This window comes from Streptomyces shinuiensis (genome assembly GCF_043660855.1).
In the GTDB taxonomy this organism is placed as follows: Bacteria; Actinomycetota; Actinomycetes; order Streptomycetales; family Streptomycetaceae; genus Streptomyces.
The window spans coordinates 114,858-170,956 of record NZ_JBIHML010000004.1 but is presented as its reverse complement, the minus strand read 5'-3'; the positions used below and the strand labels follow the sequence as shown (position 1 = coordinate 170,956).

The window sequence follows — 56,099 nt, the reverse complement described above, 5'->3', positions numbered from 1 at the left end:
ACACCATCTGGCAGTACTGGCGCTTCCCGGCTTTGTCAGGGCTGCTTCCCGCCCTCCCCGGCACCTCCCGGTTCAGGCTGCCCCCAGCTTCAACCGCCCTGCTGCGACAGGACGATGGTGGTGGTCTTTCACCTCCACTCGAACAACGAACGCCTCACGGCGCACACTCCGGGAAGCACAAGAGACACGGGATGAACGTGCAGATCCTGGCCGATCCCACCGGCCGACTGCTGTGGACCTCACCGGCCCTGCTCGGAGCCCGTGCACGACGTCCGGGCCGCCCGCGAGCACGGCATCATCCGCACACTCACGGCCACCGGCATCACCTGCTGGGCCGACAAGGGTTACCGGGGTGCCGGCGGCACGGTCCGCAGCCCGTGCTGGGGGCGGTGGGAGACTCTCTCCGCAGGCCAGAAGGCGGTGAACCGGTCCCACGCGAAGATCCGGGCCCTCGTTGAGCAGGCCGTCGCCACGCTCAAGTCCTGGCGACTCCTCCGCAGGCTCCGCTGCTCGACCACCCGCACCACCGGCCTCGTCCAGACCGTCCTCGCCCTACATCTGGCCAGCTCAGAGTGAGGACGGAAAAGGCTCAAGCCATCCAACAACAGGTTCGAGACAGAGCGATAAGGTATCGCGACGTCCGTGTATCCGGAATGAAAGCCTTCCAATCCACTTTCACCTGGGAATCTGTGGTCGAGATGAGATCCTAGATCCATTCAAACGTGACCTGAGTCACATGCGGCGGGTCGCGTACACGATCTAGGGTGGCGACATCGACCACAGGGGCGCGCGTGGTGCCCTGTAGGCCTATTTACCAGCAGACCCGTCAACTGGGATGCCGAGGTATTGGCGTGCAAAGAAGTACACCGAAAGACCGGTTCCTTATCACCGGAGGCGCCGGATTCATCGGGGGCCACCTTGCCCGTGCACTGGGGGCATCCGGGGAAGAGGTCACCGTTCTGGACGGCCTGCGCATGCCGCCGATGATCCCGCCGGAGGGAACTGGAAAGTTCTTAGAAAAACCCCTCTTGGAGTTAGAGGAGAGGGATCTCTCTGACGTACGCCTCGTCTACCACTTGGCGTCGCACAAGAGTGTCCCTCGCTCCTTCAAGCAGCCACTCGACTATCTGGATAACGTGGACTCGGGCCGCCACCTGCTGGCTCTCTGCACGAGCGTTGGCGTGCCGAAGGTAGTCGTCGGGAGTGCGTGCGAGGTCTACGGCCAGACCAACACGCTACCGACACCCGAAAGCAGCCCTCTGTCCCCGCGCTCGCCCTACGCCGCGAGCAAGGTCGGGTTGGAGATGGTGGCCAGGGCCCACCAGCGCGCCTCAGTCGCTCCCGAGGTAGGTGTCGTTCACTTCTTCAACGTCTACGGCCCCGGCGAGCGGCCCGATGCTCTCACACCCCGGCTCTGCGCCAACCTCCTGGCCAGGAATGAGCTTCCTGTCGAGGGCAACGGTGAGCAGCGTCGCGACTTCACCTACATCACGGATGTCGTGGACAAGCTCATCACGCTGGCGTACCGACCGCTGCCCTCAGTCGTCAACTTCGGTTCCGACCGGTCCCTCTCCGTGAACCACGTCATCCGGATCCTGCAGGCGGCCTCTCCGTCTGCCGAATTCGCCCGGAAGCAGCTCCGGCCGAACGAGATCATGGAGTTCCGGGCGGCCACCCAACCACTATCCGAAGGAACTCCGACAGTGATGATCATGGAACCGTCCTCGACCGGCACCCTCGAGGCCGACGGCGGTACGGATTTAACACATCTCGAACTCACCTTCGATCGCGGCGTTCCGCGGACGCTCGTCCACAAGACGGCCGTCTCCGAAGTCCTCCTGACGGACGCCGTCCGCACTGGCCCCGACCGGTTCGCCGTCGCCGCCCAGTGGCCCCGGCGCCACGTGCTCTTCGAGGACGGGATGTGCTCGGCCGGCACTGTCGACCCGCTCCTCCTCCTCGAGACCGTCCGCCAGGCGGGCAGCTACGTCTCCCACGTCTACTACGACGTCCCGCTGGCCCACCCCTTCCTGCTCACGAGTATCGAGTACGAGGTGGAACCGCCCACCCCGAACTTCGCCATCCGCCAGGGACCGCACTGCGTCCTGCTCGACGTCCAGTGCGTCGTCGAATGCCGTGCCGCCGACCGCCTGTGCATGTCGCTCGAGGCCCGGCTCGTGATCGACGGATGCCCCGAGGGCCGCGTCGGACTGTGCTGGCAGGCCGTCGCCCCCCAGCTCTACGCCCGCATGCGCCACCCCGAGGGTCTGGTCACAGCCCCGCCCACCGGCCCCGGTACCGCGCCGGCCGCTCTCGCCGACCCGGTCGCGGCCCCGCAGGTCCTGGGCCGCCAGCACGACCGCGACGCGATGCTGGCCGCCCTCCCGGCGGTTCATGGGACCGCGCGGCCCACCCCACGGGACGCCTGGTCCCTCCGCCTGGACACCACGCACCCGGTCTACTTCGACCACGCCTACGACCACGTTCCCGGCATGGCCTTAGCCGAATCCTTCGCCCAGGCTGCCGCCCTCACCTCCGGCCGCCTGGCCGGCATACCCACCGGGGAACTGCGCTGGACCCTGGAGTCCAGCGCGCTGTCCTTTGCCTCCTTCGGCGAACTCGGCCGACCCGTGGTCATCGTCGCCGAACCGGTGCCGGAACCCCCCGAGCACGGCCGGAGGGCCATCCACGTCAGCGCGGAACAGGACGGACGGCTGCTCGCCCACGGTGCCCTGATCGGCCTCACCTCCGGCATCGACGGAGTGGCCCGATGACCGCCCTGACCGTCGCCCCGGCCGCCGCTCTCGCCCGCACCCGGGCGGCCGAGACCGAACGCGCCCGCAAGCTCTCCCCTGGCTTTGCCGACTCCCTCACCGCCGCCGGGTTCGCCCGGCACTTCGTGCCCAAGCCGTGGGGCGGTGACGTGGGTCCGTTCGCCGAGGCCGCCGAGGCAGCGGCCGAGCTCAGCGAGGCCTGCGCGGCCACCGCCTGGTGCGCCGCCCTGTACGCCGCCCACGCCCGGCTCGCCGCTCACCTGCCCGGACAGGGCCGCCGTGACCTGTGAGAATGTACGCCGGACGTCCGCATCACCGCCTCGGTCGTACCGCCTGCCGGCACCGCCGAGGAGGCACACCGCTCCAAGGAGGCCGTGGCCGACACCCTCAAGAACCACGGCCTGGCCAGGGTCGAGGGGCTGAGCACCCTGGCACGGGATGACGACCCGCTGTCCGACCTCGGCCGCTTCGTCGTCGGACTGGCCCAGTGCCTGCACGACGACGTACGGCTGCGGGCGGCCTTCCGGCTGCTGACCGACGAGGCCGAGGCGCAGCTGCCCGGCCATCCGCTGGGCCAAGTGGTCGAGCAGGTTATCGGCATGGTCGAACGCGCTCGGCGCGACGGCCGGATTGCCGCCGGACACGCTCCCGGCGACATGACCGGCTGCTGCTGTGCGTGACCTTCGCCGCGCAGACCATGCCCCTCACAGTCGGCGGTGAACACCGTCCGGGGGTGTGGGCCTGGGGCCGTGTCTCCCGGTCCCTGCAAGATGCCCCGTCCTGACGGACCTCCGGAGGGGCCTCCATACGGAGGCCCCTCCGGAGGTCCCCAGCAGGGGTGGTCAACCGTGCCCCTCGGACGGGTGCGCCGGATGGGCACCCCACTCGGCGCGCAGCACGTCACAGACCTCGCCGACCGTGGCGCCCGCGGCCAGCGCCGACTTCATCGGGTACAGGATGTTGCCTCCCCGGTCCGCGGCGTCGGCCTCCAGCCGCGCCAGCGCAGCCGTGACCCGGTCCTGGCAGCGCCAGGCCCGCAGTTTGGCGATCCGCTCCCGCTGCCGGACCTCCGCCGTCGGCCCGCCGCGCACCAGGGTGCCGATGGCGTGGGCGGCCGCGGGCACGGTCCGCCACCGCGGCACCTCCGCCCGGCAGTAGGCCAGCAGATCGGCCGCCAGCCGCCGGGTGGGGTGGGGCGGAAAGATGTGCGTCCGGCCCACCGCGTACTCCTTGAAGGCGGAGAGCACCGTGCCGGACAGCCCGTGCCCTGGCACCCCCCGTTCCTCCGCCACCAGGTGGTAGAGCAGTAGCATGATGGCCGCCGGAGCCCCGCCGGCCATCGCCGGGGACACCCGGTGCAGCGGGATCCCGGCGAACAGCACCCGCATGTCGTCGAGCGAGTCGATCGCGACCCCCGTCCGCCCGACGTGCCCCGCGGCCGGCGGACTGTCGGAGTCGCGGCCCAGCCGCGTCGGCAGGTCGAAGGCGACCGGCAGCTCCCGGTCCCCGTGGGCGAGGAGCTCACGCAGGCGGCCGTTGCACACCACCACCGTCGTCACCACGCCGGTCACCGCCACCACAGGAGACGCCGGGGGTGCTCCAGCACCGCGGCGGTGTCGGCGAGCACCTTCGAGCCCAGTTCGCCGTCGACCAGCCGGTGGTCGAACGACAGCGACAGGGTGGCGACCTCACGCGGCACCACCCTGCCCTTGTGCGTCCAGGGCCGGGTGCGTATCGCGCCGACGGCCAGGATCGCCGCCTCGCCGGGGTTGAGCAGCGGGGTGCCGCCGTCGACCCCGTACACGCCGATGTTGGTGATCGTCGTGGTGCCGCCGGCCAGGTCGCCGGGAGCGGCCCGGCCCGCGCGTGCCGTGCGCACCAGGGCGCCCAGGGCGTCGGCGAGTTCGGCCAGGGTGAGCCGGCCGGCGTCCTTGATGTTCGGCACGATCAGGCCGCGTTCGGTGGCGGCGGCGATGCCCAGGTTCACCTGGTGCCTGAGGACGATCTCCTGGTTCTCCTCGTCCCAGGAGGCGTTGATCGCCGGGTGCCGGCGTACGGCAGCCAGATAGGCGGCGGCCACGAACAGCAGCGGGCCGACGGGGGCCTCGCCCAGCTCGCCGGAGTTCCGCAGGCGCCGCACCAGTTTCATCGTGCGGCTCACGTCCACGTCGATGAACTCCGTGACATGGGGTGCGGTGAAGGCCGACGCGACCATGGCCCTGGCGGTGGCCCTGCGCACCCCTCGCACCGGAATCCGCGTCTCGTGCGCGCCGTCCCGGACGGGCGCCGGCCGCGGTGCCGGGGCGGGGGCGGGCTCCGGTACGGGTTCCGGTGCGGCGGCGGCCAGCACGTCCTCGCGTGTGACCACCCCGTGCGGCCCGGTCGCCGGCACGGCGGACAGGTCCACGCCGAGCTCCTTGGCCAGCTTGCGCACCGGCGGCTTCGCCCGCACCGGCACACCGGCGGTCGGCGCGCCCGCTGCGGTCGGTACGTCCGCTGCGGGCGCTACGGGCATCGCGGGTGCCGCGACCGTCGCGGTCGGTGCGGGTGCCGCGACCGTCGCGGTCACGGTGGGGTCGGCCCCCGCGGCGGGTGCCTTGCGGCGCCGGCGGGTCGGGGCGGAGTTCGTCCTCGGTCCGTAGCCGACCAGTACCGCGCCGGACGGCTCGGGCTCCGGGGCCCCGGGCGCCGCCGGTCCGGCGGCCGGCTCCGTGTCCCGGCCGGCCCCTGCCGACCGGACGGTGATGATGGGCGCGCCGACCTCGACCGTCGTGCCCGGCGGGCTGAGGATCTCGGCGACGGTGCCGTCGTACGGGATGGGCAGCTCCACCGCCGCCTTGGCGGTCTCCACCTCGCACACGGGCTGCCCGTCGGTGACGGTGTCGCCCACGGCGACGAGCCAGGCGAGGATCTCGGCCTCGACCAGCCCCTCGCCCACGTCGGGCATGCGGAAGGTCAGCGTGGCAGTCATGGGTCGTCTTCCTCGGGTCGCGGGGGTGCGGCGGTACGGACGGTGGCGCGGGTCGCCACGGCGGCTCAGTGGGCGAGGGCCCGGTCCACGGCCTCCAGCACCCGGTCCGGGTCGGGCAGGTACGCGTCCTCCACCCGGGACGGCGGATACGGCGCGTGGAACCCGCCGACCCGCAGCACCGGGGCCTCCAGGGCGTAGAAGCACTCCTCGTGCAGCCGGGCCGCGAGCTCCGCGCCCATGCCGAGGAACACCGGCGCCTCGTGCACCACCACCGCCCGCCGGGTCCGTTCCACGGAGCACCGGAGCGTGCCGAAGTCCACGGGTGACAGCGAGCGCAGGTCCACCACCTCCAGGCTGCGGCCCTCCTCCCGCGCCGCGTCCGCGGCGTCCAGGCAGACCTTGACCATCGGCCCGTACGCGAGCAGCGTCAGGTCCCGGCCGGGCCGGACCACCGCCGCCTCGTGCAGGGAGCGGGCCGGGGTCCGCCCCACCTCGCCCTTGTCCCAGTACCGCCGCTTGGGCTCGAGGAAGATCACCGGATCGTCTGCGGCGATCGCCTGGCGCAGCATCCAGTGCGCGTCATCGCTGTTCGACGGGGTCACCACGCGCAGCCCCGCGGTGTGCGCGAACAGCGCCTCGGGGGACTCGCTGTGGTGCTCCACCGCGCCGATGCCGCCCGCGTACGGGATGCGGATCGTCACCGGGAGCCTGACCTTGCCCAGCGAGCGGGCGTGCATCTTGGCGAGCTGGCTGACGATCTGGTCGAAGGCCGGGTAGACGAAGCCGTCGAACTGGATCTCCAGCACCGGACGGTGGCCGCGCAGGGCCAGGCCGATGGCGGTGCCGACGATCCCGGACTCGGCCAGCGGGGTGTCGAGGACCCGGTCCTCGCCGAAGTCCTTCTGCAGGCTCTCGGTGACCCGGAAGACACCGCCGAGCCGGCCCACGTCCTCCCCCATGACCAGGGTCCTGGAGTCCTCCTCGAGCGCCGCGCGCAGCGCGGAGTTGAGCGCCTGGACGAGTGTGGCCCGGGTCATCGCAGCCCTCCCTGCGCCGTGCCAGCCGTGTCGAATCCCGCGAGGTAGTGCTCGTACCGCGTCCGCTCCTCCTCGACGAGGGGGTGCGGTCCCGCGTAGACGTGCCGGAAGATCGCCCCCGGGTCGGGGTCGGCCATCGCCCGCACGCGCCGGCGCACGTCGCGCGCCAGCTCGTCGCTCTCCGCCGCGACCGTGTCGAGGAACGCCTGGTCCGCCCAGCCCTCGCGCAGCAGGTACCGGCGCACCCGGTCGATCGGGTCGCGGGCCGCCCACAGCTCCTCCTCGGCCCTGGTGCGGTAGCGGCCGGGGTCGTCGGAGGTGCTGTGCGCGCCCATGCGGTACGTGAACGCCTCCACCAGCACCGGTCCTTCGCCCCGCCGGGCGAGGTCAAGCGCCCACCGGGTCACGGCCAGACAGGCCAGTACGTCGTTGCCGTCCACCCGGACGCCGGGGAAGCCGAAGCCGTCGGCCCGCCGGGCCAGCGGGACGCGCGACTGGCGTTCGGCGGGCTCGGAGATGGCCCACTGGTTGTTCTGGCAGAAGAACACCACCGGCGCGTCGTACACCGCGGCGAAGGTGAAGGCCTCCCCGACGTCGCCCTGGCTGGAGGCGCCGTCGCCGAAGTAGGCGATGACTGCCTGGTCCCCGCCGTCCCTGGCCACGCCCATCGCGTAGCCGGTGGCGTGCAGGGTCTGCGCGCCGATGACGATCGTGTAGAGGTGGAAGTTCTTCTCGTCGGGTTCCCAGCCGCCGTGGTTGACCCCGCGGAACATGCCCATCAGGCTCACCGGGTCCACCCCGCGGCACCAAGCCACCCCGTGCTCGCGGAACGTCGGGAACGCGTAGTCGGCCGGGCGCAGTGCCCGCCCCGAGCCCACCTGGGCGGCCTCCTGTCCCAGGGACTGGGTCCACAGGCCCAGTTCGCCCTGGCGCTGCAGGGCCGCGGCCTCCCCGTCGAAGCGGCGCACCAGCACCATGTCGCGGTAGAGGCCCCGGACCTCCTCGGGCGTGGGGTCCAGGGGGAAGCCGGGGTGGGCCGTGCGCTCGCCCTCGGGGGTCAGCAACTGCACCATGGGGGTCGGTTCAGTCACGGTCACGTCCTCGCTCCTGTCGGTGGGAGCACGGGGCGGCACGGCCGCCGGCGACCGGCAGGCCCGCGCCGTCGACGGCGGTCACCGCGAGCGCGCCGCCGGCCGCGGGCAGGTCGCGAACGGTCAGGGTGGCACCCTCCGCGGGCACCGTCAGGGGCCGGGAGAAGCGCAACTGCAGCTCCGTGCGGGCCGTTTCGCCGACGGTCCCGGCCAGGTGGTGCGCCACCAGCGCGAAGGTCAGCATGCCGTGCGCGATCAGGTCGTCGAAGCCCCCCGCGCGGGCGGCGTCGGGCGAGAGGTGGATCGGGTTGTGGTCGCCGGAGAGCTCCGCGTACCGGCGTACCAGCTCCCGGGTCACGGTGTAGGAGGAGCAGCGCGCGCCTTCCGGTGCGGCCGGCGGGGCGGCCGGGCGAGCGGCGGCCGGTGCCGGCCGTGCGGCGGGTCCGGGCGAGTGCACCAGCAGGGACACGGACTCGGCGACGGCCGAGCCGTCGCCGGCGGTGAGGGCCACCGCCACCTCCGTCGCCGTGCCCGTGCCCAGCGGCCGCACCGAGCGGACCTCCGCGCGGGAGACCAGCGGCTCGCCGACGGCCGCCGCGCGCTCCACGCGCAGCCGCTGCGTGCCGTGGACGGCCACCAGGCCACCGGGCGCGGGACCGGTTTCCAGCAGCCGCTCGCACATGCGCAGGGCGACGGCCGCGAGCTGGGCGGGCGCGACCGTGCCGGGCACGGCCCCGGTCAGCGGCACCGCGGAGGCGACCGCGCACAGCGCGCGGAACGCCTCGGCGTCCCGGGCGGTCACCAGGTGACGTCCGGTCAGTACGGTGCCGGCCGCGACGCCGTGGGACGGCGCCGGTGAGAGGGTCGGGGCCATCGCTCAGCGCCCCGGACGCCTGCGCAGCAGGCAGGTCAACCGGGCCGTGGAGACCAGTTGGTCACGGTGGTCGCGCACGGTGATCTGGTACGTGCCGACCTGGGTGCCCTGGTGCAGCGGCTCGCACACGCCGGTGACCAGGCCCTCGCGGGCCGCGCGATGGTGGGTGACGTTCAGCTCCAGCCCCACCAGCATCCCGTCCGGTGCCACGTGGGCACCGGCGGCCAGCGACCCCAGGGTCTCGGCCAGGGCCGCGGTCGCCCCGCCGTGCAGCAGCCCGAAGGGCTGGAGGTTGCCGCGCACGGGCATGGTCGCGACCACGCGCTCGGCCGACCATTCGGTGATCTCGATGCCCAGCTTGGTGATCAGCTGTTCGGCCACCAGCTCCGGCGGCATGAAGGCCATCAGCTCTTCCAGGGACTGCTTCATCGTTCCTCTCCCAGGGGGCGCCGCGCGCGCTCGGTCAGCGCGGCCAGGCGGTACAGGTGGCCCGCGGCGACGTCCGGGCCCGGGTCGGCCGTCCCGGGCTCGGCGGGCACCGCGGTCCGGTCGTCCGCGCCGGGTCTCCGCAGCAGCAGGGCCACCGCGAGGTCGGCGGCCGGCGGACGCCCGTCGTGTCCCAGGGCGGCCAGCCGCTCGAAGGCGGCGGCGGTGCGCGGGTTGGCGGCCAGTTCCACGCCGATGACGAGGACCTGGTCGATCGTGTCGTCCAGCAGGAGCAGCTCGGCCGCGTCCAGGGCCGTGGTGTCCGCCCCGTGGTCCGCGGCGACGCAGTGGATGGGGCCGGTCAGCCCGTACTCGATCGCCAGGTGCCCGACGATCGAGGTGGTCACCGACTGGAAGAACAGCAGCGGGTTGTGCACCCGGCCGGAGACGAGCTTCCGGCTGGCGGTGTCGGAGGTGGTCGCGTCCGCGGCCACGGTGGCCAGCACGATCGCGGTGCTGTCCGGGAACGGCCCGGTCAGCGGGTTCGGCACGTCCGGCGTCCCGGGATCGCCCAGGCAGCGCCGTACCGTCTCGCGGACCAGCGGGTTGAAGGCGGACACCACGAACCCGGGCACGCCCGGCAGTTCCCCGTGCTCCGTCGCGGTGTCCACCACGGCCGCCGCGACGACGGCCGGCTGCCGGACGGAGGTGGTGCCGGTGGGGGTGACGGTCACGGCTGCTCCAGGATGATGGCGGTGTTCAGGCCCCCGAAGCCGGCGTTGAGCGAGAGCACCCGCTCCAGCCGCGCCGTCCGGGCCTCGTTCGGTACGCAGTCCAGATCGCACTCCGGGTCGGCGTCGTCGTAGCCGGAGGTGGGCGGCACGGCCTGCTCCTCCAGCGCCATCAGGCAGATGACGAGCTCCACCGCTCCGGTGGCCTCGAGCATGTGGCCCGTGGTGCTCTTGGTGGAGCTGACCGGCAGGCGGTCCGCGTGCGCGCCGAAGGCGCCCCGCAGCGCGGCCGTCTCGGCCGGGTCGTTCAGCCGGGTGCCGGTGCCGTGGGCGTTGACGTAGCCGATCTCCTCGCCCGCCAGGCCCGCCGAGGCCAGCGCCCGGGTGATCGCCCGGCCCATGCCCGCGCCCCGCGGGTGCGGCTGGACCACGTGGTGGGCGTCGGCCGCCGCGCCGAAACCGGGGACGCGGGCCAGCGACCGGGCGCCGCGCCGCAGCGCGTGTTCGGGCGACTCCAGGACCAAGGCGGCCGCGCCGTCGCCGAGCAGCATGCCGCTGCGCCCCGCGGCGAAGGCCCGCAGCCGACCGTCCCGGGCGAAGGTGCGCCCGGAGTCGAACTTGGCGAACTGCTCCTCGTCGACGAGGTAGACCCCGCCGACCACGGCGACGTCCACCTGCCCGGCGGTGATCATGCGGCACGCGTGGATCACGGCGCTCGCGGAGGCGACGCAGGCGTTGATGAAGGCCGCCCGCGGTCCGGTCAGCCCCAGGCCGGCGGCGACCGCCTCGGGGATCGACCCCGCGAAGCTGCGGTGCGCCTCGGCCGGGTCGCCCGGCCGGCCGGCGGCCCGGTCGGCCCAGAAGGAGTGCAGGCCGGTGAAGTCGCCCTGGGTGCCGATGAGGACGGCCGTCCGGGCCGGGTCCAGGTCCGCCGGGTCGAGCTTGGCGGCCGCCAGCGCACCGCGTACGCAGTCCTGTACGGTCTCCAGCTGCCGGGGCGCCTGCCCGGGGCCGCCGTACGTGGCCCCGTAAGTGTTGCGGAACGGCACGGTGTCGAAGCGGGTGATGGGCGCGAACGCGGGACGGCCCGCGAAGACCCGCTCGCGCAGGACGTCCGCACCGGCACCGAAGGCGGAGAACGTCTCGTATCCGGTGACCCGGACGTCAAGCGGCATCGATGCCTCCTTCCGTGAGTGTGCTCAGGTACGTGTGGATCCCGCGGACCGAGGTGAAGAACTCCAGGTCCGGCCCGTACGGGTCGATGCTGATGCCGTGCTCCTCGTCCAGTACGTGCTGGAGCCAGACCAGGGCCAGGGAGTCGAGGGTCAGGGGGGTGTCCTCGCCCAGTTCCTCGAAGTCCTCCGGGACGATCTTGTGGTGGGTGAGGAGCCGGCGGATCTCGGCGCTGTCGATCACGCCGCGGCCTCTTCGGCCGCGCCGTCCCGGGCACGCTCGACGGCCGCGACGAACTGCCCCAGGGTGGCGTCCGGCTGGGCCGCCGGGTCCTCGTCGGCGATCTTGGCGCCGAACTCGTGCTCGACCTGGACCAGCAGCTCGACCAGGGCGAGGGACTCCAGCTCCAGGCCACCCGGGCCGAGCGGCAGGTCGTCGGAGACGTCCTCGGTGACGCTCGGGGCGATCTCGCTGATGATGCCGATGACGAAGGAACGGATCTCGGACACGGCGGTACTCCTTGTCGGTGGGTGCGATCGGTGCGGCGCGCGGTGTGGGGTCCGGGCACCGGGGGGCTGAGCGGGTCGGGGGGAAGGAAGCGGGGTGCGGGCGCTCAGGCCGGGGAGAGGGCCGGCCGCGCCGGCACGAGCACGGGATCGGTCAGCTCCCGTACCGGATCGGTGTCGGCCGCGTAGTCGACCGAGGGGAGCCCGAAGCCGTTCAGGGCCAGCCACTCCGCCCGGTGCGCGCAGGGCGCGCCCAGCTCGGCGACGTTCTCGCTGGTGACCAGGGCCAGCCGCCGGTCCACCTCCGCCTGCACGTCGGGCCGCAGTTCCAGGTCGTCCAGGCGCAGCCGGCCCAGTTCGTCGGTCGTGGGGTGCGGCGGCCCCTCCAGCAGCCGGGTGTCGCCCCCGGAGTAGAGCCGCTTGGTCAGGAGCCGGTGCGCCTGCTCGATCGGGCCCTCCTGGAGGCCCATCTCCAGCATCACGCGGGTCAGCACGACGGTGTACAGGGTCTGCGCCGGGATCACCGAGCTGGCCTGGGTGACCATGGCCCGCATCACGGCGGTCAGCGCCCGGCCGCCCCGCGGGCGCAGCACGGCGTCCAGTTCCCGCCCGGTGGCCTCCAGGTCCTCCTTGGCCAGACCCAGCGTGCCGCTCCGGTACGTCGGCGCCAGCCTCGTGTTGCCGACGTAGCTGAAGGCGACCGTCACGGCCTGCGGGGCGAGCACCCCGCCCGCGCTCAGGGCGTGGATCCAGCGCCGCCAGTCGTCACCGCCCATGACCGCGACGGTGTCCTCGATCTCCTGCTCGGTGGCGGGCTCCACCGTGGCGGTCGCCACCTCGCGGGTGGCCGCGTCGTACGCCTTGGTGGTGAACGGCCAGCCGAGGGTCTTGAGCGCCGAACGGTGGGTGTGCCCGGTCGCCGGGTGGGTGCGGCGCGGCGCGGCCAGGCTGTAGACCACCAGGTCCACCTGGCCGAGGTCGTCGCGGACGGTGCGCACCGTGTGCTCCTTGACCGCGTCGCTGTAGGCGTCGCCGACCACAGTGCGCCCGTACAGTCCGGCCCGGGCCAGCTCCTCCTCCAGCGCGGCGGTGTTGTACCAGCCGGCCGTGCCCGTCCGCTTCGCGGTGCCGGGGGACTCCTGGCAGACGTTCAGGGTGGCGGCGCCGGCGCCGAAGGCCGCCGAGATCCGGGTCGCCAGGCCCAGGCCCGCCGATCCCCCGACGACCAGGACGTTGCGCGGACGGTCGGGGCCGGTCGGGCCGGGCCGGGAGCGGACCGCGGCGATCTGCGCCCGGACCCGCTCGGCGCAGCCGTCGGGATGGGCGTTGGCGCACAGCGTGCCGCGCAGCATGGGCTGGACGATCACCGCACACCTCCGACCGGTCCGGCCGGGGCGACGGACCTCGTCGACGGGCCCATACGGGCCAGCAGCAGTTCGCGGTTGCGCACCAGCTTGCCGTTGCTGGTCCGGGGGATCGCCGGAGCCAGCTCGAACCGGCGCGGGATCTTGAAGTGGCTGATCCGGTCGCGGCACCACGCCTGGAGCTCCCGGGCGGTGACCCCGCCGGTGACCCCGACGAAGGCCTCGATGGTGCCGCTGAACAGCACCACCGCCTCGGTCACGGCCGGGTGTTCGGCCAGGGCCAGCTCCACCTCGCGCAGGTCCACCTTCAGACCGCCGATGACCACCAGTGAGTCGCTGCGCCCCCGCACCGACAGCGCGCCCGTCTCCGGGTCGAGCGCCGCCAGGTCGTTGGTGCGCAGCCAGCCGTCCGCGTACCGGCTCGCGATGTCGTTGATGTACAGGTAGGGCGAGACGTCGGCGCGCACCTGCAGCTCGCCGTCGCGCACCCGGACCTCGGTGCCCGGCACCGGGTGGCCGACGGCGGGCGGTGCCAGACGGCCCGTCAGGTCGGTGGCGATGATGCCGGTCTCGGTCATGCCGTACGCCTGTCCGATCCGCACCCCGTACCGCTCGTGGAAGCGCTCGTAGACCTCGGGGCCGATCACCTCGCCGCCGGACACGGCCAGCCGCAGGCCGGGCAGTGGGCTCCAGTCGGTGATGCGGGTGAGCAGCTCGAAGTGGAAGGGGACGCCGAAGAGCACGTCGGCCCGTGACTCCACCAGGGTCGACAGCAGCGTGCGGGGCTGTGCGTTCGGCGTGAACACCAGCGTCGCGCCCGCCCGCAGCGCGTGCAGGAAGCCACCGATCAGTCCGAAGGAGTGGGTCAGCGAGTTGCTCAGCAGCACCCGCTCGCCGGCCTTCGGCATCTCCGGCAGGGCGGCGAAGGCGTCCAGTTCGGCCAGCAGCGACCGCGCGGTCCGTCCGATCACCTTCGGGTAGCCGGTCGAGCCGGAGCTGAACTGCAGCAGGACGTGGGGGTTGCCGACGGTGTGGCCGGTGCGCCGGACCTCGACCTGCACCTCGCACTCGTCCTGGAAGACGACCCGGACCACGCCGGAGGAACCCGAGCTGATCATGAACCTGGGTTCGCACAGGTTCAGCAGCCGGTCCACCTCGGCGCGGGTGAGCCGCGAGTCCATCAGGATCACCTGGGCGCCGCGGGACCACAGGGCCAGCACGGTCCACAGGTAGGTGAAGCTGGGCGCCATCTGCACGGCCACGGTCGAACCGGGCCGGATGCCCTGGAGCTCGAACAGCCGCTCCAGTTCGGTGACCCTGGTGCGCAGGGTGCCCCAGGTCACCTCGGTCCGGGCCCGGGCCCAGACCGTGTCGGCGGGCTGCCGGCGGAGCATGTCCGCGATCCAGCCCTTGAACCGCGCGTTCTCCATTGACCTCTCCGAAAGTGTTCGGGCGGCCGGGTCGGGTGCGACCCCGCGGGGGGGGGCGGGGCGCACCCGCCGGACCGGCCTGCTTCCCGGGCCCGGGCCGTCCGGGCCCCGGCCTACTTCTCGACGCAGAACTCGCCGACGGGCCAGCCGACGTGACGCTTGTCGGTCGCGATGTGGCCGAGGACCTGGTCGCCCTTCTTCAGCTCGGTGACGTTGAGGACCTTGGCGCCAGGGCCGAGGACGCGGACGTGCCAGTCGTCCTGGACGATGAGGTTGACCTCGACGCCCTCGGGGGACGTGGCGTGGATGCTCAGCAGCGGGCGCGACTCGAGCTTGATGCGGCCGACGGTGATGCGGCGGGTGCGGCCGTCGGCGCCCACGGCGAGGACCGGGTGGCCGGCCTTCAGCTCGCTGAGGTAGTTGGTGCGGTTGTCCTGCCCGAAGGTGTAGGAGTGCAGGGCGCCGGCGTTGATGCGGAAGGGCCGGGTGGGCATGTAGGGCAGCGGGTGGGTCTCGCTGACGCACAGGATGAACCCGTGTGCGTAGGAGCCGATGAGCATGCCCTCGTCCTGGTCGAAGTGCGAGGTGGTGTCGATGCAGACGCGGTCGCCCAGGCCCAGGTGCTCGATGCGGTCGACCGTCAGCGTAGTGAGGTCGAGGTCGGGGGTCTTCACCCGCAGGGCCTCGACGAGTTCGAAGACGTCGTTGGCGGTGGTGGGGGCGATGAGGACGCCCTCGGAGCCCTTCTCGAGCACGTCGATGATGACCTTGGCCTCTTCGAGGTCCGCGGCCCTGCAGACGAGCTGGCCGGGCGAGCGGTCGGCGGCCGCGATGACGATCTCGAGCGGGATCTTCGTCGGGTCCTTGAACTCCACCAGGGTGTAGGGGAGTTCGATCGCGGTCTCGCAGGCCAGCGTCAGCGTCGGGTCGTCGGTGACGTTGACCCGTCCGGCGATGTTCTTGTCCCCGGCCTGGTGGCGGGTGCGGAGGCCGGTCAGGGCGCTCCGGTCGGCGACGTCGTGGAGGACGATGAAGTCGTCGCTCTCAACCCGGCTGTCGGCGAGGATGCGCTTCACGGTGGTGGGCAGCGTGGTGAGGAGGGCGGGGTCGTCCGAGACGATGCCGTCGACGCGGGCGTGGATGGCAGCGTCGACGATGGCCCCACGGTGCTCGGGCGAGGCGGAACGGACGTCGATCCAGGCGAACTTCACAGGAGTCCCTATCGGAAGAGGTGGAGGAGGACGCGGACGCGGGCCCTCGGCGGGGGACGGGCCGCGCCGGTCAGAGCGTGACGGCGGTGCCGTACAGCTCGGGCACGTCCACGGAGAGGTCGACCGGCTGCTGCCGCGGCGCGTGCACGATCGCGGCGAGCTCGCGGACCAGGGTCTCGGGCTCGGGGTCGGTGAACACCCGGCGGCCCACGGCCAGCCCCGCGCACCCGGCGTCGACGGCCGACTGCGCGTACTGGGCCAGGCTCCGGCCGCTGGGCTGGCCGCCCGCGACCAGTACCGGCACCGGGCAGCTGGCCACCACGTCCGCCATCGCGCTCATGGGCTCGGCGGCCGAGGTCTTGACCAGGTCGGCGCCGAGGTCCACGGCGATGTTCACGACGTGGGCCAGGAGTTCGGGTTCGTGCGGGTCGGAGATCCGGGGACCGCGCGGGTAGATCATCGCGAGCAGCGGCATCTCCCAGCGCGCGCACTCCGCGGCGACGGCGCCGAGGTCGGCCAATTGCCGGCTCTCGGTGTCGGATCCCACGTTGACGTGGACGCTCACCGCGTCGGCGCCGAGTTGTACGGCCTCCTCCACGCTGGCGACCAGGACCTTCTGGTTGGTGTCGGCGGCGCGGGACGTACCTGCGCTCAGGTGGACGATCAGCGCGCACTCCCGCAGGTGGCGGGGGGCGATGCCGCGTGCCCTGCCCTTGTGGACGATCACCGCGTCGGCGCCACCGGCGACGAGTGACCCCATGAGCCGATCGAATCCATCGGCGTTGACGACCGGTCCGTCCGACACGGAATGGTCCAGCGGAATGAACAGATAACGCTCGTCGCCGTGCCGCGAGAGGCGGTTCAGGCGAATCTCCCTCCCACTGGAAAGGGAATGTGGCATGGGAATGACCGCCCTTTCTGGACGATGAATTCGAATCCGCGGAGCACCTGGGGAGTGATGTTCCCCAGCGGTGTCACATGGTCGGCAGGATCGCTGCTGGCGAGTGCGGTGCAGCGGATGGCCAGGAACTTAGGCGGCCGTTTCCGGGCGGGTCAAGGGATCCGGGTCCCCACCTCCGTGCGGTGAAAAGGCCTGGCCGGGCGTGGGTCACCGGGCGGTGCGCCCCGGGGGTGCACCCCGAACGGGTACCCGGATGGGGCTGGCGCCTTTCCCGCCCGAATGAAGGATGGAGCCATGACTAAGAGGAAGGCGGGTGGCAATGAATTCGGCCGTTGACCACGAGCGAATACGCCCGGACCGGGCGGAGTTTCGCCGGGCGATGGGGCGGTTCTGCACCGGCGTCACCGTCGTCGCCTGCGGCTCAGGTCCCACCACCGAGGCGATGACCGCCAACTCCCTGGTGTCGGTCTCCCTCGACCCCCTGCTGCTGCTGGTGAGCGTGCGCACCGCCGGGCGGCTGCACCGGCGGCTGAGCGACGGCGAGGACTTCTCCGTCAGCGTGCTGGCCGAGGAGCAGGGCCCGCTCGCGGCCCTGATGGGCCGCTCCGAGCGCCCCCGCGGCACCGAGGCGTGGCACCGGCTCGGCTCCTGGCACGGCCGCAACGGCGCGGCGCTGGCGGTCGGTTCGCCGGCGGCCTTCGAGTGCTCCGTCGAGGCCGCCCACCCGGGCGGTGACCACACCCTCTTCCTGGGCCGGGTGACCGAGGTCCACCTCGGGCGGCCGGCCCAGCCGCTGCTGTTCTGGGCGGGCGGTTACCCCAAGCTCGCCGATCAACTGTCCGTGCCTGCGCCGAGCAGGCCCCGTGAGGTGGAGAGCACCCATGTCTGAACCGTCCGGCACCGAGCACGGCCCCCTCCCGCGGCCGGCCGGTCCCGCCGACCCCGAGGTCGCCATCGTGGGCGCCGGGCCCGCGGGCCTGCTGCTCGGTCTGCTGCTGGGCCTGCGGGGCCGCCGGGTCCTGCTGATCGAGCGCGAGAAGGAGCCCGTCCCCGGCGGTCCCGGCAACGGGATCTGCCCGATCCTGCAGCCCGCCACCCTGGGCATCCTCGACCGTCTCGGCCTGCTGCCCGAACTGGCCGCGAACACCACCCCGGTCACCCACGGCGAGGTCGCCGCGGGCGGCGCCACCGTCGCCTCGTACGCCTACGCCGACCTGCCCGGCGCACCCGTCGCCCACGCCCTGCCCACCTCGATCGTCCGGCTGCGCGACGTGCTCGCCGCCGCCGTCCGCGCCCTCCCCGGCACCGAGCTGGTGTACGGCGCCACGGTGCGCGCCCTGGTGCGGCGCGACGGGGCCGCCCCCGGGGTGCGCGGCATCGAACTCGAGGACGCCCAAGGCGTGCGCACCCTGTACCCGTCGCTGATCGTGGGCTGCGACGGCAAGCGCTCGGCGGTCCGGGAGATGGTCGGCATCGGCGCCCCGGCCCGCGCCTTCAAGTGCGGCTACACCGAGCTGCGCCTGCCGCTGCCCGGGTCCTGGGGGCCGGTGATGCGCGCCGCCTTCACCGCCGACGGCTACGTGCTGGGCACCCCGATCGCCGACGAGACCCTGCTGTTCGCTTGGATCACCGACCCGGACACGGCCGGCGCGGCCGTCGACGGTCCGCTCGAAGCACTCGCCGAGCGCTACGCGCGGGCCGCGCCGCAGGCCGCCGACTGGATCCGCGAGCACACCACCGACCGCTCCCAGGTCCGTGAGTTCCTGCACCACATCGTGCGCCCCGAGCGCTGGACCGACGGCAACGTCGTCCTGGTCGGCGACAGCGCCCACGGCGTGCACGTCTACGGCGGCCAAGGGCTGAACCTCTCCCTCCAGGACGCGGCCTGCGTGGCGACCGCCGCCGACGAGGCCATGACCGCGGGCGACACCGCGGCCCTGCACCGCTTCGAGGCGGTGCGCCGGCCCTTCACCGAGGCCTTCCAGGACATGCAGGAGGCGCACCTCGACGCCCTCGCGGCGCGTGCGGGCCGGGCCGCCGGAGGGGACGCGGGCGACGGCGCTGGCCACCTGCCGGACTTCGCCCCGCTGGCCCTGGGCCAGAGCGAGCTGCGTGCCGCGTTCGCCGCGGCCGTTCCCGAGGGCGTGCCGTCCCTGTCGGCCGCCGTGTCCGCCGGGGCCCGCCCGTGAACCTGACCGGCCAGCAGCGGCGTTCGTACCTCGCGCGCATCGGGTACGACGGTCCGCTCGAACCGACCCTCGACGTGCTGACCGCGCTGTGCCGGGCCCATGTGCGGGCCGTGCCCTTCGAACTGCTCGACGGGCCCGACGGCCTCGTCCCCGGCATCGACGCGGCCAGCGTGTACGAGAAGGTCGTGGTCCGCCACCTCGGCGGGGCCTGCATGGAGGTCAACAACCTCTTCGCCGCCCTCCTCGGCGACCTCGGCTTCGAGGTGACCACGCACGCCTCCCGTCCCTGGCTGCCGCAGGACCGCGCGTACACCGACACCGGCGACCACATGATCCTGGTGGTCCGGGTCGAGGGCGTCGGGTACCTCGTCGACGTCGCGTACTCCCAGCTGACCGCCGTGAGGCCGCTGAGGCTGGACGGCGGCGAGTGCACCGAGCACGGCTGGCGCTTCCGCGTGCTGCGCGACCCGGACGGCGGCGACCACATCGCCCAGCGCGCGGGAGCCGGCGGCCGGTGGTCCCCGATCCACCGGTTCACCCTCGAACCGCGCGGCGGTGAGCACTTCGCCACCATCCTCGACCTCTACCTGACCCCCGGCACCGGCTCGCCCATCCCCCGCACGCTGATGTGCTCCCGGGTGACCGGCACCGGCAAGGCCACGCTCGTCAACGACGTGCTGATCGAGACCTCCGACGGCGGTACCGAGCGCAGCAGCCGGGTCGACACCCCCGAGGCAGCCCGGGCCGCCCTCGCGCTGATCTTCGTCGGCCATCCGACCCTGGCCGAGCGCGGCGCCCGCATCTGGCAGCGCCTGGTGGGCGATCCCGCCGGCACCCCGGCCCGCGCAGCCGGCCCTTCCGTCCCGACTCTTGAGGAGACCTCCGCATGACCCGGCCGCAGATCGGCTTCGGCGCGTTCCTCTCGCCCCTGCACCCGCACGGCGAGAGCCCCACCCTCCAGTTCTGGCGCGATCTGGACCTCGTGCGGTGGCTGGACGAACTCGACCTGGCGGAGGTGTGGGTGGGCGAGCACCACTCCGGCGGCTGGGGCACCGTCTCCTCGCCCGAGGTGTTCCTCGCGGCGGCCGCCGAGCGCACCCGCCGCATCCGCCTGGGCACCGGCGTCACCAGCCTGCCCTACCACCACCCCTTCCACGTGGCCTCGCGGATCGTCCAGCTCGACCACCAGACCCGCGGCCGCGTGATGCTCGGCGTGGGAGCGGGCTCGGCGCCCGGTGACGCGCACATGCTGGGCATCCACCCCTCCGAACAGCGCCGGATGACCGGTGAGTCCCTGGAGGCCGTCCTCGAACTCCTCGCCGGCGAGGGCCCGGTCAACCGCGCCACCGACTGGTTCACGCTGCGCGACGCGCGCCTGCAGCACCGCCCCTACCGTCCCGGCGGCATCGAGGTGGCCATCTCCAGCGCCGCCTCCCCGCACAGCATGCAGCTGGCCGGCCGGCACGGCCTGAGCCCGCTGTCCTTCGCATCGCCGCGCCCCGGCGGCACCGCTCCCGACCTGCGCCGCCAGTGGCGGTACGCCGAGGAGGCCGCCGCGGCCGCGGGCCGCACCGTCGACCGCGCCGACTGGCGCCTGGTGGTCAACGTGTACGTCGGCGAGTCCCGCGAGCGGGCGCTGGAGGAGCTGCGCGAGGGCGCCGCGGCTTGGCTGCGCGGCTACTGGGGCGACGTCGTCGGCCTGCCGGTCGACGCGCTCGGCATCGAACCGGGCCGGGAGATCGAGTACCTGGTGGAGAACGGTGCCGCGATCGTCGGCTCGCCGGACGAGGTCGCCGCGGGCGTCGAGGAGCTGTACGAGAGCAGCGGAGGCTTCGGCACCCTGCTGGTCGCCGGCGCCGACTGGGCGTCCCGGGAGAACACCCGGGCCTCCTTCGAGCGCCTGGCGCGCTTCGTCGCACCGCGCTTCGACGGCTCGCTGGAGGGCTTCGAGACCTCCGCCGCGTGGGTGCGGGAGCACAGGTCCGAGTTCGTCGCCCAGGCCGTCGGCGCCTTCCAGAAGGCGTTCACCGACGCCGGGGTGGCCGCGCCCGCCCTGCCGGTGCCCGAGCCGGCCGGCACCGGCTCCCACTGAGCCGCCCCCGGCACCGGGGCCGTCCGCCGCGCACCCCGCGCGGTGGACGGCCCCGACCCCTGTCCAGCCCCGCCGGTCCCGGAGCGGGCCCGGTGTTCCCCCTCGGAGGTCAGATGAGTCCCCTCAGCCCCGCGTCCCCGGCACGCGCCGGCCGTCCCGCCGTGCCGCCGGCGCCTTCGCGAAGCTCGCCCGCCAGGAGCGTCCCGGTGCCCGCGAACTGAACCTGCTGGCCGGCCGCGGCTCCCGGCTGGATTCGCTGACGGGCCTGTGCTGGTGGGCGGCGCTGCTGGTGTTCGGGGAACACCTGGCCGCGCTGAGACCGGGCAGCGAAGTGGGGTCGGACGACACCGGCCCCGCCGACACGGTGCTGCACTGGTTCTTCGGCACCGGCACCATCGGGGTGAGCTGCTTCTTCATCCTCAGCGGCTTCGTGCTGGCCTGGACGTACTGTCCGGAGACCGACACCGTGAGCCGGTTCTGGCGGCGGCGGTTCGCGAAGATCTACCCGGTCTACTTCGTCTTGACCGTGCTGGCCTTCTTCATGTTCGCCGGTATGGGCCGGACCCCGTCGGGCACCAACGTGGTGCTGCACCTGACGCTGCTGCAGTCCTGGACCCCCGACCAGTCGCTGTACTTCGGCCTTAATCCGGTGACCTGGTCGCTGAGCTGCGAGGCCTTCTTCTACGCGATCCTGCCGCTGCTCTTCGTCGCCTTGCGGCGGCTGCCCGCGAGCGCGCTGTACGCCACCGTGGCGGCAGCCGTGGCGGGGGCCTTCGTGCTGCCGTACACCCTGGGCGAGCTGGTGGACCTGCCCTACCCGGCCGAGGAGATCATCTCCACCGGCCCGGTCGGCGGTCCCTTCCCGTACTGGTTCACCTACGTCCTGCCGGCCTTCCGCGCGCTGGAGTTCGCCGCCGGCGTCTGCGCCGCCCTGCTGGTGCGGCGCGGCCAGTGGCGTGGTCCGGGTGTGCCGTTCGTCCTGCTGATCGCCGCCCTGGCGACGGCGGACGTGCGCGGCACCTGGTCGCCGCTGCGCGGGCGGGTGATGCGGTTCCTCGGCGAGATCTCGTACTGCCTGTACGTCTTCCAGCTGCTGCTCCTCGCGGTCGTCTCGGGCGCGCTGCGCCCGGCGCTGGCCGCCGCGGGGGTGCTGCCCGACGAGGAGGCGGCCCTGCCGGCCTGGCTGGTGGGCCCGGTGGGGCTGGGCTGCCTCACGCTGTGCGTGCTGGTGGCCTGGGCGGCGTACCGGTGGATCGAGGTCCCGCTGATGCGGCGGCTGCGTCCCCGCTCCGCCGCCTCGGCGGGCCCCGGAGGAACCGAGCGGTCCCCGGACGCGGTCAGCGCGGACCGTACGCCCGCATGAACATGCTGATGCCCCGCTCCACCACCGCGTCGATGCCGGCCTCGTCCAGCGGGACCTGACCGAGCGTCGACTCCAGCTGGGCCTCACCGATCAGCAGGGCCCGCAGCTGCCGGGCCGCCGCCTCGGTGTCGTCGACGTCCAGGTAGCCAGCCCGGCCGAGCAGCGCGAGCTGCTCGGCCACGGCACGGATGCCCGCGTCCCGGTCGAGGCCGTGCAGGACCCGGCTCAGGGACTCCTCCAGCGGGGCCTCCGCCAGGATCCGCCGGCGCAGCGCGGCGGTGTCACCCAGCATCAGCCGCACCCAGCGCCGGCCGAAGTCCCGGAACTGCGCCGGCAGGTCGGTGCCGTCGTGGGCGGCGATGGTCTCGCGCACCAGCGTGTCGAACTGGCCGGCCAGCGGGTCCATCGCCGCCGCCACCACTTCGGCCACAAGGGAGTCGCGGTCACCGAAGTGGTTGTAGAGGGTCTGCTTGGCCACCTTCGCCTCGGCGGCGATGGTGTCGACGCTCGCCCGCGCGAAGCCGTCGCGGACGAACACCTCTGCCGCCGCCTGGAGGATCTGCGCCCTGCGGTCCCGTCCGCCGTGCGTGCGGCGCGGGCGGGGCCGGGCCGTCTCCTGGGTCTTCGCCACCGCTGTTCCTCCTGGGACGTCCACGACTTGATTTATGGACGGCCTAGTCTACTATTCAAATCTAGATGGGGTAGTCCAAGTTTCTGCCCCGCCGTGTTTCCGGAGGGGATCCCTTGCCATGAACCGACCCACGCCCGCGCCCACCGTCGCGGAGCAGGACGCCCGCATCGACGGCTCGTTGTGGTGGCTGTGTGGCGTCCTGGTCCTGGGCGCCGTGACCACCCTGCTCGACGGCACGATCGTCAACGTCGCCGTCGAGACCCTCACCCGCGAACTGGACGCCCCGCTCGACGCGGTCCAGTGGAGCGTCACCGGCTACCTGCTGGCTCTCTCCCTCGTCGTCCCGCTCGCCGGCTGGGCCATGGAACGCTTCGGCGCCAAGCGGGTGTGGCTGGCCGCCCAGGTCCTCTTCCTCGCCGGGTCGGTCCTCTCCGGCCTCGCCTGGTCCGTGGAGAGCCTGGTGGTCTTCCGCGTGATCCAGGGCCTCGGCGGCGGCATGGTGATGCCGATGGCGCAGGCCATGCTCGCCGGCGCCGCGGGCCCGGCCCGGCTCGGCAGGGTGATGGCCGTGGTGTCCGTGCCCGCCATGCTCGCCCCGATCATCGGCCCGGTCGTCGGGGGGTACTTCGTCGACGAGCTGAACTGGCGCTGGATCTTCTTCATCAACATCCCGATCGGCCTGGCCGCCATCGTGCTCGCCTGGATCAAGCTCCCCGCCGACCGCCCGCGGACCGACCGCCGGCTGGACACCCTCGGCCTGCTGCTCCTCTCCCCCGGCCTCGCCCTGCTCCTGTACGGCCTGGCCGAGGCCGGCAGCGGCGGCTTCACCGACGCCGGGAGCCTGCCCTGGACCCTGGCCGGCGCGGCCCTGCTGGCCGGCTTCGCCGTGCACGCCCTGCGCACCCCCGGCACCCCGCTGATCGACCTGCGGCTGTTCGCGGACCGCGGCTACTCCGCCGCCGTCCTCACCCAGTTCACCCTGAACGCCGGTGTGTTCGGCGCGATGTTCCTGCTCCCCCTGTACTTCCAGCTGGACCGCGGCGCCACCGTCCTCGAGGCCGGACTGATGCTCGCCCCGCAGGGCGTCGGCTACGTCATCGCCATGGCCGTGGTCGGCAAGGCCACCGACAAGGCGGGCGCGGGCCCCCTGGCCCTCGCCGGCGTCCTGATCACCCTGCTGGGCACCCTGCCCTTCGCCCTCGTCGACGACGGCACCGATCAGGTCCTGCTCGCCGCCGCCATGGTGGCCCGCGGTATCGGCGTCGGCGTGGTGACTCTGCCCAGCCTCGCGGCCGCCTACCGCTCGCTGGCCCCCGCCGCGATGCCCCGCGCCTCCAGCGCCATGAACATCTTCCAGCGGCTGGGCGGTTCGGTGGGCACGGCCGCGGTCGCCGTCGTCCTGCAGAACGGCCTGACCGACGGCAAGACCTCCGGCGCCCCGGTGTCCGACGCCTTCGGCACCTCCTTCTGGTGGGTGTTCGGCCTGACCGCCGTCACCCTGCTGCCCGCGCTGTTCCTGCCGCGCACCGTGCCGGCGCCCGCCGCCGACGCCCCGGTGAAGGAGCCCGCCGCCGCCTGAATCCATCCCCCCGTCGGCGGCGGCGACACTTCGGCCCGGCCCCTCCCTTCAGGAGGAGCCGGGCCGGAGTCGTCGTACCGGGGAACCGGGCTCAGGGCACCAGCACGACCTTGCCGAACAGCTCGCCCGCGTCCATCGCCGCCAGTCCCTCCCGCACCCGCGACAGCGGCAGCACCCGGTCCACTACCGGCCGTACGCCGGTGCGCACGCAGAACGCCGCCAGCCGCGCCAGCTGGTCGGCCGTCCCCATGGTCGAGCCCACCACCGACAACTGGTTGGCGAAGATCCGCCCCAGGTCAGCGGGCGGCAGGCCCCCCGTGGTCGCCCCGGAGAGCACCAGCCGCCCGCCCGCGCGCAGCGCCTTCAACGAGGCCGCGTACGTGGCCTCGCCCACGGTGTCGATCACCGCGTCCACCTTGTGCGGCAGCCGCTCGCCCGGCGCCATCACCCGCTCCGCGCCCAGCCCGGCCAGCCGGCGCCGCTTCTCCGCGGACCGGCTCACCGCCCACACCCGCAGCCCCGCGGTGCTGCCCAGGCGCACCGCGGCTGTGCCGACACCACCGCCCGCACCCTGCACCAGCACCACACCGCCCGGCTCGACCCCGGCCTTCTCGAACAGCATCCGGTAGGCCGTCAGCCAGGCACCCGGGAGACAGGCCGCCTCGGCGAAGCTCAGCTCGGCCGGCTTGGGGACCAGGCAGCGGCGCGGCACCGACACCCGCTGCGCGAGCGTGCCGGGCCGCTGCACGGAGAGGAACTCCACCGCCGGGTCGAGGGTCTCGTCCCCGCCCCCGGCCAGCGGGTCCCCGATCACCGGGTAGACGATCACCTCCCGGCCGTCCTCGTCGACGCCCGCGGCGTCACTGCCAAGGACGACCGGCAACTGCCCGGGCAGCACCGCCACCCCGCGCAGCGTCCACAGGTCGTGGTGGTTCAGGGCGGCGGCCCGCACCTCGACCGTGACCCAGCCCTCCGGGGGCCGCGGCTCGGGCCACGGCCCGGTGCGCAGCCCCGCCAGCGGGTCCTCGGGCACGGAGCGCTCGGCCACGACGGCGTACACCCGCGCTCACCCCGCCCGCAGGCAGAGGGTGCCCCAGATGAACCCGGCTCCGATGGCCGAGACCACCATCAGCTCCCCCGGCGCCACCCGGCCCGCCTCCATCGCCTGGTGCAGCACCGTGAAGACGGTGGCCGCGCCCGTGTTGCCGTACCGGTCCACGCTGATGCCGGCCCGCGAGCGGTCCACCCCGAGCGCGTCCATCGCCTCGTGGACGATGTTCAGGTTCGCCTGGTGCAGCATGTAGTGATCCACGTCGCCCGGCCGCAGGCCCGCCCGGCCCAGGGTGGTCAGGATGCTCTCCGGCAGCCGCTTGGTGGCCTCCGTCCACACCGTGCGCCCGTCCATCTTCAGGAACTGGCCGCGCGCCGCGACGGTCTCCTCGGTCGTGGGCCGGCTCGCCCCGCCCGCCGGGATCTCCACCGCGTACGACAGCGAGGCGTCCAGGTCCCAGGACAGCAGCCCGAAGCCCGGCTCGGTCCGGCTCATCACCACGGCGCCCGCGGCGTCGCCGAAGAACACCCGCGTCGAGCGGTCCTCGGGGTCGGTGACCCGCGACAGGCACTCCGCGCCGATCACCAGCACGTTGCGGATGCGGTCGTTCTGCAGCAGGTGGGCCGCGGTCAGCATGCCGTACACCCCGCCCGCGCAGGCCGCCTGGCTGAGGTCCAGCGGGAACGCCCGCGTCGCGCCGAGGGCCTCCTTCACGATCAGCGCGGTCGACGGCAGCGGCTGGTCGTAGGTGAACGTCGCGACGATCACCGCGTCGAGGTCCGCGGCCGACCGGCCGCTGCGCTCCAGCGCCTCCCGCGCGGCGGCCACGCACATGTCGGAGGTGGTCCGCCCCTCCTCCAGCCAGCGCCGCTCGCCTATGCCGGTGCGGCTCCTGATCCACGCGTCGGTGGTGTCCAGCGTCGCGACGAGTTCCGCGTTGGGAACCACCCGCGAGGGCACGTGGCAGCCGGTGCCGACGATTCCCACCGGAATGCGCAGGCCACCGGTGTCGGTGCGGGAGAGGACGGGGCTCTCCGTGGTACTGGCGACGGTCATGGGCATGTCTGCTCTCTCCCGGAAGAAAAGGAGACGCCGGTCCGAGGGGGCGCCTCCCAGGTCCGCGGAACCATAGGCAGCCGCGCCGCGCCGGAAGAAGACGCGAAAGTCCAGCAAGGACGGTGCGTTCGAGGCCCATGTCCGGTGCCGCCGGACGTGGCCGCCACCCGCCCTGCCCATACGGGCAGGGCAGCCACCGGCCCCGGTGGGGGTGGCGATGGGCCAGTCGGAAGGAGCCTTCCCGCCCTCGGGGGCGGCGGAAAGACTCGGCCCCATGGAACCCATCGCATACGACAGGCCCCGGGGCGTGGGCATCCGGGCGATCGGCGGCCACCTGCCCGAGCGGGTCGTGACCAACGCCGACCTCGAACAGCGGCTGGACACCACCGACGCGTGGATCAGCGAGTTCATCGGCGTACGGACCCGCCGCTGGTCGGCCCCCGAGGAGTGGTCCTCCGACCTGGGCGCCAAGGCCCTGCTCGACGCGTGCGAGCGCGCCGGGGTCAGCCCCCACTCCGTCGACCTGGTCATCTGCGGCACGTACACCCCCGACAACCTCATCCCGGCCACCGCCGTGGCCATCATGGGCAAGGCCGGCATCCAGGACGTGCCCGGTTTCGACGTCAACACCGGCGGCTGCCCCGGCGGCACCTGGGCCCTGGACGTCGGCGCCAAGTACGTGGCCTCCGGCGCCTACCGGCGGGTCGCCGTCGTCCTCGCCGACGTCAGCACCAAGACCTTCGACCCCGAGGACCGCACCGTCGGCGTCATCTTCGGCGACGGCGCGGCCTGCTACCTCCTCGAGCCCGTCGAGGCCGGCAAGGGCGTCTCCTCCGCCGTGCTGCGCAGCGACCCGTCCGCCTACACCACCGCCTACGTCAAGCGCGAGAAGCGCACCTGGGACGACGGCACCCCCAAGCAGTCCGCCTTCGGCGACAACTTCGCCCACATGTACGGCCGCGGGGTGCGCGACTTCGCCCTCGAACGGGTTCCCGGCTTCGTGGAGGAGCTGGTCAAGACCAACGGCATCACCCTGGACGACATCGACCTCATCGTCTTCCACCAGGCCAACTACCACCTGATCCACCTGCTGATGGAGAAGCTGGGCCTGCCCGCCGAGAAGACCATGACCAACGTCCAGGAGTACGGCAACACCTCGGGCGCCGGCGTACCGCTGGTCCTGCGCGAGGCCATGGACACCGGCCGGGTCGCCCCCGGGGACAACGTCGTCATCGTCTCCTTTGGCGCGGGCATGAGCCACGGCGGCACGCTGATCCGCTGGACCGGCGCCGACGACTTCGGGCAGCGGCCGTGACCGTCGAGGCCCCCCGCCCGGCCGCGGCCCCGCGGGTGCCGGCCGGCCCGGTCGCGGTCGTCGGCGCCGGCACCATGGGGGCCGGCCTGGCCCAGGTCGCGGCCGCCGCCGGACGCCCGGTGGTGCTCTACAGCCGCACCCGGGAGTCCCTGGACCGCGCCCGCGCCGCCATCGAGGACTCGCTGCGCCGGCTGGCCCGCAGGGGTACGGCCCCCAGCCTGCCGGCGCCCGCCGACCCCGCCGGGGTCCTGGACCGCGTCCGGCCCACCACCCGCCTGGAGGACTGCGCCGGCGCGGCCCTGGTCGTCGAGTCGGTCACCGAGGACCTGGCCGTCAAGCAGGAGGTGTTCGCCCGGCTCGACGCGCTCTGCACGGACGCGGCCCTGCTGGCCAGCAACACCTCCGGCATCCCCATCGGCGCGATCGCGCGGGCCACCGCCCGCCCCGAACGCGTCGTGGGCACCCACTTCTTCTCGCCGGTCCCGATGATGCGGCTGTGCGAGATCGTCCGCGGCCCCGCCACCTCGGAGCACGTCCTCGCCCTCGCCCAGGCCTTCGCCGCCGAGATCGGCAAGGAGAGCGTGCTGGTCGAGCGCGACACCCCCGGCTTCATCACCACCCGGCTGCTGACCGTGCTGATCCTGGAGGCGGTCCGGATGGTCGAGGACGGCACCTGCAGCCCCGCCGACCTCGACCGGGCCTGCCAGCTGGGCTTCGGCCACCCCATGGGGCCACTCGCCTCCGTGGACCTCAGCGGGATCGACGTGTTCCACGACGTGGCGGCCGCCCTGCACCGCGCCACCGGCAACCCGGCCTTCGAGGCCCCCGCCCTGCTCGGGGAGCTCGTCGCGGCCGGCCACCACGGGCGCAAGAGCGGACGCGGCTTCCACGACTACCGCGCCGCCGCCGACACCGGCCCGGCCACGACAGGAGCACGATGACCACCGACCCCGCGGCCCGGTTCCGCCGCATCCAGGTCACCTGGGAGAACGGCGTCACCCACCTGCGCCTGGCGCGCCCGGAGCGGCGCAACGCCATCGACCTCGGGCTCGCGCAGGAACTGCTGCGCGCCACCCTGCTGGAGCCCACCGCCACCAGCGGCTGCGTCCTGCTGACTGGCACGGGCGACCACTTCTGCGTCGGCGGCGACCTCACCTCCTTCGAGCAGGCGGGCGACCTGCCCAGCCATCTGATGGAGGTCACCAGCTACCTGCACGCGGCCCTGTCCCGGCTCGCCGCGATGCCCGCCCCGCTGGTCGTCGCCGCCCAGGGCCATGTGGCGGGCGCCGGCCTGGGCCTGGCCTGCCTGGCCGACGTCCTGCTGACCGCCGAGGGAACCACCTACCGCTCCGCGTACGGTGCCCTGGGTCTGACGCCGGACGCCTCGACCAGCCACCTGCTGCCCCGGCTCGTCGGACTGCGCCGCGCCCAGCACATCACGCTGCTGGGCCAGGTGCTCAGCGCCGAGGACGCCCAGTCCTGGGGCCTGTCCACCGAGACGGTGCCGGCCGGTCTGCTGCACAAGCGGGCCGTGCAGCTCGCCCAGGAGATCGCGGCCGGCCCCACCCGGGCGTACGGGCAGACCAAGCGGCTGCTGCGGGCCTCGTTCGCGCGCTCGCTGGCCGAGCACCTGGAGGACGAGTCGACCACGCTCAGCGCGGCCGCGGCCACCGCCGACGCCGTGGAGGGCATCGCCGCCTTCCACGCCCGCCGCAGCCCCCGCTTCGCCCCGGCGGGCACGGCACATGCCTGGTCCGGAGGCGCCGCGTGACCACCTCCGCCATTCCCGCCGTCCCGGGCACGCCCAACGCCCCCGCCACCCCCGACACCCCCGATATCCCGGGCATGCCCGACGCCCCCAGCACCCCCTCCCCGCTCGTACGGTTCGAGCGCCGGGGTCACATCGCCGTACTGACCCTGGACCGCCCCGCGGCCCGCAACGCGGTCGACTCGGCGCTCGCGGCCGCCCTCGGCGCCGCCCTGACCGAACTGGACCGCGACCCGGTGCTGCGGGTGGGCGTGCTCACCGGCGCCGGGCCGGTCTTCTGCGCCGGCGCCGACCTGAAGGCGCTGGCCGCCGGCGGCGTCGTACACGACCCGGACCACGAGGAATGGGACTTCGCCGGCATCGTCCACCACCCGGTGCGCACCCCCCTGATCGCCGCCGTCGAGGGCGCTGCGCTGGGCGGCGGCCTGGAGATCGTCCTCGCCTGTGACCTGGTGGTCGCCGCCGAGGATGCCCGGTTCGGGCTGCCCGAGGTGACCCGGGGCCTGCTGGCCGGGGCCGGCGGACTGATCCGGCTACCCCGGCTGGTGCCCGTACGCGCCGCCATGGAGGCCGCACTCACCGGCGATTCGGTTTCCGCGGCCACCGCCCGTCAGTGGCACCTGGTCAACCGTCTCGCCCCGCCCGGCCACGCCCTGCACGCGGCCCTAGAGCTGGCGGAGCGCGTCGCCGCACACGCGCCGCTCTCCCTCCAGGCCGCCAAGCGCCTAGTGCGGGCCGCGACCGGGGGGACGTCCGAGGACGAACTGTGGCGGATCAATGCTGAGTTGAGCACCCGACTGCTGGCGAGCCGGGACGCGCGGGAGGGCATGACCGCCTTCGCCGAGCGCCGCCCGCCCGTCTGGCACGGGTACTGATGGGAGGCACCACCATGAACATGCACGACAGCGTCGCGCTGGTCACCGGGGGCACCTCGGGGCTGGGGCTGGCGGCCGTCCGGCGGCTGGCCGCCGAGGGCTGCCGGGTGGTCTTCACAGGCCGCGCCTCCGAACGCGCCGAGAAAATCACCGCCGATCTCGGCGACCGGGCCGTGTTCGTCCCCGGCGACATCACCCGCACCGAGGACGTGGCCCGCGCCGTCGACACCGCGGCCTCGCTGGGCCGGCTCGGCGCCGTGGTGAGCTGCGCGGGGGTCGCGATGCCCGGCCGCACCCTGGGCAAGCGCGGCCCGCTGCCGCTGGAGACCTTCGCGGAGGTGGTCCGGGTGAACCTCCTGGGCACCTTCGACGTGGTCCGCCAGGCAGCCCGGATGATGGCGGCTAACGAGGCGGTGGACGGCGACCGGGGGGTGGTGGTGTGCACCTCCTCGATCGCCGCGTACGAAGGCCAGGAGGGTCAGGTCGCCTACACCGCCTCGAAGGCGGCAGTCGCCGGCATGACCCTGCCGTTGGCCCGAGACCTGGCCCGGCACGGTATCCGCGTGGTGACCGTTGCTCCGGGGCTGTTCGACACGCCGATGGTTGCGGGGCTCGCCGACGAGGCCCGCGCCTCGCTCGCCGCGCAGACCCCGCACCCCGTCCGGCTGGGCCGGTCCGAGGAGTTCGCCTCGCTGGTCGCGCACATCATCGACAACCCGATGCTCAACGGCGAGGTCATCCGGCTGGACGGGGCGGTGCGCCTTGGCCCGATCTGACGACGCCTCGGCCCCTGGCGTCCGCGTCTGGTCGGCCCGCACCGACCGCCCCGTGGCGCAGGAGGAGGCCCTGCTGGACCTGCTCACCCCAGCCGAGCGCGACCGGTACGCCGGGATGCCGTGCGAGGCACGCTCCCCGTACGTCACCGCCCACGCCCTGCTGCGCCTTGGCGTGGCCCGGGTCCTGGACGTGGCGCCGCGCCGGCTGCGCGTGGCGCGAGACGCCGTCGGCCGACCGGTGGTCCCTGCTGCCCCCTGGCTGCGGCTGAGCCTGTCTCACACCAAGGGCGCCGCTCTGGTGGGCTGTTCGGCCGGGAGCCCGCTGGGCGTGGACATCGAGCGCGTCCGCCCGGTGCGTGGGGAGCGGGAGCTGGCCGCCCGGGTCCTCGACCCGTCGGACCTCGCCCGCTGGTTGCGGCTGGACCGACTGGTGGCCCGCCCGGCCCTGCTCGCCCGCTGGACGTGCAAGGAGGCGGTGCTCAAAGGACTCGGCACGGGCCTGGCGGGCGGGTTGCGCCAGGTGAGGGCCGAGCCAGCCGATCCGCACCGCTGGTCCGTCGCGGGGGCACCCGTCCCCCATTGGCGCACCACTCCCCTGGCCGTCGGCCCCCGTCACGTGGCCGCCCTGGCGTTGCCCACGGTCGCGGGTTCAGACCAGGCCCTCCTGGAGGGCGAGCGCCACGGCCAGTGTGCGGTTGGGGGAGTTCAGCTTGGCGAGCAGGTTGGTGACGTGCCGTTTGACCCCGTGCTCGGAGATGGTGAGCCGTCGGGCGATCTGCTTGTTGCTCATGCCCTGGGCGAGCAGCGAGAGCACCTGCTGCTCACGGGGGGTGAGGGAGATCTTGCGTGAGGTTCCCGTCGGCCCGGCTCCGCACACCCGCACCATCAGGGACCGTGCCAGACCCGCGGGCAGCGGCATCTCGCCGCGCTCCAGGCGCACAACGGCTTCGTGGAGGTTGCCGGCCGTCAGCTCGGACTGCATAAGGAAACCGTGGGAGGAGAGCATGACATCCTCGTCGATGGACTCGAGCCGCAGGTCCTCCAGGAGGAGCAGCACGCGTGCCTCAACGGTCTCGGCCTCCCGGATCAGTGCCTGTGCCGGTCCGCCGCTGCCGTGGCAGAGCACGATGTCTGGCCGGTGCTCGGCGAGCAGTTCGCGGGCCGCGACCGGACCGCTGCACGCCCAGACGTCCCGGACCGAGGGGACGGTACGCAGCAGGGTGGTAACACCGCAGCGCACCAGCTCGTTCTCGAGCACCACGAGCACCGACGTCCGCACCGGGCCGGTCGCCGTGGCCGCCGCCTGCGTCTGTGTCACGGTCATCCCTCACCTCGTATCAGCGCCCAGGTCAGATCGGCGACCTCGGTCACGCTCATGCCGTTCTCGTCCTCGCCGTCGAACTCGCCGCGGGCCCACCGGCCGATGACCGCCAGCAGGGCCCCGCCGAGGAAGTGCGCGCGCACCAGCAGTGCCGTCTCGTCGAACGCGTCCGGCGGGGTCTCGGTCAGCAGCTGCTCGAACCACGCCTGCGCCAGGAGCCGTTCGAGGCGGGCGGCGAAACGCGGGCTGCCGTCCTCGCCGAGCATCCGGCGGTAGACGGCGCGGTGCTTGTCGACTTGCGTGAACAGGCTGATCAGGTGCACCGGAGCAGTGTCGGGCAACGCATGCGTGTCCGAGATCAGTCGGCAGCCGCGGGCCGCCTCGACCACACTGTCCATCGTCGACTCGGTGGCGTCGAGGAGCAGGTCCTCACGGTCCTTGTAATGCAGGTAGACCGTGGCTCGGTTCACCTCCGCGCGCTCGGCGATGTCGCTCATGGTGATGCCGTCCAGATCCTTCTCCATCGAGAGGTCCCGGACCGCGGAGCGCAGCAGCGCCCTGGTCCGCCGGGCGCGGGGGTCACGTGAGGAGCCCCGGGTGTTCGAGGTTTTCGGCATGGGACCACGGTTCCACAACACGCGACATGAATGCAACACCCGTCTATTAAACGACGCGTGTCGTACAGTCGGGGAGGAGCCGGCCGCACCAGGCCGTGCGCACACCCCGCAGTCCACCCATCCCCTGACAAGGAACACGGTTGAGATGAGCACGCTATCCCAGGCCTACATCGTCGACGCGGTGCGCACCCCGGTCGGCCGCCGCAAGGGCGGACTCTCGGGCGTCCACTCCGCGGACCTTGGCGCCCACGTCCTGAACGCCCTGATGGGCCGCACGGGCGTCGCCCCCGCCGCCGTCGACGACGTCGTCTTCGGCTGCCTCGACCAGCTCGGCTCGCAGTCCGGGGATATCGCCCGCACCAGCTGGCTGGCCGCAGGACTGCCGGAGAACGTGCCAGGCGTCACCATCGACCGCCAGTGCGGCTCCTCCCAGCAGGCTGTACACTTCGCCGCCCAGGCGGTCATGAGCGGCCTGTCCGGGCTCGTCGTCGCTGGCGGCGTGCAGAACATGTCGCAGATCCCGCTCACCGCCGCCGCCCTCGTCGGCGACCAGTTCGGTCACCCCGACCCGTACTCGGGCTCCCGCGGCTGGCGTAAGCGGTACGGCGACCAGACCGTCAGCCAGTTCCACGCCGCCGAGCTGATGGCTCGTCATTGGAGCATCTCACGCGAGGAGATGGAGGAGTTCGCCCTGACCAGTCACCGCCGGGCCGCCCACGCGGCCGACTCCGGCTGGTTCGAGCGCGAGATCGAGCCCTACGAAGACGGCGAGCACACCCTCGCGGCCGACGAGGGGCCCCGCCGCGACACCACGCTCGAGTCGATGGCGCAGCTGAAGACGCTGGACCCCGCTGGCCGGATCACCGCCGCCACCGCCTCCCAGATCTCCGACGGCGCGGCCGCTCTCCTCATCGCCTCCGAGGAGGCGCTGCGCGAGCACGGCCTAACCCCCCGGGCCCGCATCCATCAAATGACCGTCCTGGGCGACGACCCGATCATGATGCTCAGCGCCCCGATCCCCGCCACCCGCAAGGCACTCGCGGACGCCAACCTCACTGAGGACGACATCGACACCGTCGAGATCAACGAGGCCTTCGCCCCCGTCGTCCTGGCTTGGCAGCGCGAGATCGCCATCGCGCCCGAGCGGGTCAACCCCGTCGGCGGCGCGATCGCCCTCGGCCACCCCCTCGGTGCTACCGGCGCCCGGTTGATGACCACGATGCTGCACCACCTGGAACGCACCGGTGGCCGCTACGGCCTGCAGACCATGTGTGAAGGCGGCGGCCAGGCCAACGTCACCATCATCGAACGCCTCTGACCACGCGCGGGGCCCGGACTGCTCGAAGCGGACGCTGTTGGTTAATTCGGGCCCTTGCGTGACGTCGGCTCCCAAGACCCGGTTGTGGTCTTGGGAGCCGACGTTGTCGTATGGGGTGGGTGTCGATGTCCATGCAGCCGAAGGGGCCGGGGGAGATCCCGGCGGAGACGGTGCGGGTGGCGCGGGCCGCGTTCGCGAAGGGGAGCCTGGCGATCCGGGTCCGGGACGAGCTGGGTCCGCTGTTCGCTGACGAGGAGTTCGCCGACCTCTTCCCGGCGCGGGGGAAGCCTGCTTGGTCACCGGGCCGGCTGGCGCTGGTGCTGGTGCTGCAGTTCGTCGAGGGGCTCACCGACCGGCAGGCCGCCGAGGCGGTGCGGGCGAGGATCGACTTCAAATACGCCCTCGCGCTGGAACTGGCCGATCCCGGCTTCGACTTCTCGGTGCTGTCGGAGTTCCGGGACCGCCTCGTCGAAGCGGACGCCGGGCGGAGGGTGCTGGACGGCATCCTGGCCGCCGCCCGTGACAAAGGCCTGCTGAAGACGTCAGGCCGGGCCCGGACCGACTCCACGCATGTGCAGTCCGCGGCTCGGGAACTGTGCTGGCTGGAGATGGTCGCGGAGACGCTTCGTTCGGCGTTGAACGCGCTCGCGCAGGCCGCCCCCGACTGGCTGGCGGAGATCGCCGAACCGGACTGGTTCCGGCATTACGCCACCCGGGCCGAGGACTCCCGGTTCCCCACGGCCCACACCAGACGGCAGGAGGTCGGCCGACGGATCGGGACGGACGGGATGCGGCTGCTTGAGGCCGTCTTCTCGACCCGGGCACCGACCGCGCTCCGGGAGCTGGAGCAGGTGAAGATCCTGCGGCAGATGTGGGTCCAGCACTTCCACCCGGTCGGGGGCGAGGTGAGGCGACGGGACCCAAAAGACCGACCGCCGGGCGCAAAGCGCCTGGTCACGCCCTATGACCCAGAAGCCAGGGGCAGCAAGAAACGCGACATCCTCTGGGACGGATACAAGACCCATCTGACCGAGACCTGTGAGCCGGACACCCCACATCTGATCACGAACGTGGCCACGACCGTCGCCACCGTCCCCGACAGCGTGATGAGCGAGAAGATCCACAACAGCCTGGCCGAACGGGACTGTCTGCCGGGCGAACACTGGGTCGACACCGGATATGCCACCGCCTCCCAGATCGCGGCCGCCCGCCGCGAGCACGGCATCGAGCTGCGCGGACCGCTCCAGGCGGTCACCGTCGCCCAGGCGAAGAACGGCAGCGGCTACGACCAGGACGCCTTCACCATCGACTGGGACCAGCAGCACGTCACCTGCCCGAACGGAGCCACCAGCACCCAGTGGGCTCTGCGCAGCTCTCAGCAGCAGCTTCCCGTGATCCGGGTCAGATTCTCCCCGGCCGACTGCCGCCACTGCCCCGCACTGCGCGACTGCGTCAGCTCACCCAAGGCCGAACGCAGGGAACTCACCCTGCGGCAGCACGACGAGCACCAGGCCCTTCACCGCACCCGCGCTCTCCAGCAGACCGACGAGTGGAAAGCCCGCTACCAGATCCGCGCCGGCGTCGAAGGCACCATCTCCCAAGGCGTCGGGCGCTGCGGCCTGCGCAGATCCCGCTACCGGAGCCTGGCCAAGACCAGCCTGCAGCACCAGCTCACCGGCGCCGCCATCAACCTCGCCCGCATCGACGCCCACGTCACCGAAACACCCCGGGCCCGCACCCGCACCAGCCACTTCGCAGCACTTCGCCCCGCCGACCAAGTCGACGGGGCGAAGCAACAGGGCCCGAATCAACCAACAGCGTCTGCTCGAAGCGGCCCGGGCCCTTTCCCCTCACCCACGACGCCGGGGACATACGCCGCTCACCCGGCCTTCCTGTACTCGGGGTTCATCGCGGCGGCGATCCGCAGATGCTGCGCCGCCTCCTCCCCCTCCCCCCGTCGCTCCAGGGTTCGGCCCAGTAGCAACCGGGCGTACGCGTCGTCCGGGCTCTCCGCCACCAGCCTCTCCAGCCCGCTTTGCGCCCGCGACAGCTGCGCCGAGTGGTAGTAGGCACGTGCGGCGAGCATCCGTACGCTCCGATCCTCGGGGTGCTCCGCCATCAGCGCGCCCAGCAGCGTCAGACAGCCCAGCGGATCGCCCTTGTCGAGCAGCGCCTCGGCCAGCCGCAGCCTTTCGACCTCGGCCGGCAGCTCGCGTCGCGGTTCGGCCACGGCCCGTGCCACGAACCGCGCGATCACCTCGGGCGCGTGCGCCCCGGCCAGCGCCTCCCCGCCGATCACCAGGGTGGGCGAGGTCGTCACCCCGATCGCCTTGCCCCGCAGCAGGGCCTCCCGTACGTACTCCTCGGCCCCACCCCCGTCCAGCAGCCGGGCGCCCTCGGAGAAACCGGCGGCGGAGGCGACCTCCTGGAGCGTCTCCGTCCGGCTGATGTCCCGCCCCTCCACGAAGTGGGCCCGCAACACCCCCTCCAACATGACGTCCTGAAGGGCGGCCCCACCCTGCTCGTAAGCTAGGGCGACAAGCCGGTGCGCGTCATGGCTCGAGGCCCGCCACGCCGCTCCCCAACGGGGGCCCAGCCCTTCGGCGACCGCGATCTCCGAGACCCTGACCCGGTTCTCGGCCGCGCTCATTCCGGGTGCGCACCCCTGCAACGCCGCATCCACCACAGGGTCCCGCAGCACCTCCTCCAGCGGCTGCGCCCGCGCCGGTGCCATCGGGTCGATCCGGAACGGTCGCCACAGCACCTCGACGGGCTCGCCGCCCCATCCTTCAAGCGCCCGCGCCAACCGCCGCTTGCCGATGTACGCCCAGGCGCAGATCACGTCCGCCCACACTTCGATGTGCCTCATGCCCCCAAGTTATTCAACATATGTCGTTTATTCAACAACCATCGAACATACTGCCCGGAAAGCGACCCTGGCCTCAGGACTCGTGAGCTCGCATGTCGAGGTGTCGCGTATTCGACACAGTGTCAGGAAGATGGTCGACGCTGGCTACCACGTGGTACGAGCCGGACCTCGGGGAGTCGTAGAAAGTGGTGCGCTTCAGGGTCTGCGTGACGGCTGGTGCATGGGGTACGCCTTCGGCCTCAGCGAAGCGACGCAACATGGCAGGAGCAGTGAAAACCTCTTCGCTGGCCCCTGGCGAGGTGATGGTGCCGTCGGGCAGCAGGCTGTACAAGCCCGTACGCCTCCAGTCCGCGTCCGGCTTCACAGCTCTCAGAACGAAGTCGGGGAGCAACTGCACCCTCCGCTCGAGCAGGGGACGCCGGTCCGCTGCGCCCGGGAAAGACGAGACCGAGACATCGGCGTGAGCAGGTGCTGGGGCGACCGGCGCGAGATCAGTGGTCCTTACCTTGGTCATCGGTTTGGTTCAGCCATTCGTAGGGTTGGGGCATCCGAGGGGCGCGAGGTGTGGCTTTCAGTGGCCTGCCGACCGTGGCTTCCCATGACTGGCCGCCTCGCGCCCCGCGACGACTCGGCCGCTGATTAGGATTTGCGAACAGATCGCTGTGTAAGAGGGCAGTTCGTGAGTTGATGTCCGTTTCGAAGTGAGGTTAGGGCAGGGCTGCTGATCACGTGTTCGTCGGCTACTGCTTCCTGGCGAAGCTGCCGGCGTCGATCTCGGTGAGGATGCCGAGTTTGACCAGACGTTTCAGCTTGGCGCGGGTGCCTTCGACGTTCTTCGGCAGCAGCTCATGATCGAGGGCTTCGCAGACGTCACGGGCCCGCAGCGGGCCGGTGGCCTCGTGGAAGACGGCGAGGATGCGGGGGTAGTCCGGGTGCTCGGGCAGGTCCGGTGGACCGGCCGGGAGCCGGTCGGCAAGGCCGGTGACGGTCTTCCGGGTGATCGCCAGGTGTTCGAGGTGGGTCTCGGCCTCCCGCAGCCGGCCCTGCAGTTCGCCGATCTGTCCTCGCAGGTCGTCAGCCAGGGCCCGGGCGGCATCCTCCTGGAGGTCCAGCGCGTCGAGCAGGGGCCGGAGGTTCACGCGGTCACCGCCTGCGCATCGCGCCAGGTGGGAGTGTTCGCGCCGGTGAGCTGGCGGGCCATGACGTGGGTCATGGCCCAGTAGACGCGGGAGGCGGAGGAAGCGGGATGGTGCTCGTAGTCGCGGACCAGGCGCCGGTGCAGTATCAAGATCCCGTAGGTCTGCTCGACCCTCCACCGCTTCGGCTGCGGCACGAAGCCGGTGTCCTGCGGGTTGCGCTCGACGATCTCCACGTCGATGCCCAGGCCGACGCCATGCGCGACGACCTGGTTCTTGAAGCCCTGATCGACCAGGGCTTTCTCGACGGTGCCGCCGGTGTGCGCGGCGACCTGGTTCAGCAGGGCGATACCCGCGGCGTTGTCGTGCGTGTTCGCGGCCAGCACGACAACCGCGATGACCAGACCCAGCACGTCCACGGCCAGGCCCCGTTTGCGGCCCGGCACCCGCTTGGCCGGATCGAGGCCGGTCGTGGAGGAGGGGACCCCGGCAGCCACGTGGACGCTCTGGGTGTCCAGCACCACCAGGGTCGGGTCCTCTAACCGGCGGGCCCGCTCGCGGACCTGGCAGCGCAGCAGTTCATGGATGACCTGGTCGGTTCCGTCGTCGCGCCAGGTGGCGAAGTAGTAGTACGTCGCGCTCTTCGGCGGCAGGTCGTGCGGGAGGTAGGCCCACTGACAGCCGGTCCGGCTCTGGTAGAGGATCGCGTTGACGATCTCCCGCATCGAGTATCTGCCCTGGTGGCCGCTGACCGAGCGGTGCCGGTCCTTCCACGCGGTGATCACCGGCTCGATCAACGACCACTGCTCGTCCGATAAGTCACTCGGGTACGGCTTGCGTCCATTCACCTCATCACATCAACAGATCAGCGGCCTCGGGCCGACAGGTTCCGCTCACACTCACACCATCAGGCGACGGCGGAACCACTCAAACACTCACGAACCGCCCTCTCAGAAGTTTCTGTCAATCCGGATTCGGGGTGTATGCCTTCCCTTGAGTTGGAGACTGCGGTGAGCACACTGCCGTGTGTCTGTTTGGGTGATGTGATGTCAGGTGACTTCGGCCATAGGCAAGTTCCTTTTACTCCGGCGGCGTGTGCCAGCGGAGGGCTGTTCAGTCGAGGAAGCGCACCACTTCGCGGCAGAGTTTGTCGAATGAGGGCGCGGCGTGGCGGGCTGCGTCGAGGTCAAAGTGCTGGACGAGGGATGGCTGGTGGGCGGGGGGCTGGTAGGTGCTACCCGCTGGCATGCGGTCGGACAGCCACTCCTTGGCGCCGCGGATCGACTCCGGGTTAGGCGGTGGGGCGAGGTCGTGAGGCAGTCCCATATGCCCGGCCAGTCCTCTGGCTCCGGCGAGGAACCATGCTTCGAACTCTCTCACGGCCACGACCGCGATCAGAGGGGTGTTGGCGTGGCTGTTCTGCGCCAGGCGGTGTACCTGAGTGGCCAGGTCGACGGCGCAGTCGTCGTCCGCGTCCAGCAGGACGAGCACGGCGGTGGGCGGCGGCTGGCGGGCGGTGACGATGGTGAGTGCCTTGGCGAGCGGTTCGGGTTTGAGCATCTGGTCGCGCGGGAGACGGTAGGCGGGCTGGATGTGTGCGTAGGCGCCTTCGCGGAGGTGAGGGACGAGCCGCTGCAGGAGGCCACGGAGAGCCTTCTCCTCCCCGTGGCCCTCTACTACGGGGGCGATCACCGGGTAGGTGCTGGTCATCTCGGATCGCCTTCCTGCCTGTCGCGCGGGAAGCCGGGTTCCGGGCGCATCTCTCCGCTGCGTAGGAGTTCGGGCAGGGTGAGCACGCCGTCGGTCAGCAGGCGGCGTCCGGTCTCGTCGATCGGGCCGATGGTGCTGCCGTGGCCGTCGTCTCTAAGGACGAGGAGGTGGTCGGGGTCGGCGGCAGGGTTGTCCAGAAGGTCGGCGCTCTGGGTGGTCACCATCACCTGGGTGTTGTGCGAGGCGGCCAGGAGGGCGTCGTAGAGGGCGCCCAGCATCGGCGGGTGCAAGGAGATCTCGGGCTCTTCAATGCCGACGAAGGGGATCGATCCCTTCAGTGCTCGGGGCTGGAAGAGCGCGGCGAGGACACCGGCCAAGCGGAGTGTTCCGTCGGACAGCGACCGGCGGTCGACCTCTTTGTGGCTGCCGTCTTCGTGGAAGCGGCCGACGACGTAGGCCAGGTCGGCTTCGTCGACTTCCTTGCCGTCCAGACCTGCCGCGTTCTCGATCATTGTCGAGATGTAACCGTCGATGGCTTCCTTGGCCCAGGGCGTGCTGCGGGCCAGGGAGGCGAGCACGCGTGCCAGTCTCTCGCCGCGTTCACCGAGCACGACGTCGCCCCGTTGGCGTCGTGTCTGGTCGATGTCTCGAAGTACGGGGGTGTGCAGTTCGTAGAAGCGCATGGAGTACAGGCGCCGGGAAACCTGGGTGAACTCGTGCCTGTCCTTGGGGGACCGTGACAGCGCCAGATGCTCCCGCCAGCTTTCGTTCGGTTCCTGGCCCGGCGTGGGCGGTCCGGAGAACAGGTAGGTGCCTCCAGGGGTGGACAGCTCTTCGCGTCTGACCGCGGGCCTGCCGTCTTCTTCGGGATCGGCTCCCACTTCCACGAGGTAGGAGGCGTCGAACGTGCGCGGCTCGCCGCGGGGCCCTGGTGCGGAGACGCTCAGGTCCAGGTGGATGCGGAAGAAGGCGGCCTGGCTGCCCGCCGGAGACCTGTGGAGAACCTCTTCCAGACCGCCGCGCTGCTCCAGAGCGTGTGCTGGTGTCGAGCTCAGGGCGTCCCGGACGAAGCGCAACGCGTCCAGGAAGTTCGATTTGCCGGCTGCGTTCGGCCCGGCGAGGACCGTCAGCGGGCGGAGCGGCACGTCACACGCGGCGATGGACCGGAAGTTTTCGATCCGCACCTGTTTCAGGAACATGGGCGCACCCCGTACGTGTGGGAGACGCCGCGCACTGTGCGGCGGTCTGGCAGTTCACCGAAGGCCAGCCGGTCGGGCACCGCTGCAGGTGCGCTGCTGTTCACGTGTGTCCCCGCTTCCTCGTCCGTTGTCGGTTTACCGGCCACCGTCCTTCACCAGCAGAGTGCATCGCCGTGTGGCAATGCTCCGGTGCCGAGGCCGTCCATGATCGGGTTGGCCCGCGTCTGCAACCCTACCGAGGCCCTCATCGCCCTTTCAGCTGCCACTCCCCCGCAATCACCGGCTCGGCCCGCGCCTGCAGTGGTTGCGAGGCTGTCGGCTGGCTTGGGGACCTCATCCGTTTGGGGCGTCTGGCCGGCTCCGGCGAAAAAGGGCGGAGCGGGGCGCGGCTGGTCGGCGGGGTGCTGGTGCCCGGCCTGGGCACTAGGAGGTGGTCCATTTGAACGTCATGAGGGCCGGGCTGGGTGGTCATGTACCGGGGCCCGGCCGCGCCCGGGCTCCGGCTTCACCACACGGTCGCTGATCGTGAGTTGCTGAAATTGCGGACCGGGTTGTCATGGGTGCGCCGGCGACTTGGCAGCGGCATGTGACGCCTTGAGTTCAGTCGTGGTGCTGGTGCCACCAGGTCACCCCGAGAGCAGTGAGAATGCCGCCCAGGTGCCGGAGGGCGCCCGTGAGAAGTGCCGTGGACACCAGGCGCGTCCAGGGCACATCGTGGTCGCGGCGCTCGGTGGAAGCAGGGGTGCGGGAGGTCCGGTTTGTCTTGGGCATGACGGTGTCCTTGGGTTGATCGGGCAGGGGTGCAGCGGCACGTCTGCCGGGGGTGCGCAGTGAGGACCGGCCGGTGGCCGGCGAGGGCTGTGCTGCTGTGTCTTGAGCGTGGCAGCACCCGGTCGGCTGAAGCATCCTCAACCGTCCCCGGTCTGCTCCGGAAACGATGTAATTTCCAGCGCGTGCACACCTGGAAGGACATCACCGAGCCCGGCACCATCGATGACTTGATCGCGGACGCCCACGCTGCGGGCTATCCGGAGATGAATGAGCGTTTGCTCCACTCCTGGATCGCCAAAGGCCTGCTGGATAAGCCTTTGCTGCGCCCTTTGCGGCGCGGCTCGCAGAAGGCCGAGCACAGCGTCAACCAGCGCCGGCTGCTGCTTTTGCTGCTGGACAAGCGGAGTCAGGTCGCGCACTTGAGTGCGCTGGCGCAGGTGCCGCTGGCCATGTGGCTGTGGTGGGACGGCTACGTGTCCACCCGGCAGGCGCAGCGGGCGTGGGTGACCTGGGTCGGGCGTGGCCGGCGCAGCCAGGAGGTGGCGCGCGAGGGCGCCCTCGGCCTGCTGGAGCAGGTCGGGCATCAGATGGCCACGCCGACCGCGCGGGCCCGGTTCGTCCGGATCATCACCGAGCTGGGCAACGGCAAGCCCCTGACGGTGCGCGGACGGGCCGAGCTGCTGGACGCCGTGCGGGACGTGATGGAACCGGACACCGTGTTCGCCGCCAGCGGCCTCGTCCGCGCGCTCGGACCCGCGCAGACGCCGATGACCGTCGAGGCGGTCATCGGCGTTGTCGAGGCCCTCAGCATTGCGCTGGGCCGCACCCTGGAGGGGACGGTCGACGGAGCGCTGCTGGAACGGGCCAAGGCCGTCTACCGCGCGTCCACGGCCGACTACCTCGCCCAGCGCGGTGACCTCGCCACCGAAGCCGGACAACTGGCTCACCTTTTCCGCGAACCCACCCTGCAGGAGCAGTTCGACCAGGCCGGGCGACAGCTCCTGCTCGTCCTCGGCATGCACCTGCTCCACCGCCGCACACGCGTGGGCTGAGGCTGACGCCAGGCGTAGTTGTGGCCGAGTGTGCGGGAGGAGCCGGCACCGGCGGTGCGGGCTCGGGGAGGCGATTTTTGGTGGCCGTCCCGTCCGGCTGCCCGGCATGCTCCGAGGATGAATACTCCTTCTGGCCCGCTTCCTGTCGTCTACGCCGATGAGTCCTCGAACTCCGGGCAGAACCTTCTCGATCCCCATCAGCCGGTGTTCACTCTGGCCGGGGTGCATCTGTCCGACGGGCTGGCCGCGTCGGTCGTGGATGAGGTCCGCTCCCAGCTTCCTCCCACCCAGGGAGAGCCCAAGTACGGTTCGCTCGCCCGGTCGTCAAAGGGCCGGAGGGCGTTGAAGCGGGCCTTTGAGCGCCTGCCGGAGGGAAGCGTTCGCAGTTATCTGTTGGACAAGCGGTTCATGGTGGTCACCAAGCTGGTCGATGTCCTGGTGGAGCCGCTGGCCGATGCGGACGGTGTCAATCTGTATGAGGGCCAGGGTGGTCTGGCGTTGGCCGAGTTGCTGCGCCTGGGCGGCCTGGCCCTCGGCGACGCTGCGGCCTTTCACCAGATGCTCCAGGCCTTCGTCGACTGGGTGCGTCAGCGGGGGGTGGCGACCGACGAGTTGTTCACCGCCATAGCCGCCTACAAGGCGTCGATTCCGGAGGAGCATGCGGATTTTGCCGGATGGATCGAGTTGCTGGAATGCTGCCGGGAGGTGGCCGATGCGACCGCCGTCGACCTCGCGACTGGCGAGCAGCGCGACATCCTGGACCCTGCGGTCCCGGCGCTGTACTGCCTGTGCAGCAGCTTCGGTGAAGCTGTCGGACAGTTCCGTCTCGTCCATGACACCTCAAAGGTGATCGACCGGAATGCGACGCTGCTGCGCATGGCGCACCTCCTCCCGGACCTCGCCAACCCTGGGCGCTTCAATGACCCGTTCCCGGCCGTGCAGATCGACTTCGCGGACAGCACTTCCCGCCCCCAGCTCCAGATCGCGGACTGGGCAGCAGGAGCGGTACGGCAATGGGCCGCCCACCTGGCAGTCGGTGGCGGTGACCGGTTCTCGGAGGAACTGGCGGACGTGGTGAAGCCCTGGGTGGTCGGCGCTGTATGGCCGACCGGAACCGTCGATCTGCGCGCGTCCGGGCCAGAAGATCGGTGACCACGCTGCGTTCCGGGGCCAGCGTGACAGTCGAGCGAACGGGTGTGCGAATGTGCGCAGCCGCGCGCACAAGCTGTCCCGCAACTTCTCGGCCGCGTCCCGGAGTGTGGAGGCTTGCTCCCTCTTGGCTGCCCACTGTTCGTGCTCGATCACCACACGGAGCTGAGGGACGCGTTCTCCCGCCGCCGGCCGCGGGCCCGGGCCGGGGCGCAGGTGGGGTGGCCGGGCAAGCCGGAAGCGTGGACAGGGTGACCCGCCGACGGCGGAGTTCCTGCCTATGGGCGCGCCGACCCCCTGTGCGACATCCGGCATCACCGCCCATCGCCAGGACTTTCCCCCGGCTTATTAAGCTCTGCCGGGAAACAGACGGACCACAGCAGGCGCAACCGCTGGGCACAGGCATGGGCCGTGACTGCTATACGGTTCCCTCCCTGCCCCAGGGACGCCACCGCCTGCGGCCGCCCACCGAGGTCCCGCGCTCGCCGGCAGGAGGATCGTCCCGTTCTGCTTCTGAGTGGGCCTGGCCGAGCACGGCGGCCTGGACGGCCTGCCAGTGCTGCGTGCGCCACCAGTGGAACAGGTCGCCGGAGGCGAGCACGGGAAACGGGAGCTCGTCGACGACCCTGCGCTGATACACCTCGGCAGGACGCTCGGCGGGGTCGAGGCGATGCTGGTGGTTGACGATCAAGGCGGCGCACGTGGCAGGCCGGTCGGGCCGCAGCTGCGGCCATTTCTCCCGATGGCGTTGAAGCTGCGAGATCAGCTTCTCCCCTGCGGCCCCGGCGGCGGCCTTCACCTCGACCAGGCAGGTGGACCCGTTCAGCTCGGCGAGCAGGTCCGCCGACAGGGTGCCGCCCAGTTCCTTGTCCAGCTCGGTGACGGTGAATCCGGCGGCACGCAGCACCACGGCCACCGCGTCTTCCAGTTCGCTGCCCGTGCCGTACAGCAGACCGTCCCGCACGGGGTCGGCCTCCTGCCGTGCTCGCGCCAGTTCGTCTTCCAGGCGGGCCTTGTCCTCCAGGTAGCGGCGCTCCAGTTCTTCGAGGGAGCTGCGTGCTTGCGTCTCCGCAGGGGTCTGCAGAGCGGGGTCGGCATGGTGGCGTGAGCGGATGCGGCGCAGTGCGTTCGGTACGTGCTGGGGAAGGGCATGTCGGACGATCCAGTCGATGACCTGGTTCCAGTCGACATCGTCCGGGACCACGTACCAGATCTGCTCGCTGTCGGTGGGCGTCCAACGGGCGACGACGGGCTTGCCCAGGCTGTCGACGAGGATCGGGATCAGGTCGCCCTCGGGCTGGTGAACCGTCGTTCCGCGCGCGCCCTCCAGGGCGGTTGCCTGCACGGTCATCGTCCACCAGGGGGCATCGGCGGGGCGGTTGAGCAGTCTCAGTCCGAGGTCGCGGTCGGCTGCGTGCAGACCGGGAGCTAGGGAGACTTCCGCCCCTGCGAGCAGCCGCTCGCCCACGATCGCGCCGGTGAAGTGGCGGAAGTCCACGCGGCCGCCGGGCGGGCCGAAGACCGACCGCACCCGGTCCTGGTCATCGTCCGCCGTGCCCATCGTCGCGATGATGAGCGCGGGCTCGCCGCGCGAGGCCGCCCCGGACAGGAACCTGTCGAACTCGTCGGCACCGTGACCGGAGAAGTGGCTCGGGTTGATGGCGGCGGCGCAGGTGCCGGTGTCCATGCCGAGCCAGCGCGGCTCCACCCCATGCTCGGTCCAGGAGATGCCCGCGTACTTGGTAGAGGCCGCGAAGCGGTCGCGTACGTAGTCGTTGGTCTGCGGACCGGGTTCTTCCATCGGGGCGGGTTCGTGGACAGCAATGTGTACGGGAACGAGCCCGTTGGGACCCGAGGTGCGCGCGGCCATGGCCGAACCGTAGCGGCCCGGTGTGACACCAGTGCCAAAAGGACACAGCCCAGCTCGTTGCAAGTGCCCGGGGCGCGGCATCACCACCCGGCGGGGCAGGGCGGACCGACGGAAGGGCGGCGGGCGGGATGAGCCTGCGGCGGCTGGCCGACTCGCCCGTGTCTGCGGGCCGCCTCTCACTCAGCGCCGCCGCAGCCTGCGGCCCTGGCGAGGAGCGCGCCGCTCGCCGTCCGCGCGCGGACCCCGGCCGGGCCCCGGCCCGGCTCTCGGTGGTGTACCCCGTGAGGCGTCGCCGAGGAAGCCGAGGCGCGGCTCGAGCAGGCTGCGGCCGTGCGTCACTGGATCCCGGACGAGGCGGAGTCCGAGTAGCTACATGAGCGGAGTGGATCGGGTGTTTCCTTCCGAGAAAAACTTTTGGTGATCTGGATTCGGCCGGGCTCGAGGCAGAGGGGCGGCTCGGCGCCGACAGGGCGCCAAGGCGCCCTGAGGCTCCCTACGGGCTCACCCGAAGCGGTTGGTGAGGACCCGGTCGCGGTCGGCGTCGTCCAAAGACGCGAGGAGCGCGGCGCACTGTTCCAGGACGGCCTTGCTGCGGGGCGGCACCTCGCTACAGGCCTGAGGCGCTCGCGCAGGTGCCGCTGACCATGTGGCTGTGGTGGCACGGCTACGTGCCCACCCGGCAGACAGCGGGCGTGGGTGACATGGGTAGGGCGCGGCCGGCGCAGCCAGGAGGTGGCGCGTGCGGGGGCGGTCGGTCTGCTGGAACAGGTCACCGTCATCACCCCTCCCCCAGGCAGTTCGCCGAGCTCCTGGTGGTCTGCCTCGAGCCGTTCTACGACAACCTCTACGAGACGCTCATGGAACAGCTCGCGGAAGACCTGGCCATCTTTCGTGTCCCGGGCGATGAACCGGGGGTCGTCGGCTTCGGTGAGGCCTGGCTGGGGGCTGTACGCGAACTGCCGGCCCGGGGCGGGCGGTGAACGGCGACGACGACCCTGGTGGACGGTCCGCTGAAGAATCTTGAAAGAGTCGGTACCCGTCCTGGTCGGTTCGCGCGATGTAGAGGGTGACAGGCGAGTTCGACGAGGAACGGGGCGGTGGAGATGGTCCAGGGGGTGTGGGGGCCTGAGGGGGTGAGTGCCCTTGTGATCATGGTGGTCGTCATCGTCGCGCGCGAGTGGAGGCGGGTGCAACTGGCCCGGGAGCGGCGCCGGGAGCGGGAGCAGGAACTGTTGGCCGAGATGGTGAGCGGGGTCGCCGAGGGTGACCGTGAGGTGCGGGTGCACCACGGTGGTGCGGCCGGCGTCTGGTCGCTGACGGGCACTGCTGGAGGTCGCCCGAGGGGCCGTGCGGTGCCCTTCGAGGATGCGGCGCCGGTGCGCGGGCGTACGGTCACGACAAGGCGGCGCCGGTGACCCTGCAGGACCAGTCAGGCATGGTGGCTCCCGGCCTCGGAGCGGCCGGGCCCCCCGGAACGGTCAGGGCCGTTCCCGTGGCGCTCGGCGAAGCCGAGTTCGGCGCGTTCCACCACGCACACGTCGACAAGCTGTTCGCCTTCCTGTCGCGCAGGACGGACCGGGACGTCGGCAAGGAGTTGGCCGATCTTGTCTTCGAGCAGTTCTTCATCTGGTGGCAGCAACACCCGGACCAAGCTGAGCCGGTTGGGATGCTGTTCCGTCTCGCCAGGTGCCGTCTGTACGACTACCTGCGCCGACGGGGACGAGAGCTGACGGTCGAACCGAGCGATCTTCAGGACCTCGCCGGAGGGACGGACGGTGATGACTTCGCGGCCGTGGACCGCCACCATGACTTGCGCAAGGCGCTGGCGACACTGACCGAGCAGCAGCGGCAGGCCCTGCTGATGAAGTACGTGGCCAACCTGTCGGTCGCCGAGTGTGCCGAGACGCTCGGCACCGGCGTCGACAACATGAAGAAGATCTTGGGCAAGGCGCGGGAAGCCCTGCGGCAGGCACCGGGCATGGACGCCTACAACAGCGCTGTGACGGCAAAGGAGGTGCGCGGGTGACCCCCCGGGAGCACGAGGACGGTATGCGGCACAAGCCCACGCTGAGTGCCGACGAGAAGGCGGACGGCTTCGCCGCGGTCATGCAGCGCTTGCAGAGCCACAGCCCGGACGACCGCGCCCGGCTGCAGACGCAGGCCGAGGCGGCAGCGCTCGGGCACGAGGCCTACGCCCTGGGCCAGGAGCACCTCGAGCGCGGCGACTTCGAGGCGGCACGGCGGTGGCTTCGGGTGGCCACCGGCCACCACATCCCCGGCGCAGCCCGGGCCCTTGAAGAAATCGCCCTGCGGCAGCCGTTCGAGACTTTTATCGATGTGGCGACCATCGGTGGCGATCACGCCACGGCAGGCACCGTGCCCTGCGAGACGATCCCGTCGCCCCTTCGACCGTGGACGGAGGACGGCCAGCATCGTCTTGGTGCTCTGGCATGGACCTCGTCCGCAAAGCAGCTGTACGTCGATCAGGCCGTGGCGGCTGCCCGGCAGCAGGCCGGGCGGATCACCGCGCAGGCTCGGCGTGAGGCCGACGCAATCCTCACTGAGGCTCGGAAGCAGGCCGAACGTACGGCGGCCGCCTGCGCGCACATCGTGCTGGAGACGGAGCAGGAGCGTGCGGAAACTGCGGAATTGCTGACCGAGGCCCAGCAGCAGGCCGAAGGTCTACAGGCTGCCTGCGCGGAGATCATGCTGAAGGCCGAGCAGGAGCGCAGGGAAGCTGCAGAGCTGCTGGCCAAGGCGCGGCAGCTGTCTGAGAGCGTGCAGTCGGAGGCCGCGGAGATTGGCGAAAAGGTCCAGCGTCGCGCCCACGAGACGCTGGCCGAGGCTCGGGAGCAGGCTCTGCTGATCATCGACGACGCGCGGAAGGGAGCCGCTCAGATCCGCCGCAAGGCCCGGCGGCATGTCGGTGGGCCTGATGTGGGTCACACCCAGTACGGATGGGACCTCCTCCGGGATGTGGAGGAGGCTCTCAAGCTCACGGAGTGCATGCGCACGCCCGTGGGCTCCCCCGTCAACGGCATGTACCGGGGCATCGTCGAGCGCTCTTCGCGCAGGCTGCCGGTGCCCCTACGGCCGGGGCAGAACGCTCTCGCTGGGACTGTCGTGCTGTTGGTGGAAGGAGGAGGCGACTCGCGCAGCTTGCGCTGGATGCGGGTATCGCAAGAGCGGGACGGTCAAGGCTGTGCCGGGCCGGAGAGCTGGAGCGGCTTGTGGCAGTGGCTGGTCATCGAGACAGCCGGGTGCGGTGTAAGTGCTGACGCTTTCGAGCGAGCTGGCCGTGCGTGCGGTGACGTCATGGTCGTGCGGCAGGACGGGGCGGCCCTATTCGGCATCGGCGTGATGAACACCGATGGCGACGGCGGTGGCGGTGCTGAACGCGAGGCGGACGGAGTGCGCAACCCAACCAGTCGATGACGCGGGGAGCGGGGGCCGTTGGGGGGGAGGGAGCGCATCGGCCCGGGTCCCTCCACGGCGAAGGAGCCGCCTTGATGGCAGGGACCGGGCGGCAGGCAGGCGGGTCCCCAATGGCGCCGTGCCGGTGTCCGCTACCGCGAGCACTGGCACGTTGGGTGCCTGCCGCCGTCGACCGGGGTGGGACCGCCAGAAGATGAGGGGGCCCACCCCGACGGGACGCGGCCGGGACGGGCACGGCCGGCGGCCGCTGGCCCTGTGGCTTCGGGCGGGAGAGCGATGCCGGCTCGGTGAGTTCGACGTGTTGGGCAGGGTGTGGTGTCAGTGGGGGTTCGTAGGGTGGGCCTGTGGTGAGAGTTCCGTGGGAGAGGCTGGCCGAGAACGCCAGGCTGTCGGAGTCCTTGGTGACCTTGCTGGTGATGCGGCTTCGGGAGCGGGCGCAGCCGGTCGACGGGACGGGCGGTGACGGCGGCCGGGATCTGTTCGAGTACACCGATGACGGCGAACTGGTCGTGTACGAGGCGAAGTCGTTCACCGGCCGCATGACGCCCGGCCGCCGGCAGCAGGTACGGAGGTCTCTGGTGTCGGTGGCCCGTCACCAGCCGGATCACTGGGATCTGCTCGTCCCGATCGATCCGAACCCTGCCGAACAACGCTGGTTCGACGGCTTGCGCGCCGAGTTCGGGTTCGTGCGGCACTGGCGGGGGCGCAGCTGGCTGGAGGAGAAGTGCGCGGCTCATCCCGATCTGGTGCGCTACGCATTGCAGGAATCGGCCGACTACATCCTGGAGCGGATCGCCCAGGCGCGTGCCGAGCGCGACGTGCTGACCGGCGGGATCAGCGACTACCTCGAGCGGGCCCGTGCGCTGCACGGGAGGGTCCAGGAGATCTCCCCGCACTACGCGGTGCACACCTCCCTGGACGCCGACGGCCGAACGGCCGTGCACCTGACACCCCGCGGCCCCGACCCGGACGGGCAGAGCGCGATCCGGTTCACCGGACAGGTCCGCTTCGCCGAAGATGACCCACAGGAGACCCGCCGAAGGCAACGGTTCGAGGAGGTCATGCGCTTCGGCGGCGAGGTGGAGCTGAGCGCGGACAACCTCGCCGAAGCCACACTGTCGGGCCCCGCCGGGCTGGGGCTGGAGCGCATCGCGGTAGGCGGTGTGCGCATCACTTCGCCCCGGCAGGAGCTGACGCCGCCGCTACGGGGGCAGGTCGTCATCCAGCTGCCCTCGGGCGTTCCGCTCGCCTCCCTGCCCGTGTGCTTCACACAGCGGGTGAGCGGCTTGGACGGCGGGACCCTGCACGGCAGCGACGCGACCGGGGTGATGCACGTACGGCTGCGCTACAGCCAGCGCAACCACTCCGCCCAGCTGAAGTTCACCTTCCAGCCGCCCGAGGCGGCGATGCCGCAGACGCTGGTGCCGGTGCTGCGACTGCTCAGCCAGGCCACGCCCGGTCATGTCATGCAGCTCGCCTTCGCCGGGGAGCCGGCCGGCCGAGTGCAGGCACCGGTCAGCACGAGCATGACGCCTCAGGGCTGGGATCCGGACGAGGCCCGGCTGTGGGCCGACGCCTTCGACGACCTGAGCCGACTGCAGAACAGGACCGGCCGCTTCTTTCCCGTCCCCGAAAACTTCACCCAACGCGATGCACGCGAGGTCAAAGACATTCTCGCCCTTCTCGACGGGGAAGAGACCGTGCTGCGGGGCGGCACCGTGTCGGTGGGCGTGGACAGCGTCGAGGCCCTCGACAAACTGGGCGACGTCCGCGCCGGGATGTTCCGTGTCACCGCCGGCTACGAGGGCATGCTCTTCACCCTCGGCGAGCACCAGATCGACCTCGGGCCCTGCACCGAGATTTACACGATGGACAAGATCCTCAACATGAAGGAGGCGCGGCGGGACCTCGCCGCGCACGGGCACGCGACCGTGACGATGCGCGTTGCCAAGCGCTTCCCGCCCGTGCGCTATCTCGGGCCCCTGCGCGACGGCGGCACCCGGGGGTGACAGGCGATACCGCCGTGCCGGATCCCACGGGCACGATCAGACCGTGGGCGCGGCGGTTCGGCAGTCGTGCGGGGCGCGGCCATGGCGGGCAAGGCCTCCCCACCGAGTCCCTGCAGAGGACGGTGGTACGGGAGGCAGAGGAGACGACCGCGGGGAAACGGACTCTGGCAGCCGTGCTGCTGACGGGCCGACGATGTCCTGGAGGATCACGACAGGGGTGGCATGGAGCTGGCGGCGTTTTTCAGCAGCGGTGACGGATGGGCGCAGCCCTGGGTGCTCGACGTCGCGCTGGTCGAATCCTTGCGGTTCGGTCCGCCGGCCGGGCACACCGACTTGGACGTGGCGATCGCACTGACCCAGCTGCTGTACAGCGACTTCGTCTCCTACGGGACCGACGGCCGGGACAGGCGCTTGACCAACGAGACCGTGCCTGTCGTCATCAAGGCCCACCGCGCCGTCATCGAGCGTCTCGCCCTCGAGCCGCCGGTGTGGCCGTTCCGAACGTTCGACGGCCCGCGCGGCTTCGGTTCGTACTGGCGCGACAACGACATGAGCGGCAGCTGGAAGGCCCGCCGCGACTGCGTGGAAAGGATCCTCGGCCCGACCAGGGACGCGCTGGAGGAACTGCAGGAACTGGAGTACGAGGCCCGGTTCCGGGGCGGCCCGGCGGGCAGCTTCAAGAACCTGATCTTCGCCGCCGACGGCGAGAAGCCCGAGATGGTGCTGCGGGACGCGGTGAACAACGACGTAGAGATCGTCCGCAACGCGCACACGTGCCTGGTGCTCACCGATCCGCTGCCCCCGCAGGGGCTCACCTGGCGGCAGATGGTCGCCTGGTGGCAGAAGAATCACCAACCGGACGGCGACGAGAAGACGGCCGCAAACGGCCTGTACCGGCGCCTGTACCGGTCTCTGGACTCCGTGCCCGAGCAGCTGGTGATGCGGACCTACTGCGCCCGCTACGCCGAGGACGGCGGCTTCGACCTGCCCGCGCTGATCCCGCAGGTCTACCTCCACTACGATCCCTACACCCGCCGCAGCGGCAAGCAGTCCGGCGCGCTGCCCCGCCAGCGCATGGACTTCCTGCTCCTGGCCCCCGACCGCGCCCGCATCGTCATCGAGGTCGACGGCGTCCAGCACTACAGCCGCCCCAACCCGCCCGACGACAAGGGGCGGATCACGCACACCGCCGTACCGCGGCTGTACGCGGAGATGGTCGCCGAAGACCGCCGGCTGCGGCTGGCCGGGTACGAGATCTACCGCTTCGGCGGCTGGGAGCTCTCCCAGCCGCACGCCGAACGGCTAGTGGCGGACTTCTTTACCGAGCTCCTCGCACGGCACCAGAAGCCGGTCCCATAGACCGGCGCCATCTCGCTGTGGGTGGCGCGGTGGAATGCGGTGAGCAGCGGACCGGGGCCGGGTCACCGTCAGGGACCAGCGGATGGCTTCGTTCGAGGCGTCCACGTGCATGGTCACCGAGCCCACGCCGACACGGCCTGGGGCAGGTCGTCAGCCGCCGTCGTGGGCGATCCGCCTGCCGATGGCGGTCCACACCGGCTCGGCCGCTTCCTCGGGTACGGCGCCGGTGAGGCCGTCGAGGTGCTCGACGGCCTCACGGGTGATGTAGCGGTCGGGGTCCGGGGACTGCAGGTAGCGGCGCAGCAGGTCGGCGTCGAGGCCTTGGCGCTGGAGGTGGGCGGCGAGGGTGCCGACCAGGAGGTGGTTGTGGGCGAGGGCGTCGGTCAGGGCGTACAGGACCAGGCGCTGCCACTGCTTCATGTCATCGCCGTGCAGAGTCTGCAGGTGCTGGGATCGGGCGAGGTAGGCGCTGATGCGGCGGCAGTGGTGGGTCACCAGGGCCAGCAGTTGCGGTGGCACCTCCTGGCCCGCCGGGCGCGGGGCGGGCTCGACCGTGCGGGGTTCGGGTGCGGGCGGCAGCGTGTCGTGGATCTGCTGCAAGCCCGCGGTCTGCTGCGGGCCGCGGGGGATTTCGCTGCGTCGCTGGGGTCGTTTGCGGGGGTGACGGATCCCGGTGCCGGGGCGGCGTGTGAAAGCCCCGGGCTGGGAGTGCCGCGCGCTGCGGGGCGGGGACGTCGCCGTGCCCGGCGTGCGACGGGCGTTCGGGGCCTTAGAGGGCGGTTCGTGAGTGTTTGAGTGGTTCCGCCGTCGCCTGATGGTGTGAGTGTGAGCGGAACCTGTCGGCCCGAGGCCGCTGATCTGTTGATGTGATGAGGTGAATGGACGCAAGCCGTACCCGAGTGACTTATCGGACGAGCAGTGGTCGTTGATCGAGCCGGTGATCACCGCGTGGAAGGACCGGCACCGCTCGGTCAGCGGCCACCAGGGCAGATACTCGATGCGGGAGATCGTCAACGCGATCCTCTACCAGAGCCGGACCGGCTGTCAGTGGGCCTACCTCCCGCACGACCTGCCGCCGAAGAGCGCGACGTACTACTACTTCGCCACCTGGCGCGACGACGGAACCGACCAGGTCATCCATGAACTGCTGCGCTGCCAGGTCCGCGAGCGGGCCCGCCGGTTAGAGGACCCGACCCTGGTGGTGCTGGACACCCAGAGCGTCCACGTGGCTGCCGGGGTCCCCTCCTCCACGACCGGCCTCGATCCGGCCAAGCGGGTGCCGGGCCGCAAACGGGGCCTGGCCGTGGACGTGCTGGGTCTGGTCATCGCGGTTGTCGTGCTGGCCGCGAACACGCACGACAACGCCGCGGGTATCGCCCTGCTGAACCAGGTCGCCGCGCACACCGGCGGCACCGTCGAGAAAGCCCTGGTCGATCAGGGCTTCAAGAACCAGGTCGTCGCGCATGGCGTCGGCCTGGGCATCGACGTGGAGATCGTCGAGCGCAACCCGCAGGACACCGGCTTCGTGCCGCAGCCGAAGCGGTGGAGGGTCGAGCAGACCTACGGGATCTTGATACTGCACCGGCGCCTGGTCCGCGACTACGAGCACCATCCCGCTTCCTCCGCCTCCCGCGTCTACTGGGCCATGACCCACGTCATGGCCCGCCAGCTCACCGGCGCGAACACTCCCACCTGGCGCGATGCGCAGGCGGTGACCGCGTGAACCTCCGGCCCCTGCTCGACGCGCTGGACCTCCAGGAGGATGCCGCCCGGGCCCTGGCTGACGACCTGCGAGGACAGATCGGCGAACTGCAGGGCCGGCTGCGGGAGGCCGAGACCCACCTCGAACACCTGGCGATCACCCGGAAGACCGTCACCGGCCTTGCCGACCGGCTCCCGGCCGGTCCACCGGACCTGCCCGAGCACCCGGACTACCCCCGCATCCTCGCCGTCTTCCACGAGGCCACCGGCCCGCTGCGGGCCCGTGACGTCTGCGAAGCCCTCGATCATGAGCTGCTGCCGAAGAACGTCGAAGGCACCCGCGCCAAGCTGAAACGTCTGGTCAAACTCGGCATCCTCACCGAGATCGACGCCGGCAGCTTCGCCAGGAAGCAGTAGCCGACGAACACGTGATCAGCAGCCCTGCCCTAACCTCACTTCGAAACGGACATCAACTCACGAACTGCCCTCTTAGAGCTGCGGGTCGAGGCCGAACTGGTTCATCACGTCGGTGAACAGCTCCTGTGCGGTCTCTGCACGGGCTTCGGTCTCGTCGAGCGGGGTCAGTGTGGCGGTGACGGGCTGGATCCGGCGGGGGTGGCGGGCGTGGTCGGGAACGTCGGTGAAGCCGCCGAAACCGGTAACGACGGGGACCAGAGCGGGCGGCGGCGTCGTGGGAGATGAGGTGACGACGGTGAGGGTTGCGGTCAGTTGCAGCGCGCTGTCCACCCGGAGCCGGCGGGCCAGTTCCCATGCGGTGTTGGTCAGGTCGCGGCAGCAGGCGCCGATGAAGTCCTGGGACACCGCGACGCCCGTGTCGGGTATGTCGTCGGTGCCAAGGCTGCGTGCGGCGTTCCAGGAGACGTTGGCGGCCAGCAGCACGGTACCGTCGTGGTGCAGTTCGGCGTGGACCTCGCGGGCACCGGACAAGAGGAGAGTGCTGAGGACCCAGCGGCGCAGGCCGGGACGCGGGTTGCCGGTGACGACCTCCAGGCTGGCCAGGGGGCCGGGCCTCATCGGATCAATTCCCCGGCGGCGGGCGGCCAGGGCCACGGCGGTCATCTCTTCGCGGGTCAGGCGTGGAGCGGTGCGCGGCAGCGGGCGCTCGGGGCGGGCCAGGGCGAAGAAGTAGGCGGCCGGCTCGCTGTGCTGGGCGGACACGGTCTCCTTGGCGTGGGTGAGCAGGTGGTGTGCTTCGTCCTCGGCGTGCTGGGCGCGGGTGAAGCGGTCGCGGTAGGCGCGTTCGAGTTGGTGTTCGGCCATCCAGGCAGTGTGGTCGCGGTCGCGGTAGGGGGCGACGGCGGCCTGCTGGTCCTTGTCGCGGGTGGCGGTGCCGTAGACGAGGTGGGGGGCCATGGGGCTGGCCGGGACGTCGGCCACG

The 56,099-nt window shown here is 71.7% G+C and carries 53 protein-coding genes and 4 pseudogenes (1 of these 57 only partly in view); 29 read left to right on the top strand and 28 right to left on the bottom strand.

Annotation, left to right across the window (positions count from 1 at the left end; translation table 11 throughout):
• Positions 1-164: 164 nt before the first annotated feature.
• The 5 genes and pseudogenes from ACGRHY_RS28550 to ACGRHY_RS28530 all read left to right on the top strand — a co-directional run.
• Positions 165-576, top strand: a pseudogene (locus ACGRHY_RS28550) (transposase family protein); the annotation flags it as partial.
• 275 nt (positions 577-851) lie between these two features.
• Positions 852-1,676 (top strand): annotated as a pseudogene (locus ACGRHY_RS28545) (NAD-dependent epimerase/dehydratase family protein); the annotation flags it as partial.
• A complete protein-coding gene (locus ACGRHY_RS28540) occupies positions 1,656-2,774 on the top strand; it encodes a ScbA/BarX family gamma-butyrolactone biosynthesis protein (protein ID WP_394638573.1) in 1,119 nt (372 codons plus the stop codon). The pseudogene ACGRHY_RS28545 and the gene ACGRHY_RS28540, both read left to right, overlap by 21 nt.
• The gene (locus ACGRHY_RS28535) at positions 2,771-3,064 is read left to right on the top strand and encodes a hypothetical protein (RefSeq protein WP_394638545.1); all 294 of its coding nucleotides are present in this window, start codon (positions 2,771-2,773) and stop codon (positions 3,062-3,064) included. The genes ACGRHY_RS28540 and ACGRHY_RS28535 overlap by 4 nt, the downstream gene beginning before the upstream one ends.
• An 84-nt stretch (positions 3,065-3,148) precedes the next feature.
• Positions 3,149-3,454 (top strand): hypothetical protein, encoded by a 306-nt coding sequence (locus ACGRHY_RS28530; protein WP_394638544.1) that lies wholly within the window; start codon positions 3,149-3,151, stop codon positions 3,452-3,454.
• Between the two features lie 162 nt (positions 3,455-3,616).
• Here ACGRHY_RS28530 and ACGRHY_RS28525 read toward each other — a convergent pair whose 3' ends face one another.
• The 14 genes from ACGRHY_RS28525 to ACGRHY_RS28460 all read right to left on the bottom strand — a co-directional run bounded on the left by ACGRHY_RS28525 (position 3,617) and on the right by ACGRHY_RS28460 (position 16,489).
• Positions 3,617-4,345 (bottom strand): methylmalonyl-CoA mutase family protein, encoded by a 729-nt coding sequence (locus ACGRHY_RS28525; RefSeq protein WP_491630980.1) that lies wholly within the window; start codon positions 4,343-4,345, stop codon positions 3,617-3,619.
• Positions 4,342-5,745 (bottom strand): dihydrolipoamide acetyltransferase family protein, encoded by a 1,404-nt coding sequence (locus tag ACGRHY_RS28520; protein ID WP_394638543.1) that lies wholly within the window; start codon positions 5,743-5,745, stop codon positions 4,342-4,344. Before ACGRHY_RS28520 ends, ACGRHY_RS28525 begins: the two co-directional genes overlap by 4 nt.
• A 65-nt stretch (positions 5,746-5,810) precedes the next feature.
• Positions 5,811-6,782, bottom strand: coding sequence for an alpha-ketoacid dehydrogenase subunit beta (locus tag ACGRHY_RS28515; protein ID WP_394638542.1), 972 nt, complete (start codon positions 6,780-6,782; stop codon positions 5,811-5,813).
• Positions 6,779-7,915, bottom strand: a complete 1,137-nt coding sequence (gene pdhA, locus ACGRHY_RS28510) for a pyruvate dehydrogenase (acetyl-transferring) E1 component subunit alpha (RefSeq protein ID WP_394638541.1) — start codon at positions 7,913-7,915, stop codon at positions 6,779-6,781. Before pdhA ends, ACGRHY_RS28515 begins: the two co-directional genes overlap by 4 nt.
• Positions 7,866-8,747, bottom strand: a complete 882-nt coding sequence (locus ACGRHY_RS28505; RefSeq protein WP_394638540.1) for a MaoC family dehydratase — start codon at positions 8,745-8,747, stop codon at positions 7,866-7,868. Before ACGRHY_RS28505 ends, pdhA begins: the two co-directional genes overlap by 50 nt.
• 3 nt (positions 8,748-8,750) lie before the next feature.
• The gene (locus tag ACGRHY_RS28500; RefSeq protein ID WP_394638539.1) at positions 8,751-9,176 is read right to left on the bottom strand and encodes a PaaI family thioesterase; all 426 of its coding nucleotides are present in this window, start codon (positions 9,174-9,176) and stop codon (positions 8,751-8,753) included.
• Positions 9,173-9,907, bottom strand: a complete 735-nt coding sequence (locus tag ACGRHY_RS28495; protein WP_394638538.1) for a beta-ketoacyl synthase N-terminal-like domain-containing protein — start codon at positions 9,905-9,907, stop codon at positions 9,173-9,175. The genes ACGRHY_RS28500 and ACGRHY_RS28495 overlap by 4 nt, the downstream gene beginning before the upstream one ends.
• The gene (locus ACGRHY_RS28490) at positions 9,904-11,079 is read right to left on the bottom strand and encodes a beta-ketoacyl-[acyl-carrier-protein] synthase family protein (RefSeq protein WP_394638537.1); all 1,176 of its coding nucleotides are present in this window, start codon (positions 11,077-11,079) and stop codon (positions 9,904-9,906) included. The genes ACGRHY_RS28495 and ACGRHY_RS28490 overlap by 4 nt, the downstream gene beginning before the upstream one ends.
• A complete protein-coding gene (locus ACGRHY_RS28485) occupies positions 11,069-11,320 on the bottom strand; it encodes an acyl carrier protein (protein ID WP_391301626.1) in 252 nt (83 codons plus the stop codon). Before ACGRHY_RS28485 ends, ACGRHY_RS28490 begins: the two co-directional genes overlap by 11 nt.
• Positions 11,317-11,586, bottom strand: coding sequence for an acyl carrier protein (locus ACGRHY_RS28480; protein ID WP_391301624.1), 270 nt, complete (start codon positions 11,584-11,586; stop codon positions 11,317-11,319). Before ACGRHY_RS28480 ends, ACGRHY_RS28485 begins: the two co-directional genes overlap by 4 nt.
• Positions 11,587-11,690: 104 nt before the next feature.
• Positions 11,691-12,950, bottom strand: coding sequence for an enoyl-ACP reductase FabV (gene fabV, locus ACGRHY_RS28475; protein ID WP_394638536.1), 1,260 nt, complete (start codon positions 12,948-12,950; stop codon positions 11,691-11,693).
• Complete coding sequence (locus ACGRHY_RS28470) at positions 12,947-14,377, bottom strand: class I adenylate-forming enzyme family protein (protein WP_394638535.1); 1,431 nt, start codon at positions 14,375-14,377, stop codon at positions 12,947-12,949. The genes fabV and ACGRHY_RS28470 overlap by 4 nt, the downstream gene beginning before the upstream one ends.
• A 113-nt stretch (positions 14,378-14,490) precedes the next feature.
• Positions 14,491-15,588, bottom strand: coding sequence for a 3-dehydroquinate synthase II family protein (locus tag ACGRHY_RS28465; RefSeq protein WP_394638534.1), 1,098 nt, complete (start codon positions 15,586-15,588; stop codon positions 14,491-14,493).
• Between the two features lie 70 nt (positions 15,589-15,658).
• Complete coding sequence (locus tag ACGRHY_RS28460; RefSeq protein ID WP_394638533.1) at positions 15,659-16,489, bottom strand: 2-amino-3,7-dideoxy-D-threo-hept-6-ulosonate synthase; 831 nt, start codon at positions 16,487-16,489, stop codon at positions 15,659-15,661.
• Positions 16,490-16,808: 319 nt separating this feature from the next.
• Here ACGRHY_RS28460 and ACGRHY_RS28455 point away from each other — a divergent pair, with 319 nt between their 5' ends.
• From ACGRHY_RS28455 to ACGRHY_RS28435, 5 genes are all read left to right on the top strand, one after another.
• Positions 16,809-17,378 carry a flavin reductase family protein gene (locus ACGRHY_RS28455; RefSeq protein WP_394638532.1) on the top strand — a complete coding sequence of 190 codons (570 nt, stop codon included), beginning with the start codon at positions 16,809-16,811 and terminating at the stop codon, positions 17,376-17,378.
• Positions 17,371-18,678, top strand: a complete 1,308-nt coding sequence (locus ACGRHY_RS28450; RefSeq protein WP_394638531.1) for an FAD-dependent oxidoreductase — start codon at positions 17,371-17,373, stop codon at positions 18,676-18,678. The genes ACGRHY_RS28455 and ACGRHY_RS28450 overlap by 8 nt, the downstream gene beginning before the upstream one ends.
• A complete protein-coding gene (locus tag ACGRHY_RS28445) occupies positions 18,675-19,568 on the top strand; it encodes an arylamine N-acetyltransferase family protein (protein WP_394638530.1) in 894 nt (297 codons plus the stop codon). The genes ACGRHY_RS28450 and ACGRHY_RS28445 overlap by 4 nt, the downstream gene beginning before the upstream one ends.
• Positions 19,565-20,770, top strand: coding sequence for an LLM class flavin-dependent oxidoreductase (locus ACGRHY_RS28440; protein WP_394638529.1), 1,206 nt, complete (start codon positions 19,565-19,567; stop codon positions 20,768-20,770). The genes ACGRHY_RS28445 and ACGRHY_RS28440 overlap by 4 nt, the downstream gene beginning before the upstream one ends.
• A 217-nt stretch (positions 20,771-20,987) precedes the next feature.
• Entirely contained in the window at positions 20,988-22,133 is a 1,146-nt protein-coding gene (locus ACGRHY_RS28435; RefSeq protein ID WP_394638571.1) for an acyltransferase family protein, read from the top strand.
• Here ACGRHY_RS28435 and ACGRHY_RS28430 read toward each other — a convergent pair.
• On the bottom strand, positions 22,108-22,764 hold the full coding sequence (locus ACGRHY_RS28430; protein WP_394638528.1) for a TetR/AcrR family transcriptional regulator: 657 nt from the start codon (positions 22,762-22,764) through the stop codon (positions 22,108-22,110). The genes ACGRHY_RS28435 and ACGRHY_RS28430 overlap by 26 nt on opposite strands.
• Positions 22,765-22,882: 118 nt before the next feature.
• Here ACGRHY_RS28430 and ACGRHY_RS28425 point away from each other — a divergent pair, with 118 nt between their 5' ends.
• The gene (locus ACGRHY_RS28425) at positions 22,883-24,343 is read left to right on the top strand and encodes an MDR family MFS transporter (protein ID WP_394638527.1); all 1,461 of its coding nucleotides are present in this window, start codon (positions 22,883-22,885) and stop codon (positions 24,341-24,343) included.
• A gap of 91 nt (positions 24,344-24,434) precedes the next feature.
• On the opposite strand, the gene ACGRHY_RS28420 is transcribed toward ACGRHY_RS28425, so the two are convergent.
• Entirely contained in the window at positions 24,435-25,403 is a 969-nt protein-coding gene (locus tag ACGRHY_RS28420; protein WP_394638526.1) for a zinc-binding dehydrogenase, read from the bottom strand.
• Positions 25,404-25,409: 6 nt separating this feature from the next.
• Complete coding sequence (locus ACGRHY_RS28415; protein ID WP_394638525.1) at positions 25,410-26,450, bottom strand: 3-oxoacyl-ACP synthase III family protein; 1,041 nt, start codon at positions 26,448-26,450, stop codon at positions 25,410-25,412.
• Positions 26,451-26,724: 274 nt separating this feature from the next.
• On the opposite strand from ACGRHY_RS28415, the gene ACGRHY_RS28410 reads away from it, so the two are divergent.
• From ACGRHY_RS28410 to ACGRHY_RS28385, 6 genes and pseudogenes are all read left to right on the top strand, one after another.
• Entirely contained in the window at positions 26,725-27,765 is a 1,041-nt protein-coding gene (locus ACGRHY_RS28410) for a 3-oxoacyl-ACP synthase III family protein (protein ID WP_394638524.1), read from the top strand.
• Positions 27,762-28,706: a 3-hydroxyacyl-CoA dehydrogenase family protein gene (locus tag ACGRHY_RS28405; protein ID WP_394638523.1), complete on the top strand. Its 945-nt coding sequence runs from the start codon at positions 27,762-27,764 to the stop codon at positions 28,704-28,706. Before ACGRHY_RS28410 ends, ACGRHY_RS28405 begins: the two co-directional genes overlap by 4 nt.
• On the top strand, positions 28,703-29,536 hold the full coding sequence (locus tag ACGRHY_RS28400; protein WP_394638522.1) for an enoyl-CoA hydratase/isomerase family protein: 834 nt from the start codon (positions 28,703-28,705) through the stop codon (positions 29,534-29,536). Before ACGRHY_RS28405 ends, ACGRHY_RS28400 begins: the two co-directional genes overlap by 4 nt.
• Positions 29,533-30,408: a crotonase/enoyl-CoA hydratase family protein gene (locus ACGRHY_RS28395; protein ID WP_394638521.1), complete on the top strand. Its 876-nt coding sequence runs from the start codon at positions 29,533-29,535 to the stop codon at positions 30,406-30,408. Before ACGRHY_RS28400 ends, ACGRHY_RS28395 begins: the two co-directional genes overlap by 4 nt.
• A 14-nt stretch (positions 30,409-30,422) precedes the next feature.
• Positions 30,423-31,184, top strand: coding sequence for an SDR family NAD(P)-dependent oxidoreductase (locus tag ACGRHY_RS28390; protein ID WP_394638520.1), 762 nt, complete (start codon positions 30,423-30,425; stop codon positions 31,182-31,184).
• Positions 31,185-31,299: 115 nt separating this feature from the next.
• Positions 31,300-31,773, top strand: a pseudogene (locus ACGRHY_RS28385) (4'-phosphopantetheinyl transferase family protein); the annotation flags it as partial.
• Positions 31,774-31,833: 60 nt separating this feature from the next.
• On the opposite strand, the gene ACGRHY_RS28380 reads toward ACGRHY_RS28385, so the two are convergent.
• Both ACGRHY_RS28380 and ACGRHY_RS28375 read right to left on the bottom strand, forming a co-directional pair.
• Entirely contained in the window at positions 31,834-32,508 is a 675-nt protein-coding gene (locus ACGRHY_RS28380; RefSeq protein WP_394638519.1) for a response regulator transcription factor, read from the bottom strand.
• Positions 32,505-33,122 (bottom strand): TetR/AcrR family transcriptional regulator, encoded by a 618-nt coding sequence (locus ACGRHY_RS28375; RefSeq protein ID WP_394638518.1) that lies wholly within the window; start codon positions 33,120-33,122, stop codon positions 32,505-32,507. The genes ACGRHY_RS28380 and ACGRHY_RS28375 overlap by 4 nt, the downstream gene beginning before the upstream one ends.
• A gap of 145 nt (positions 33,123-33,267) precedes the next feature.
• Between ACGRHY_RS28375 and ACGRHY_RS28370 the strand changes: the two genes are divergently transcribed.
• A complete protein-coding gene (locus ACGRHY_RS28370) occupies positions 33,268-34,440 on the top strand; it encodes an acetyl-CoA C-acetyltransferase (protein ID WP_394638517.1) in 1,173 nt (390 codons plus the stop codon).
• Between the two features lie 125 nt (positions 34,441-34,565).
• Positions 34,566-36,233, top strand: a pseudogene (locus ACGRHY_RS28365) (IS1182 family transposase); the annotation flags it as partial.
• 86 nt (positions 36,234-36,319) lie between these two features.
• Here the strand turns inward: ACGRHY_RS28365 and ACGRHY_RS28360 are convergent.
• From ACGRHY_RS28360 to ACGRHY_RS28335, 6 genes are all read right to left on the bottom strand, one after another.
• A complete protein-coding gene (locus tag ACGRHY_RS28360; protein ID WP_394638516.1) occupies positions 36,320-37,309 on the bottom strand; it encodes a DsbA family protein in 990 nt (329 codons plus the stop codon).
• 740 nt (positions 37,310-38,049) lie between these two features.
• Complete coding sequence (locus tag ACGRHY_RS28355) at positions 38,050-38,448, bottom strand: hypothetical protein (RefSeq protein ID WP_394638453.1); 399 nt, start codon at positions 38,446-38,448, stop codon at positions 38,050-38,052.
• Positions 38,445-39,293, bottom strand: coding sequence for an IS5 family transposase (locus ACGRHY_RS28350; RefSeq protein ID WP_394638454.1), 849 nt, complete (start codon positions 39,291-39,293; stop codon positions 38,445-38,447). The genes ACGRHY_RS28355 and ACGRHY_RS28350 overlap by 4 nt, the downstream gene beginning before the upstream one ends.
• Before the next feature lie 265 nt (positions 39,294-39,558).
• On the bottom strand, positions 39,559-40,155 hold the full coding sequence (locus ACGRHY_RS28345; RefSeq protein ID WP_394638515.1) for a DUF4276 family protein: 597 nt from the start codon (positions 40,153-40,155) through the stop codon (positions 39,559-39,561).
• A complete protein-coding gene (locus ACGRHY_RS28340) occupies positions 40,152-41,354 on the bottom strand; it encodes an AAA family ATPase (RefSeq protein WP_394638514.1) in 1,203 nt (400 codons plus the stop codon). The genes ACGRHY_RS28345 and ACGRHY_RS28340 overlap by 4 nt, the downstream gene beginning before the upstream one ends.
• A gap of 600 nt (positions 41,355-41,954) precedes the next feature.
• Positions 41,955-42,125 (bottom strand): hypothetical protein, encoded by a 171-nt coding sequence (locus ACGRHY_RS28335; RefSeq protein WP_394638513.1) that lies wholly within the window; start codon positions 42,123-42,125, stop codon positions 41,955-41,957.
• A gap of 182 nt (positions 42,126-42,307) precedes the next feature.
• Here ACGRHY_RS28335 and ACGRHY_RS28330 point away from each other — a divergent pair, with 182 nt between their 5' ends.
• Together ACGRHY_RS28330 and ACGRHY_RS28325 are read left to right on the top strand one after the other, a co-directional pair.
• Positions 42,308-43,177, top strand: a complete 870-nt coding sequence (locus ACGRHY_RS28330; RefSeq protein ID WP_394638512.1) for a hypothetical protein — start codon at positions 42,308-42,310, stop codon at positions 43,175-43,177.
• Positions 43,178-43,294: 117 nt separating this feature from the next.
• Positions 43,295-44,329 carry a DUF3800 domain-containing protein gene (locus ACGRHY_RS28325; protein WP_394638511.1) on the top strand — a complete coding sequence of 345 codons (1,035 nt, stop codon included), beginning with the start codon at positions 43,295-43,297 and terminating at the stop codon, positions 44,327-44,329.
• 415 nt (positions 44,330-44,744) lie between these two features.
• On the opposite strand, the gene ACGRHY_RS28320 is transcribed toward ACGRHY_RS28325, so the two are convergent.
• Positions 44,745-46,196 carry a hypothetical protein gene (locus tag ACGRHY_RS28320; protein ID WP_394638510.1) on the bottom strand — a complete coding sequence of 484 codons (1,452 nt, stop codon included), beginning with the start codon at positions 46,194-46,196 and terminating at the stop codon, positions 44,745-44,747.
• A gap of 812 nt (positions 46,197-47,008) precedes the next feature.
• Here ACGRHY_RS28320 and ACGRHY_RS28315 point away from each other — a divergent pair.
• The 6 genes from ACGRHY_RS28315 to ACGRHY_RS28290 all read left to right on the top strand — a co-directional run bounded on the left by ACGRHY_RS28315 (position 47,009) and on the right by ACGRHY_RS28290 (position 52,999).
• Positions 47,009-47,176, top strand: coding sequence for a hypothetical protein (locus ACGRHY_RS28315; RefSeq protein ID WP_394638509.1), 168 nt, complete (start codon positions 47,009-47,011; stop codon positions 47,174-47,176).
• A 117-nt stretch (positions 47,177-47,293) separates the two neighbouring features.
• The gene (locus ACGRHY_RS28310; RefSeq protein ID WP_394638508.1) at positions 47,294-47,611 is read left to right on the top strand and encodes a hypothetical protein; all 318 of its coding nucleotides are present in this window, start codon (positions 47,294-47,296) and stop codon (positions 47,609-47,611) included.
• Complete coding sequence (locus tag ACGRHY_RS28305) at positions 47,608-48,222, top strand: RNA polymerase sigma factor (RefSeq protein WP_394638507.1); 615 nt, start codon at positions 47,608-47,610, stop codon at positions 48,220-48,222. The genes ACGRHY_RS28310 and ACGRHY_RS28305 overlap by 4 nt, the downstream gene beginning before the upstream one ends.
• Complete coding sequence (locus ACGRHY_RS28300) at positions 48,219-49,631, top strand: hypothetical protein (protein WP_394638506.1); 1,413 nt, start codon at positions 48,219-48,221, stop codon at positions 49,629-49,631. Before ACGRHY_RS28305 ends, ACGRHY_RS28300 begins: the two co-directional genes overlap by 4 nt.
• A 344-nt stretch (positions 49,632-49,975) precedes the next feature.
• The gene (locus ACGRHY_RS28295; RefSeq protein ID WP_394638505.1) at positions 49,976-51,640 is read left to right on the top strand and encodes a hypothetical protein; all 1,665 of its coding nucleotides are present in this window, start codon (positions 49,976-49,978) and stop codon (positions 51,638-51,640) included.
• 222 nt (positions 51,641-51,862) lie between these two features.
• Positions 51,863-52,999, top strand: coding sequence for a hypothetical protein (locus ACGRHY_RS28290; RefSeq protein ID WP_394638504.1), 1,137 nt, complete (start codon positions 51,863-51,865; stop codon positions 52,997-52,999).
• 150 nt (positions 53,000-53,149) lie between these two features.
• On the opposite strand, the gene ACGRHY_RS28285 is transcribed toward ACGRHY_RS28290, so the two are convergent.
• Positions 53,150-53,599: a hypothetical protein gene (locus tag ACGRHY_RS28285; protein ID WP_394638503.1), complete on the bottom strand. Its 450-nt coding sequence runs from the start codon at positions 53,597-53,599 to the stop codon at positions 53,150-53,152.
• A 274-nt stretch (positions 53,600-53,873) separates the two neighbouring features.
• Here ACGRHY_RS28285 and ACGRHY_RS28280 point away from each other — a divergent pair, with 274 nt between their 5' ends.
• Positions 53,874-54,722, top strand: a complete 849-nt coding sequence (locus ACGRHY_RS28280; RefSeq protein WP_394638454.1) for an IS5 family transposase — start codon at positions 53,874-53,876, stop codon at positions 54,720-54,722.
• Positions 54,719-55,117 carry a hypothetical protein gene (locus ACGRHY_RS28275; protein ID WP_394638453.1) on the top strand — a complete coding sequence of 133 codons (399 nt, stop codon included), beginning with the start codon at positions 54,719-54,721 and terminating at the stop codon, positions 55,115-55,117. Before ACGRHY_RS28280 ends, ACGRHY_RS28275 begins: the two co-directional genes overlap by 4 nt.
• Before the next feature lie 72 nt (positions 55,118-55,189).
• On the opposite strand, the gene ACGRHY_RS28270 is transcribed toward ACGRHY_RS28275, so the two are convergent.
• Positions 55,190-56,099: the 3' portion of an AlbA family DNA-binding domain-containing protein gene (locus ACGRHY_RS28270; RefSeq protein ID WP_394638502.1), read on the bottom strand. Its footprint extends 374 nt past the window's final position; the window shows 910 of its 1,284 coding nt (coding positions 375-1,284); its start codon lies off the right edge, out of view; the stop codon is at positions 55,190-55,192.

Excerpts from the sequence above, each read along its gene's own strand:
- ACGRHY_RS28540 (WP_394638573.1), top strand. The coding sequence starts at position 1,656 with ATGGAGTTCCGGGCGGCCACCCAACCACTATCCGAAGGAACTCCGACA.
- ACGRHY_RS28535 (WP_394638545.1), top strand. The coding sequence starts at position 2,771 with ATGACCGCCCTGACCGTCGCCCCGGCCGCCGCTCTCGCCCGCACCCGG.
- ACGRHY_RS28520 (WP_394638543.1), bottom strand. The coding sequence starts at position 5,745 with ATGACTGCCACGCTGACCTTCCGCATGCCCGACGTGGGCGAGGGGCTG.
- ACGRHY_RS28515 (WP_394638542.1), bottom strand. The coding sequence starts at position 6,782 with ATGACCCGGGCCACACTCGTCCAGGCGCTCAACTCCGCGCTGCGCGCG.
- ACGRHY_RS28505 (WP_394638540.1), bottom strand. The coding sequence starts at position 8,747 with ATGGCCCCGACCCTCTCACCGGCGCCGTCCCACGGCGTCGCGGCCGGC.
- ACGRHY_RS28500 (WP_394638539.1), bottom strand. The coding sequence starts at position 9,176 with ATGAAGCAGTCCCTGGAAGAGCTGATGGCCTTCATGCCGCCGGAGCTG.
- ACGRHY_RS28490 (WP_394638537.1), bottom strand. The coding sequence starts at position 11,079 with ATGCCGCTTGACGTCCGGGTCACCGGATACGAGACGTTCTCCGCCTTC.
- ACGRHY_RS28470 (WP_394638535.1), bottom strand. The coding sequence starts at position 14,377 with ATGGAGAACGCGCGGTTCAAGGGCTGGATCGCGGACATGCTCCGCCGG.
- ACGRHY_RS28460 (WP_394638533.1), bottom strand. The coding sequence starts at position 16,489 with ATGCCACATTCCCTTTCCAGTGGGAGGGAGATTCGCCTGAACCGCCTC.
- ACGRHY_RS28455 (WP_394638532.1), top strand. The coding sequence starts at position 16,809 with ATGAATTCGGCCGTTGACCACGAGCGAATACGCCCGGACCGGGCGGAG.
- ACGRHY_RS28450 (WP_394638531.1), top strand. The coding sequence starts at position 17,371 with ATGTCTGAACCGTCCGGCACCGAGCACGGCCCCCTCCCGCGGCCGGCC.
- ACGRHY_RS28440 (WP_394638529.1), top strand. The coding sequence starts at position 19,565 with ATGACCCGGCCGCAGATCGGCTTCGGCGCGTTCCTCTCGCCCCTGCAC.
- ACGRHY_RS28425 (WP_394638527.1), top strand. The coding sequence starts at position 22,883 with ATGAACCGACCCACGCCCGCGCCCACCGTCGCGGAGCAGGACGCCCGC.
- ACGRHY_RS28415 (WP_394638525.1), bottom strand. The coding sequence starts at position 26,450 with ATGACCGTCGCCAGTACCACGGAGAGCCCCGTCCTCTCCCGCACCGAC.
- ACGRHY_RS28410 (WP_394638524.1), top strand. The coding sequence starts at position 26,725 with ATGGAACCCATCGCATACGACAGGCCCCGGGGCGTGGGCATCCGGGCG.
- ACGRHY_RS28400 (WP_394638522.1), top strand. The coding sequence starts at position 28,703 with ATGACCACCGACCCCGCGGCCCGGTTCCGCCGCATCCAGGTCACCTGG.
- ACGRHY_RS28390 (WP_394638520.1), top strand. The coding sequence starts at position 30,423 with ATGAACATGCACGACAGCGTCGCGCTGGTCACCGGGGGCACCTCGGGG.
- ACGRHY_RS28380 (WP_394638519.1), bottom strand. The coding sequence starts at position 32,508 with ATGACCGTGACACAGACGCAGGCGGCGGCCACGGCGACCGGCCCGGTG.
- ACGRHY_RS28375 (WP_394638518.1), bottom strand. The coding sequence starts at position 33,122 with ATGCCGAAAACCTCGAACACCCGGGGCTCCTCACGTGACCCCCGCGCC.
- ACGRHY_RS28370 (WP_394638517.1), top strand. The coding sequence starts at position 33,268 with ATGAGCACGCTATCCCAGGCCTACATCGTCGACGCGGTGCGCACCCCG.
- ACGRHY_RS28360 (WP_394638516.1), bottom strand. The coding sequence starts at position 37,309 with ATGAGGCACATCGAAGTGTGGGCGGACGTGATCTGCGCCTGGGCGTAC.
- ACGRHY_RS28345 (WP_394638515.1), bottom strand. The coding sequence starts at position 40,155 with ATGACCAGCACCTACCCGGTGATCGCCCCCGTAGTAGAGGGCCACGGG.
- ACGRHY_RS28340 (WP_394638514.1), bottom strand. The coding sequence starts at position 41,354 with ATGTTCCTGAAACAGGTGCGGATCGAAAACTTCCGGTCCATCGCCGCG.
- ACGRHY_RS28335 (WP_394638513.1), bottom strand. The coding sequence starts at position 42,125 with ATGCCCAAGACAAACCGGACCTCCCGCACCCCTGCTTCCACCGAGCGC.
- ACGRHY_RS28325 (WP_394638511.1), top strand. The coding sequence starts at position 43,295 with ATGAATACTCCTTCTGGCCCGCTTCCTGTCGTCTACGCCGATGAGTCC.
- ACGRHY_RS28320 (WP_394638510.1), bottom strand. The coding sequence starts at position 46,196 with ATGGCCGCGCGCACCTCGGGTCCCAACGGGCTCGTTCCCGTACACATT.
- ACGRHY_RS28290 (WP_394638504.1), top strand. The coding sequence starts at position 51,863 with ATGGAGCTGGCGGCGTTTTTCAGCAGCGGTGACGGATGGGCGCAGCCC.